We start from the raw sequence: 42,533 nt of genomic DNA, 5'->3' as shown, positions 1-42,533 counted from the left end.
GTAGCAGGGCGAGTTTTGTCTCGCTGAAAGCCAGATGCGGCTTGCATAGGGCCTTTCTCGCGCCCATCGCCCCGCCCATCGACGCCGCTGTTATGCGCTGCCGATACGCGTGGGCCCGGTGGCCATGCCCAACCGGCCAGCGGGAACCGCATCCCGGATCCGTCGGTTATGCGTTCGTCGCCCCACGCAAACCGCCCGCCCACGCGTCATGCGGGGGCGGGCGGCAACACACAGAATGCTCGGAAGGCAAGCAATACAAACGACACTAAGGTCGCAAGCAACGCAAGTGGTGTGTGCTTACTTCTTCTCGAGCGTCACTCGGTACACGTTGGTCTCGCGCAGCTGGAAGCCGGCGCGCTGGTAGAGGCGGTTCGCGGCCTCGCGCGAGGGGCGCGAGGTGAGGTCGACGGTGCGGGCGCCGATCTTCTGGGCGTGCTCAATCGCGGCGACGACGAGGGACTGGCCGGCTCCCTGGCCGCGGGCGCCCTCGTCGACGACGACGTCCTCGACCCACGCGCGCACGCCAGTGGGGATCTCGAAGGTGGCTAGCGACAGCATGCCGAGGATCGGGTGGTTGCCCTCCGCGTCAGCGGTGTCGGGGCGGAACACGAAGAGGTGTACGCCGGACTGGGCGAGGAAGCGCTCAACGTCGGCCTCGCTCATGGGAGCGGCGGAGCGGGAGAGCTGGGGGATCAGGCGCCCCATGGCCTCGTGGATTTCGGGCGTGGCGGCGGTGATGAGTTCGACGGTCATGTTTCTCCTAACGTTAGGTCCAATTGTAACGGTACGGGGCAGTGAGCCAGCGTGATTGGCTGATATACGGGATGTGTGACCGCCGGTGATGAGCGATAGATGAGGGCGACTGTGGTCGTGTGCGAGGGGGTGCCTTCGTCTGTGCTGGCACCGCATCTGGTTGAGTACGAGGCCCGGGCGGTGCCCGGCCTACGCGCGCTCGAGGAGGAGGGCGACCTCGGCGTGGGTCGTGTGCGGGAACATGTCGAAGAGGCGGCCTTCGATGGGGCGGAGCGTGGGCATGGCCGCCAGGTCCTTGGCCAGTGACGCGGGGTTGCAGGAGGAGTAGATGACGCGGGGCGCGTCGCACTGGTTCAGGTACGCGGCCAGGTCGGTGCCGATGCCTCGACGCGGCGGGTTCACGACGATGACGTCGGGTACGTCCTCGGGTGCTTGGGCGCGCGCCCACGAGGTCGCGTCGTCCGCGATGAAGGTCGCGCGCGAGCGCGACAGGCCCGCGTGGCGTGCGGCGCTGATCGCCGAGGAGATCGCCCCGGAGGACACCTCGACGCCGGTGACGCGCGGGAATCCGGCGCGCGCGGCAGCGAGGGCGAAGCCTCCGACGCCGCAGTACAGGTCCCACAGGCTCTCGGGCAGACGTCCGTCGGCGAAGGGACGCGACGCCCACAGCGCGGCCTGCTCGTACAGGGCGGAGGCGACGTGTGCGTTCGTCTGCGCGAAGGAGCGAGGCCCCAGCTCGAGCCCCTCCACGGACAGCGGCAGTGTGCGTGCGCGCGTCAGGATGATCTCGTCGGGGCCTTCCACGATGGCCTCGTGCGTGGGGTGGATGTTCGCGGTGACGACGTGGGCGGCCGGCACGAGGTCGCGCAGGAGCGGCAGCGCCGAGCGGATGTCGGAGACGCGGTCGCGCGTGCGCAGGACGAAGCGGATCATGAGCCGCTGGCCGTCGCCCACGGTGATGAGGATGTTCTTGAGTTCCCCGCGCTTGGTGGGAACGTCGTAGGGGGTGAGGTTCAGGGATCGGATGAAGCGCTTGAGGCCGGGGGTCGCGCGGTTGATCGCCGGGTGCTGGATGGGGCATCCGGGCAGGTCGACGCCGCGGCGGTCGGGTCCGAGGATGCCGAGGGTGGGGCGGCGTCGGCTTCCTCCGACGACGAGCTTTGCGCTCGTGCGGAAGCCCTTCTCGAGGGACGAGGCCGGGGCCAGCCAGGAGATTTCGCCGGCTCCCGGGACGGGGGAGAGGGTGGCTGCGACGGCCTCGGCCTTATCCGCGAGCTGACGCTCGTAGGGCTGGTCGAGGAGGGTGCAGGACCGGCAGGTTCCGGCATCGAAGTGGTTGCAGCGCATCCCTCAAGTGTAAGTGGGGGCGGGGCGCGTCGTCAGCTGCGCCCCGCCCCCACCTGTGGTGGTTATGCCCACGCGGTGATTAGGCCTTGGCAGCGCGTGAGCGGCGGATGAACGCCGTGCCTGCTCCCGCGGCGATCAGCGCGGCTGCTGCGAAGAGCAGCGCGTTGGTGCCGGTGCGGGCCAGGCCGCCCTTGCCGCCCTGTTCGGGGGCGGGGGCCGGGGCCGCGGAGGGCTGGGAGCTCGGAGCGGCGCTCGGATCACCGGACGGGGCCGGCGCGGTGGGCGCGGTGACCGTCAGCGGCGCGGTCGCGGAGACGGCCGGCGAGGCGGACTCGGCGACGACCGTGTGGTCGCCGGCCTCGGTGGCGGCGGGGACCGTCACCTCGGCGGTGAAGTTGCCGCTGGCGTCCGTGGTGGCCGTGCCGACCTCGACGGGCTCAGAGTGCAGCGTGAGCGTCACGGTGGACTCGGGCGCGAAGCCCGTGCCCTTCACGGTGACGGGCTTGCCAGCCTCGACGGTCGACGGCTCGACGGAGAGCGCGGGGGTCGAGAACTTCTCGGCCTTGACGGTGACCGACTTGACGGTCGTGTCCTTGCCGAAGCCCTTCAGCACGTATGCCGGGTTGTCGTACTCGAGGGTGGCGCGAGCGGTCTGGTTCGGGCCGATCGTGAAGGGCCCGACGCCCGCCTTCAGGTCGGCGACGGTCAGGCCCTTGATGGTCTGGCCCGCGACGGTGACCTTGTACTTCGCGTAGGAGTCCGTGAAGCCCTCGGTATCGAAGGAGACGGTCACGCCCGAGGCGACCTTGTCGCCCGAGGTGATGGATGCCGTGAAGCTGGTCTCGCCGGTCTTGGGGGTGGGTGCCTTGAACTTTTCGAGGCTGGAGGCGGGGATCGTGGTCGCCTGCTCGCCGATGGTGGTCAGGCCGGTGGGCACGTAGTTGGGGGTGCCGTTCGTGGTGACCGTGACGACGGGGAGGATCTCGTCGGGCTGTGCGGGCAGGGTGATGACGAGGTCGTTGCCCTCGACCTTGTAGGTCAGAGCCGCGTCGGAGCCGTCGAGCTTCACCGAGGCGATGTCGTTGGCACCGGCGCCGCGAAGCGTGATCGTGCCGTCGGCCGGCCACTTCTCGATGCCCAGGTAGATGTGGGAGTCATCGACCATGGTCTTGCCCCAGGTCTCGATGGGGTAGTGGGTCGGGCGCGAGTTGCCCAGGATACCGGGGTGTGCGCGGTTCCAGTCGCCGATGCCCTTGAGGACGGAGGCGTCCCACGGGTCGTAGGAGCCGTCGAACTTCGGGCCGACGTTGAAGAGGAACTGGCCGCCCAGGGCCACGGTCGAGAACATGTTGCCCACGATCTCGGTGGTCTTGATGTGGGCGCCGCCGGGGGCCTTACGCAGGGCCGTCGTGTTGTCGACCTGCTGGATGTGGTCCCATTCTTCCTCGGTGTAGTCCGGGTAGCCGGTGTCCTTGTAGGTGGGGGCGGCGTCGTCCCAGTTGGCGTAGCCCCAGGTCTTGTGGAAGATCGAGACGGCTGACTCCCAGGGGCCCTGGGTCTGCTCGGACTGCATCTCGTTGTCCCAGCCGACCTCGAAGTCCGCGCGGTCGTTACCCACGCGCGAGTTGATCATGATGTTCGGCTGGAGCTCGTGGGCCCATGTACGCAGCTGGTCGGACTGCTCTTTGTTGGGCTTGCCCATGTCGTACCAGAGCTCGGAGATTTCGCCGTACTTGCCGCCGAGGAGCTCCTTGAGCTGGGCATGGATGTAGTCCATGTAGCCCGCTTCATCCAGGGTGTTGGCGTTCGTCCAGGGGTCCTCGGGCTGCTTCTCCCAGTCGATGTTGGAGAAGTAGAGGCCGAACTTGATGCCGACCTTCTGGCAGGCCTGCGACAGTTCGAGGATCGGGTCGCGGTGGGAGGGTGACTGCTTCGTGAAGCTGTAGTCGGTCGTGGCCGTGTCCCACATGGCGAAGCCGTCGTGGTGCTTGGAGGTGATGAGCAGCATCTTCATGCCGCTGTCCTTGGCCTGCTGGCACCACGCGGTCGCGTCGAAGTTGGGGGCCTCGAAAGTCTGGGCGGTGGCCAGGTATTCCTCGCGGGGGATGCCCTGCAGCGGGATTCGCTGGTCCCAGGTCTGCTGGTGGCCCCACGCCTTGATCTGCTCGGGGTAGCCGACTTCCTGCTTCTGGCCCTTGTACCAGCCTGCGTAGGAGGAGTAGACGCCCCAGTGGATGAACATGGCGTACTTCATGTCCTGCCACTGCGCGACCTTCGCCTCGCTGGAGGCGGGCACGGCTGCGGGGATCGCGTAGCGCGCGTCGTAGGTGGTCTGGGGGGCGGTGGTGCCCGACTGGGTGCCGTCGGCTGCTGGCGTGTCGGCCAAAGCGGGACCTGCCATTCCTAGTGTCAGTAGGCCGGCGAGGAGGCTGCCAGCCAGTCGTTTCGTGATGCGCATCAAGTCTCCATTGATTGACGGGGCTCTCAGTCGTTGAGAGCGTTTCTAGTTTGCCAGAGGAGGGGTGTGGTGTGCCACTTTCAGGTTTCGCAAAAACTTACGATGGGCTTTTGCTTGGCTTACGAATGGTTGACGCTGTGCATGTTTTGGTGCCAGCGGGCTGTGTTGTGCCTTGTCATGTCGGGATGGAATAAAAGTCTGAAAAGATAGTTGAGTACATCAGACTCAAGTTTTGAGTGGCTCATACCGAGGAGGTTTTGGTGAGGGAATAAAATCCAAGCCTCCAAGGTTGAGTACATCAGACTCAGGTTTGAGAGCTACGGGTTGCGGAATAAAAACCCGGCTCCTAAAGTTGAGTACATCAGACTCAAGGATGTGTCGGGAGCTCCCGGCACCACATAGACCACACAGACCAACGCAAGCCGCTCCGGAAGCGGAGACGGCCTAGCGAATGAAAGGACAACAACCATGGCACGTGCAGTCGGTATCGACCTCGGCACCACCAACTCCGCTATCGCCGTCCTCGAAGGCGGCGAGCCCACCATCATCCCGAACGCTGAAGGCGCTCGTACGACCCCCTCGGTCGTCGCCTTCTCCAAGACCGGCGAGGTCCTGGTTGGCGAGATCGCCAAGCGTCAGGCGGTCACCAACGTTGACCGCACCATCTCCTCCGTCAAGCGCCACATGGGCACCGACTGGACCACGGAGATCGACGGCAAGAAGTACACCGCGCAGGAAATCTCCGCGCGTATCCTCCAGAAGCTGAAGAGGGACGCCGAGGCCTACCTGGGTGAGCCCGTCACCGAGGCCGTCATTACGGTTCCCGCCTACTTCAACGACGCGCAGCGTCAGGCCACCAAGGACGCCGGACAGATCGCCGGCCTCAAGGTCGAGCGCATCGTCAACGAGCCCACCGCCGCGGCTCTGGCCTACGGCCTCGAAAAGGGCAAGGAAGACGAGCTCATCCTGGTCTTCGACCTCGGTGGCGGCACGTTCGACGTGTCCCTCCTCGAGGTGGGCAAGGATGACGACGGCTTCTCCACCATTCAGGTGCGCGCCACCTCCGGTGACAACCACCTGGGCGGCGACGACTGGGATCAGCGCATCGTCAACTGGCTGATCGACCAGGTCAAGGCCAAGACTGGTGCCGACCTGTCCAAGGACGCGGTCGCTCTCCAGCGCCTGAAGGAAGCTGCCGAGCAGGCGAAGAAGGAGCTGTCCTCCGCGACCTCCACGAACATCTCGCTGCAGTACCTGTCCATGACTGCCGATGGCCCCATCCACCTGGATGAGACCCTCACGCGCGCCAAGTTCGAGGAACTGACCGCGGACCTGCTCGAGCGCACCAAGAAGCCCTTCCGTGACGTCATGGCCGAGGCCGGCGTGACCGTCTCCGAGATCGACCACGTCGTTCTCGTTGGTGGTTCCACCCGTATGCCCGCCGTTACCGAGGTCGTCAAGGAGCTCACCGGCGGTCGCGAGCCCAACAAGGGCGTCAACCCCGATGAGGTCGTCGCCGTGGGCGCTGCCCTGCAGGCCGGCGTCATCCAGGGTGACCGCAAGGACGTCCTGCTCATCGACGTGACCCCCCTGTCGCTCGGCATCGAGACCAAGGGTGGCGTCATGACGAAGCTCATCGATCGCAACACCGCGATCCCGACCAAGGCCTCGGAGATCTTCTCCACCGCCGAGGATGGCCAGCCCTCCGTGCTCATCCAGGTCTACCAGGGCGAGCGTGAGTTCGCCCGCGACAACAAGCTGCTCGGCACCTTCGAGCTGTCCGGCATCGCGCCGGCTCCCCGTGGTGTCCCGCAGATTGAGGTCACCTTCGACATCGACGCGAACGGTATCGTTCACGTCTCCGCGAAGGACCGCGGCACCGGCAAGGAGCAGTCGGTGACGATCACCGGTGGTTCCTCCCTGCCCAAGGAGGACATCGACCGCATGGTGCGCGAGGCCGAGGAGCACGCCGCCGAGGACAAGAAGCGCCGCGAAGAGGCCGATGTTCGCAACCAGGCTGAGCAGGCCGTCTACTCGACGGAGAAGCTGCTCAAGGACGAGGCCGACAAGATCTCCGAGGAGACCCGCGAGGCCGTCCAGAAGGATGTTGACGCCGTCAAGGAAGCCCTCAAGGGTGACGACATCGAGGCCGTGAAGACCGCGATGGCGACCCTGTCCGAGTCCGGCATGAAGATCGGTCAGGAGATCTATGCCAAGCAGCAGGCCGACGAGGCCGCGGCGCAGTCCGCTCCTGCCCAGGACGATGTCGTGGACGCCGAGATCGTTGACGAGGATGACAAGTGAGCACCGAAGAAACCAACGGTTTCTCGGCGCCCAACGAAGACGCCAACGTCGCCGGGGCCGACTCTGTCGAGTCGGCCCCGGCCGGCCAGGCGGCCGAGAACAACGACGCCGCACCCGGTGCGGATGACGTAGCCCAGGCCTCGTCCGAGGCTTCGGCCGACGACATGAGTGCCTTCGAGGAACAGATTGAGGACTCTGACCTCGCCAAGGCCCTCGAGCGCATCGCGGCCGTCGAGGATCAGCTGGCCCGCGCCAACGCGGAGCTGTACAACCAGGGCCAGGAGTACGCCAACTACGTGCGTCGCTCCAAGGAGGCCATCCCCGGTCACAAGACCGCCGGCCAGGACGAGGTCATCGAGTCGCTCATCAGCGTTCTCGACGACATCGCCGCCGCCCGTGCGCACGGCGACCTGGAGGACGGTCCCTTTGCGTCGATCGCCACGAAGCTCGAGGAGACGCTCAAGACGCGCTTCGAGCTGGAGCGCTACGGCGCCGAGGGCGACGACTTCGATCCGGCCCTGCATGACGCCCTGATGGCGACGACCAGCGCGGACGTCGATCATCCCGTCATCGGGCAGGTGCTCACCAGTGGCTATCGCCGCGGAGACCGCGTGGTGCGCGCCGCGAAGGTGCTGGTGAACAACCCTGAATAACAGCAACAACACGCTCGTGACTGAAAGTGAGGTGAAACGCGCGTGAGTGAACAAGAATGGTTCTCCAAGGATTTCTACAAGGTCCTGGGAGTCGATAAAAAGGCGGATAAGAAGGCCATTACGAAGGCCTACCGCAAGCTGGCGCGTCAGTGGCACCCGGATCAGAACCCGGGCGACAAGGCGGCCGAAGCCAAGTTCAAGGAAATTGGCGAGGCATACGCGGTCCTGTCCAACGATGAGGATCGCAAGCGCTACGACGCGATTCGCGCGATGGCCGGCGGTGGAGCTCGATTCTCTGCCGGATCCGGCGGCACCGGTGGCTTCGAGGACCTCTTCGGCGGCTTCAGCGGTGGCGGTTTTGGGGGCGGCGGCCACAACGTGCGCTTCCAGACCTCCGGCATGCCCGGCGGCGGCGCTGGTTTCGAGGACATCCTCTCCGGCCTCTTCGGCGGTGGCGGTGGCGCTCACGCAGGCGCCCGATTTGGGGGCGACCCCTACGGTTCGCCCTTCGGCACCGGCGGCCATGCCCAGCAGGCGGCACCGACCCCCGAAAAGGGTGGAACGCTGCGCGCGAAGCTGTCCATCTCCTTCCGTCAGGCCCTCAACGGCGCGACGCTGACCATCAAGGTTGGCGGCTCCCCGATCAAGGTCCGCATTCCCGCGGGCATCAAGGACGGGCAGAAGGTCCGCGTCAAGGGCCACGGCAAGCCCGGCGTCAACGGCGGTCCCACCGGCGACCTCGAGGTCGCCGTGACCGTCAAGCCGCACCCCGTGTACACGCGCGAAGGAAACGACCTGGTTGTGACACTGCCGGTGACCGTCTCCGAGGCAATCCTCGGCGCCGTCGTCGACGTGCCCATGATCGACGGCAACACGGCCACGGTGAAGGTGCCCGCAGGGTCCTCCTCGGGCACCGAGATTCGCGTGCGCGGCGGGGGAGTGAAGACCTCCAAGGCGACCGGCGATCTCATCGCCCGCGTGGCCATCCGCGTCCCCGAGAAGCCGAACCGCGAGCTCAAGAAGCTCGCGAAGGAGCTGGCGGCGGCCGAGGGCGACCTCGACGTGCGCGCTTCCCTCGCCGAGGCCTCGGAGGAGTAAGCGATGGCGAGCACTGGAACGGACGACGCGGTGACGTTCGTCATCTCGGTTGCGGCCGAGCTGGCGGGCATGCACCCGCAGACCCTGCGCCAGTACGACCGACTCGGCCTGGTGATCCCCGCCCGTACCAAGGGGCGGGGTCGCCGCTATACGAAGCGCGACGTGCAGCGCCTGCGCGACGTGCAGCGGATGAGCCAGGAGGAGGGCATCAACCTCGCAGGAATCCGACGCATCCTCGAGCTCGAGCGCCGCGTCGAGGCCCTGGAAGAAGAACGGGACGCCCTGCGCGACGCGGTCACGGCCGCTGAAGCCAGGCGCAATCGAGTGTTTGCTGCGTCCGCGGACGGTCAGGTCATGCCACTACAGCGAGGCCAGCGGCCGTGGGATCGCACGTCACGGCGAACGAATGGCTCCGGTGGCTCTCTCACCGTGTGGAGCCCTGTGCGCGCTCTTGCCGCGCTCGCGGCCGCCCAGACGTCGGCGCGCTCGGAGCTTCCGGCGCCGCCGCCTTCGAAGGCGCGCAACGTCATCGAGGGGACGCTCGTCCCCCAGCGGTAACGCGCATCGCTCTTGTCAGTAGGGCGCTGAGAAGGCTGCATCGGTTCTCAGTGGCACGGCGCTGAGAAGGCTGCATCGGTTCTCAGTGGCACGACACTGAGAGAGGCGCATTGGTCCTCAGTGGCACGACACTGAGAGAGGCGCATTGGTCCTCAGTGGCACGACACTGAGACATAAAGGACTGCGGGACCCATCCAGTGGATGGGTCCCGCAGCATATTCGATCGAGAATCCGGGGGCACACAGGATTCCCGACCGAAGCCTGGAACAGGCGGCAGGCTTGCGCCCGCTGAACATAGTTTTACCAGGTCACAGCCGGTTTCGGTAGTCGATTTTTGGGGTGTTCGTCGCTTGGAACAAACGTGCAGGGCTTGCGTGAAATGTGTGCGTCTTGTTCGCCACTATCTTTTGCGAAATGCGCTCTGACCTGCGCGTTTGTCGATAATGAGGTGTTTTCCTTGAAAATGCTGAGATCTTGGGCTGCTCGGGCGGTGTTGTCGGGCGGCTGAGCGGTCGAAATTAACCGCCGAGCAATATCGATGCCATCACACAGAAATGGCGTATGTAACGTCGGTATGCAATGCGTAACTATCTGTGCAGGTCGGCGACACATCCGCGTGTCGCGCGAGGACAGCCACCCTCTCGGTGGTCCCCGGCCTCGTCCTGGTGGGGGAGACCGATATGCGTCGGCGACGCGACCAGCGCCCCGCATGCGTTAACGTGGATACATGACGAATTCTTCGCATCACCTGTCGGTGCGCTCTCGCCTGGCTATGGCTGCAGGCGGGGCTGCCCGTTTCGCGTCCCGGGCCCTTGGGCGCGGTTCTGGCGGCATGATTGGCGGCGAGGTCGCGCTGCGTATCTCCCCGAAGCTCCTCAAGGAGTTGGCCGCCCCTTGTTCATCCGTGATCGTCACCGGCACGAACGGCAAGTCGACGACGACGCGCATGGTGCGTGCGGCGCTCGAAAGCGCTGGTCGTGTTGCCTCGAACATCAACGGCGACAACATGACGTCGGGCGTCCTCACGGCTCTCATGCAGGGCAAGGGTGCGACGCGTGCCGCCCTCGAAGTCGACGAGATGCACGTGCCCGCCGTTGCGGCCGACGTGGATCCGGCTGTCTTCGTCTACCTCAACCTCTCGCGCGACCAGCTTGATCGTGTGGGGGAGATCGGAACGGTGGAGCGTCGCCTGCGCGAGGGGGCCTCGGCTCATCCGGACGCCGTCGTCGTCGCGAACTGCGATGACCCCCTCATCGCCTCGGCCGCCGCCGACAATCCGAACGTCGTGTGGGTCGCGGCCGGAGGAGGATGGGGTGGTGACTCTGCCGCGTATCCGCGCGGTGGGCGTGTCGTCCGCTCCGGTGACGACTGGCATCTGATCCCCGCATTCGAGGGGGAGGAACTGCCGGAACTGACGAGCCGTCCGCAGCCTCAATGGTGGCTCGAGGACGTTGAGCTCTCCCCCGAAGGCCCGCGTGCGACGCTGCGCGGACCGGACGGCATCAGCGTCCCCCTCAACCTGTTGCTTCCCGGGCGCGCGAACCTCGGCAACGCAGCGCAGGCGGTCGCCGCAGCCGTCGCCATGGGTATCGACCCGGCTGTCGCGGCAGCCGCCGTCAGTGGCGTCACCGAGGTCGCCGGACGCTACTCCGTGCATGACGTCAACGGGCGCCGCGCCCGTCTGATGCTGGCGAAGAATCCGGCTGGATGGCAGGAAGCCATGACGATGATCGACCCGCGCGTCGACCAGGTCGTCATCGGCGTCAACGGCCAGGTTCCCGACGGCCAGGACCTCTCCTGGCTGTGGGACGTCGACTTCTCCGCCGTGAAGCGCGAGGGGCGTCGCGTTGTCGCCTGCGGTGAGCGCGGTGCCGACCTTGCTGTGCGCCTCGAATACGCGGGCGTGCACTGCGACCTCGTCCCGCTGCCCATGGATGCCTTGGCGCTCTGCGAGCCGGGCCGCGTCGAGATACTCCTCAACTACACGGCCATGCGCGACTTCAAGGTCCTGCTCGATCGAAAGGAAGGCACGCGATGAGCGCCTCCACGCTGCGAATCGGCGTCCTCATGCCCGAGGTGCTGGGTACCTACGGTGACAGCGGCAATGCGCTGATTCTCGCCGAACGCGCCCGCAGGCGCGGCATCGACGCCGAGGTCATTCACGTTGGGCTCACCGAGGAGATCCCTGACAGCCTCGACATCTACACGCTCGGCGGCGGCGAGGACACCGCTCAGGCGCTCGCTGCCGACAAGTTCCGCCGCACCTCGGGCCTCGCCCGCGCCCTCGATGCGGGCCGCCCGCTCCTAGCGATCTGCGCATCCCTGCAGGTCCTCGGCCACTGGTACGAGGATGCGCGCGGCGCTCGCGTGCCGGGCATGGGCGTCCTCGACATCACGACCGAGCCTCAGGGGCACCGTGCGATCGGTGAGCTCGTCTGTGAGCCCGTTCTCGACGGCCTCACGCAGACTCTGACGGGCTTTGAAAATCACGGGGGCGGTACCGTCCTCGGCCCCGATGCAGCCCCGCTGGGACGCGTCCTGTCCGGCGTCGGCAACGGCACGCCTCGCGGCACGACCCCACCCGAGGTGCGCTACGACGGCGCCGTCCAGGGGTCCATCATCGCGACCTATATGCACGGCCCCGCTCTCGCGCGTAATCCTGAGCTGGCGGACCTGCTGCTGCAGCGCGCCACGGGGTCTGCGCTAGAACCTCTCGAGGTCCCCGGTGTCGCCCAGCTGCGCGCCGAGCGCCTGCGCATCGTTCACGAGGCCCGATGACGCCGTCGGGGCCCGCGCTGAGCCCCTGCGTTGCTATGCTGGCACAAACGAATTCCTAGGAAGGATTTCCTCATGTCGAACCCCAGGCCTTACGGAGTCCCCGGCGAGCAGGGCACCCCCTGGCCGCAGTACGGACAAGATGGTGCGAACGGCGCGATGCCTCCTCAGGGTGCCTATCCGGGTGCCGGTTACGGCGGCCCCGCGGTCATGCCCATCATGAAGCTGCCCAGTCGGGCTCCCGGCACGATCATGATCGTCCTCGGCCTGCTCATGATGCTGATCATCGCCCCGGTCATCTTCGCTGTGGTCGCTTTCTCAGGCGTCAACACGGAAACGCCCGAGAATGTGAACGCCGTCAGCGTTACCAATGGCGGGACCGTCGAGGTTGGCGCCAACGGACAGTACACGATCCTCCTCGGTGACGCCGAGGCAACGTCGTGCACGATGACGGACACGGATGGCGACGTCTACGATATGCACACGTTCGCAGGGGTCAACAACTACTACACGGCCACGGATCTGCCCGCGGGTACCTACCGCATCGACTGTGAGGGTCTGCCTGCGGGGGCCGACATTGCGGGCATGGATTTCAGCGCCGGTGACGTCACCAAGTCGGGGACGAACGGCCTCATTTGGTCCACGGTCGTCGGCGTCGGCGGCACGGTCATCATGATCATCGGCATCGTGCTCGTGGTGAAAGCCAACGGCAGGCGCCGAGAGATTCAACAGCAGGCGATGATGTCGGCTATCGGATGACAGCAGTTCGCGCGTGAGGGGGCGAGGCCCCGGAGGATCTCCGGCCTCGCCCCTTTGCTGCACCGACACCACCACGAGGAAGGATGTCATGCACACCCTGTCTTTCACGGGCGAACGTCAGGTGCGTTTCCCCGCCCCCGACGTCGCGCGCGGCTTCATGCTCGCGCTCATTGCGCTGGCAAATGTGCCCTTCTGGCTGCGCTATTTTCCGGACGCGCCGCACGCGGGTGAGGCGGCGCTGGCGGCCATGAACGACGCCGATCAGTGGTGGTACCTGGTGCGAACCCTGTTCGTAGACCGTCGCGCGTATCCGCTGTTTTCGATTCTGTTCGGCTTCGGTATGGCGATCATGGCCTCGCGCACCATCGAGCGCGAGCGCCGCGTCGCGATGGATGCGATTCCCCCCGAGTTGAGCGCCGGGTGGAATCCTCTCCAGCGGGAGATTGTCCGTGACGCTGTTGAGCGTCGTGCGCGCCGCGCGGCCGCGCGCCTGATTCGTCGCCGTGGCTGGTGGATGCTGGCGTTCGGCCTGGTGCATGGGATCTTCTTCGCGGGTGACATTATCGGCGCGTACGGTCTCGTGGCGGTCATTTTCGCCGAGGTGATTGTCATGCGGCGGCCGTGGCTGCGCGTACTGATCGGCGCCTTCATCGCCTCCTTGAGCATGCTCGGGATTTGGTCGATGGCGGCGATGGCGGGGCGCGAGCCGATGGTGTTTGAGTTCCACGATCCCGTACAGCTGGATGCGGGGTATCCGCTGGTATCGCTTGCCTCCTGGCTTATCGCGACGCCGATGACTGTCCTGACTGCGCTCGTGGTCCCCTGCGTCATGATTGGCGTGGGAGTTGCGCGCTGGGGCCTCCTGCAGGATCCGCGTGGGCGTGGTGCGCTCTTGGCAGGGATCGCGTGTGGTGGCCTGTTGATCGGCGCGCTGGGGGCCGTTCCCTTCGCCCTCATGCAGCTGGACTGGGCTTTTGCCGGGTCGGCGTCCTGGTCGTATCCGCTCTTCCATGCCTCCGGCGTCGCGGGAGCCTGCGGCTGGCTGGCGCTGCTCGCGCTCGTAGGAGGCGGGCCACGCGAGAATCTCGGCTCGGTGTGCGCGTTCCTGAGCGCGATCGGCCGACGCTCGATGACCGCCTACCTGTCACAGACGCTGCTCTTTATTTTTATGTTCGGCGTGCTTGGCGCGTTCGGCGTACGTGTCCTGGGTGTGGCGGTGTCCGGCCTGATCGCTCTGGGGGTCTGGGCGCTGATTGGGTTCGGTTGTGTGATCGCCGAGGTCGGGGGAACCTCTCGTGGTCCCGCGGAGTGGGCGCTGCGTTGGCTGGTTGCCAAGACCGCGCGTCCGCTGCCGCTGCCCGCCCTGCCGCTCGCGTTCCCAGCTGCCTCGGTTGGTCCGGGGGTGGCAATCCCGGGACCGTCCTTATCGATGCCGCCGGTTTCTGGCGCTGGGCCTCGTAGGATTTCCGAGGATTCTCCGGGCTCAATCAATACAAATTGGTCTATTTAGTAGAATCCTTTGCATTCTGCAAGAGCTAATCGCAAATGTGATCAAGAATACAAATGAAAAATAGTTGCGCCATGCCCCCCGGGTGAGCTGCGACGATGGTGCGGCGATGTCGCAGTGGTGGCGTTCGGCGGCAACGCAAAAGCCTTGGGGGCATTGGTTTTTCGCGGTTTCTACGCTACTGTGAAAGCACCAAGACACGTGCTGGTAACACGATGAGGTGAGCGGAGGAGGCGCCAATGGAAATGCATGTGCAGACCATCGTGGGGGGCGGTCGGCGCACTCTCGCCCCGTCTGTAGCGACGCAGTGGCGCGTCAATGAACATCGGCACGAATAGGGGAACATCATGGGCTGGCTATGGCGGGCGGATGCCGACGGAGGAGCCGACGGTGAGGAGACGCCTCGCCGCCGCAATCTGCCGGACGATACCGCCTCTGATATGGAACAATGGGGAGGTAGCAAAGCAGCACCTCCGGAAGGAATTGTCACGGGTAATTCGGAGTTTGAAGCCAATCGTTTCGATATGGTTCGCCCCATCACGCAGGAGCGCTTGGGCCTCCTGTTCGACTCTGAGGGATGGACGTGGCGTATCGATAACGACGGGGATCTCTGCGGTTTGTGGGAGGGGCATCTGTTCTGCTTCCGCTTCCTCGGTGACTCTCGTGAGGTGCTGTCGATCGTTGCGTTCATGAAGAGCCTTGTGCCGATTGAATATGGCGAGGATCTGCGTGATTTCCTGCAGGCCTGGCACGGCGAGTTCCTCTGGCCGAAGGCGTACGTCGCTGACCAGGACGAGGGTGACCGTGTCGTCGCCGAGGTGAATGCTGACTACGAGTATGGTGCGACGGATGCGCAGCTCGTTCAGCAGGTGATGTGCGCGCTCGCGACGACCCTGCAGCTATTCCGTGCGCTTGAGGAGCGCTACGGTCTCGATGGGGACGAGGGGCCTGGTCCATCCGGTGGGCATCAGCGCGGCTTTGATGGCCCCGCCTGGCTTCCAGAGAACTGAGTCACATCCTCCTGAGATTCGAAGTTGAGTGGAATAGACTCAACTTTGGCTTCGTTGTGTCTGTCAGAAGGCGTCGAGTGGATCGGCACCACCAGACAAACCATTTGGAGGAGTAATTTCATGGCACGTGAAATGACAACAAAGGCGCAGGAGGCCGTCTCCTCTGCGCTCGCGGCTGCAGGTGCGGCCGGTAACCCGCAGGTGGAGCCCATCCACCTGCTCGAAGCTCTGATTGAGCAGCGTGAAGGCATCGCGCTCTCCCTTCTCGAGGCTGTTGGCGCCGACGTGCGCGCAATCGGTGCGCGCACCCGCAACGCCCTCGTGGCGCTGCCGAGCGCGCAGGGCGCGTCCACGGGAAACGCGCAGCCCTCGAACGCGCTGCTCGCGATCGTTCGCGACGCTGGAGAGCGCGCCGAGGCCGGCGGTGACCAGTACATCTCGACCGAGCACCTGCTCATCGCGCTGGCTGCCTCGCAGACCGAGGCCGGTCGAATCCTTACCCAGGGTGGGGCAAGCGCCGACGCGCTTGCGCAGGCCCTCGCGCAGCTGCGCCCCGACCCGATTACCTCGGCCGACCCCGAGGGATCCTTCGAGGCCCTGTCCAAGTACGGCCGCGACCTCACGGAGGTTGCCCGCGAAGGCAAGCTCGACCCGGTCATCGGGCGAGATAACGAGATTCGTCGCGTCATCCAGGTGCTGTCCCGGCGCACCAAGAACAACCCTGTTCTGATCGGTGAGCCTGGCGTCGGTAAGACGGCCGTCGTCGAAGGCCTCGCCCAGCGCATTGTCGCTGGCGATGTCCCCGAGTCCCTGCGCGACAAGCGCCTGGTCTCCCTCGACGTCTCGTCGATGGTCGCCGGTGCGAAGTACCGCGGTGAGTTCGAGGAGCGCCTCAAGGCCGTTCTCGCTGAAATTCAGCGTTCCGACGGTCAGATCATCACCTTCATCGACGAGCTGCACACGGTCGTCGGCGCGGGTGGTGGCTCCGAGGGCGCAATGGATGCCGGCAACATGCTCAAGCCCATGCTTGCCCGCGGTGAACTGCGCATGGTCGGCGCGACCACGCTCGACGAGTACCGCGAGAACATCGAGAAGGACCCCGCGCTGGAGCGTCGCTTCCAGCAGGTGTTCGTCGGTGAGCCCTCGGTCGAGGATACCGTCGCCATCCTGCGTGGCATCGCCCCGAAGTACGAGGCGCACCACAAGGTGACGATCTCCGACGGTGCTCTCGTCGCCGCTGCCACCCTGTCGAACCGCTACATCACGGGCCGACAGCTGCCCGACAAGGCCATTGACCTGATCGACGAGGCCGCCTCTCGCCTGCGCATGGAGCTGGACTCCTCGCCGGTCGAGATCGACGAGCTGCGCCGTAGCGTGGATCGCCTTCGTATGGAGGAGTCCTACCTGACCGAGTCCGATCCGGAGGGTCTCGACGAGGCCACCCAGGATCGTCTGAGCAAGCTGCGCGCTGACCTGGCCGACCGTGAAGAGACGCTGCGTGCGCTCACTGCGCGCTGGGAGGCCGAGAAGGCCGGTCACAACCGCGTCGGTGACCTGCGTGTTCAGCTCGATACGCTGCGCACTCAGCTCGATCTGGCCGTGCGCGAGGGGCGCTGGGAAGAGGCTGGCCGCCTCCAGAACGGCGAGATTCCCGCGGTTGAGCGCCAGATCGCCGAGGCCGAAGCGCAGGCTGAGGCCCAGGATGCTCGTGGCGATGAGGAGCCGATGATCGCCGAGAAGGTCGGCCCCGCAGAAATCGCCGAGGTGATCGAAGCGTGGACCGGAATTCCGACGGGTAAGCTCCTGCAAACTGAGACCGACAAGCTTCTGCACATGGAGGACGAGCTCGGAAAACGCCTCATTGGTCAGAAAGACGCCGTGCGAGCGGTGTCGGACGCGGTCCGTCGTTCGCGCGCGGGGCTGTCCGATCCCAACCGTCCGACCGGTTCGTTCCTGTTCCTCGGCCCGACGGGTGTGGGCAAGACTGAACTGGCGAAGGCGCTCGCGGAGTTCCTCTTCGATGACGAGCGCGCCATGGTGCGCATTGACATGTCGGAGTACTCCGAGAAGCATTCGGTTGCGCGCCTCGTCGGTGCCCCTCCGGGGTACGTGGGCTACGAGCAGGGCGGTCAGCTGACCGAGGCTGTGCGTCGGCGTCCGTATTCTGTCGTCCTTCTGGACGAAGTTGAGAAGGCTGATCCTGAGATTTTCGACATTCTTCTGCAGGTGTTGGATGATGGACGTCTCACGGACGGGCAGGGGCGGACGGTGGACTTCCGAAACACCATCCTGATCCTCACATCGAACCTCGGTTCGCAGTTCCTGTCGGACCCCGACTTGACATCCGAAGGAAAGCGGGAGTCTGTCATGTCTGTTGTTCGCTCGGCGTTCCGGCCGGAGTTCCTCAATAGGCTGGATGAGACGGTCATGTTTGACGCGCTTACCCGCGAAAATCTGGGTGAGATCGTCGATCTGCTCGTTGCGTCGCTGGAGTCTCGTCTCCGTGAGCGTCGCATCGGTTTGACAGTAACCGAACCGGCCCGCGGATGGCTCGCTCGCGTGGGCTATGATCCGGCATTCGGCGCCCGTCCGCTGCGTCGCCTGATTCAGCGGGAGATCGGTGATCGACTGGCTGTTCTGCTGCTCGGGGGAGACGTTCAAGATGGTCAGAATGTGACAGTTGACATTAACGACTCCATCGACGGGCTTGTCATGAATGTTGATAAACCCTGAGATTGCGCGGTACACTGACTACCAGTGTGTATTTTGGACGCGCGGTATGTGGCGTCTGCAACAGCAGGAGATGATATGACAACCCAGAGGAAGGCCCGTGGCGCCTACTCCGTAGGACAGGCGACGCGTGAATCCATCCTCTCGGCAGCGATGGTTTTGATCGCAGAGCGAGGCTACAACGGCTTTTCTCTGCGCGACCTCGGCCGTCGAGTCGGTATTTCGCACCCCGCCGTCGTCTATCACTTCCCGTCCAAGGAAGCGATCCTGCGCAGTGCGATCCAGCGTCACGAGGAGATGAACGCTCTCTTCGACGTCACCATTAACGAGGAATCGGAAGGTGGCTTCGACGAGGGCGGCATCACCGCCGGCTCGTTTGTTGACTGGGCGGTCGGCGAGATGCGCTTCGCCATGAAGCCCGGCGCTGACGCGGCCATCGCTCTGGACTGTGTCCTGTGGGCCGAGTCCTCTTCGGAGACGCACCCGGCGCACGCCCACTACAAGTACCGCACGCAGCAGATGGAGGAAGCCCTCACTGCGATGATCCAGAACTTCGTCGAGGAGGAGGGTGCCGACATCGGCACCACGCCTCGTACCCTGGCGAAGATCCTCATCCGCTACTGGTACGGCTCGGTCGTTTCGGCTCGTTACAACGATGAGCCGATCGACGCTCGCGAGTTCGTCGCGGACTTCCTGGCCGTGTGCGTGCAGCTCCTGCACCTGCCCGCGCACTACGTCCTCAAGCTCGGCGCTTCGGTGCCCGAGGAGGTTGCTGAGGTCTACGCGCGCACGCTGCGTAAGATCAGCGAAAAGACCACCGCGGCCGCCGAGGTTGCGGCCCCGGAGGCCACCGCGTGATCGGCACACTGCCGTCTTTCGATGTCGCCCTCGTCCTTCGTGTCGGGGGCGACGTCGTCTATTCGCACGGCGACGTTGATCGTGTGTTCCCGCTCGCGTCGGTGACTAAGCCGATCGTCGCGTGGTCGGTGCTGGTCGCGGTTGATCGTGGTCTGATCTCCCTCGACGATCCCGCGGGTCCCGAGGGGGCGACGGTTCGCCACCTCCTGGCCCATGCCTCGGGCCTGCCCTTTGAGGGGCGCCGCCCTGTTGCGGCTCCCGAGAAGCGCCGCATCTACTCGAACGAGGGTTTCGACATTCTCGGCGAGGTGGTCGAGGCGGCCACCGGCGTGGGCGTCTGTGAGTGGGTGCGCCAGACGGTCTTTGAGCCGCTTCGCATGACGACGGCGGATATTCCCGGCAGTCCCGCCCATGCCGGCGTTGCGAGTGCGGCAGATGTCAGCCTCTTTGGCGCCGAGCTTGCCCGCCCGACCCTGGTGAGCGGCCCCTTGGCGGCCCTCGCGGGGTTGTCGCAGTTCCCCGCGCTCGCCGGTGTCGTGCCCGGCTACGGGCGCTTCACTCCCTGCCCGTGGGGTCTCGGCCTCGAAATTCGCGGCGAGAAGTCGCCGCACTGGACTGCTCCCGACGCCTCTCCGCGCACGATCGGGCACTTCGGGCAGTCCGGCTCCTTCGTGTGGGCGGACCGTGACCTCGGCGCCAGCGCGGCCTTCGTTGGCGCGGAGCCTTTCGGGCCCTGGCACCACGACAACTGGTCGGTGCTTAACTCGCAGCTGCTGTGCCTCGCGCGCGAGCACGCTTAAGCCAATACGCGACGAGGCCTGGGCACCGACCCAGGCCTCGACTCGCGCCGGGACTGTCCCCCGGCCTCGTTGTCTCTCTTAGTCGACGTCGACGATGACGGGCACGTGGTCCGAGGCGCCCTTCCCCTTGCGTTCGTCGCGGTCGATCTGCGCGCCGCTGACGCGCGCGGCCAGCGCCGGCGAGCAGTACGCGAAGTCGATGCGCATGCCCTCGTTCTTGGGGAAGCGCAGCTTCTTGTAGTCCCAGTAGGTGTAGTTCGTGACGCGGTCTCGCGTGACCTCGACCCAGCCGTCCGCGGCGAAGGCGGCGAAGGCCTCGCGCTCGGGGGCTGACACGTGCGTGGCGCCCTCGAAGGCGCTCATGTCCCACACGTCCTCGTCCAGGGGCGCCACGTTCCAGTCGCCGACGAGGGCGATGCGGGCCGTGGGGTCCTCCAGCCAGCCGCGGCCCTGCTCGGCGAGGTTCGCGAGCCACGTCAGCTTGTAGGCGTAGTGCGGGTGGGTGAGCTCGCGGCCGTTGGGCACGTACAGGCTCCAGATCGTCATCGACGAGGCCTGCCCGTCCTCGGCGGGGAGAACGCCGGTCGTGTCGATGGTGACGCCGAGTGCGCGGGCTTCGACGACTGGTGGCTCACCGAAGGCGGGCTGGGTGGGGAAGTGGTCGCGAACCTCGAGAATCGGCAGGCGCGAGGCCACGGCGACGCCGTTCCACTGGTTGAGTCCGTGGATTGCGACGTGGTAGCCCGCTTCCTCGAAAGGCTCGATGGGGAATTGGTCGGGGCGGCACTTGATTTCCTGCATGGCGAGCACATCTGTGTCCGAGCGCTGGAGGAAAGCGATGACGCGGTCGACGCGCGTGCGGATGGAGTTGACGTTCCAGGTCGCGAATCTCATGGGGTTGAGCCTATCGGTGGGGCGGGGGAGTGGCTGTGTGAAACACGCGTGAAACATGCGCGATGGGTGTGAGTTGTGTGAGGCCTTATTTAGAGTGATAATGATTCTCACCTACAACATAGCTAGAAAAGGCACCCGAATGTCACACCTGCGACGCATCAGCACCGCTGCGCTCGCCCTCTTCCTGGCGCTCACACCGGCCGCCGCGTGGGCCGGTCCCGACCAGGACAAGGAATGGATCGTCACCGGACAACACGTCGATGCACCCATCCCCGTCTGGCACGACGACACCAACAGCTTCTCGCTCAACACCATCAACATGCCGATGGAAAAGACCGCGCTATGGATCCCCAAGGCGTGGACCGGCACCGGCGACAAAGACGAGGCCAAGTCGCAGCTCGTCGTTCCCGCGAAGCGTCCTGACCTGTCCTTCCTCGGCACCGAGGGCACCGTCCTGAACGCCGCTCCCCAGAATCCCGGCCCCGGCAACACGCCCATCTGGGCGGGCCTCGGCGCGGGCGAGATCGGCGACACCGACAAATTCGAGGGCGAGACCTACACGCTCGACCTCATCAGCGTCGACGGTCCGGGTCGCATGGAGATGTTCATCGACAACGGCGACAGCGTGAACCGCTTCCTCTCCAGCCACGACATCGCCTACCGCAGCGTCTACAACCCGCGCCACACGCACCTGTACACGACCTTCACGCAGCCGGGTCGCTACGTCGCGAACTACAAGATGACCGCGCGCAGCGCAGACGGTACCGCTATCTACTCCTCGCCGATCACGCCGCTGGTCTGGCAGGTTGGCGGCGCAAACCCCGCCGACGGCACCATCAAGGACATCGAGTCGGCGTACAACGCCGCACGCGCGGAGCGCACCGACGGCAACGCTGCCACCCCGACGCTGACCGTCTCCCATCACGCCGAGCGCGAGCACCCCGGTGATAACCACCTCACCGACATCACGCTCGACACGGGCGTTGCCACCGATACGGGTCGCGCGTGGATCACCGTCAACGGCTACTTCCTGACCGAGGTTCCTGTTGAAGGTGGCCGAGCCACCGTCTCCGAGCTGCTGGGTGCCGATACTGCGGCCGTTCAGGCCATCTACGTCCCCGGTGACTCCGCCTCGGCGCGTTGGATCTCGCAGACCGTTCAGTACTCTCAGAAGGACACCGAGCCCGTCACCGTGGGCGGAACCGATACGATCCTCGGGCCCTCCAACCCGGATCCGGCCCCCGTGTGGAACCCCGACCGCCTGCCGATCTCCTCGCGTCGCGTCGAGGTCTCCTACGACCTCGTCCCCGGCTCGACCGATCAGTACACCGCCACCGTGCGCGCGGCAGACCCGAACCTGCGCGCCACCTACAAGATCGAGTTCCTCGAGTCCAAGTGGGATTTCAGCCCCTGGTGCTCCATGGAAGGCACCCTGGGTGCGGGCGGCATGGACATGAAGACGCAGGACCTCGGTGTGTGCCAGTCCGACCCCATGTTCATGCGCGTCACCCTGCGCCCCCACCCGCTCTCGGACGCGGTCATGACCGTCGCTGAAGCCTCCGATGTCACGGTCGTCTCTCACGTCGGCCTCACCGCCATGCTGAAGATGCGTGACGGCGTCGCCGCCCCCGAGGAACCGGAGCCCGCTCCGAACCCGACCCCCGACCCCGCCCCCGATAACGGCGGAAACGACGCGACCCCGGACCCGGCCTCGTCCCTGCTGAGCGACCCCGTGGAGATCGCGCGCGGACACCTGGACGTGCGCCTGACCCAGGCGAGCGGTGAGAACGGTCTGACCTACGGCCTGGCCGTCAAGGATGACTCCCTGACGAATGCGCGTACCTCCGTGCTGCGCACGGTCGGCTCCACGACCCTCGCGGTGGCCCCCAACGCGCGCTTCGTGCGCCCCGCGTCCCTGTCGGATCCAAGCTACGACGTGCTCGGCCCGGTGGGAACAGCCACCTACGTGCTGCCGGAGACGCAGAACAGCGACATCGTGTGGCCCGGCCTGTCCACCGAAGGCATCGACTACGCGGCGCTGCCCGACGGCGCCGACCTGACCCTGCACCTCGCGCAGGCTCCCGAGGGCGCGCGCGTCGCCTTCTTCCAGGGAGGCACCTTCGGTGCGGGCGCCAAGGTCCACTTCGACTCGTCCAAGGGCGATGGCGTCGTCCACACGACCGAAGCGACGCACATGCACGGGAACTGGGTTTTCAGTGCGCCGGGCACCTACCGCATCGAGGTCGGCGCGCGCAGCGGCGAGCGCAGCCTCGTCGAACCCCAGTCCTTCACCGTGATCGTGCGCTCCGGCCATCGCGACGAGCGGCCCGCGCCGGTGGACGAGGAGCCCGTCCCGACGCCGTCACCCGGACCTGCGCCCACACCCGAGCCAGCACCTGCTCCGACCGTAGATCCCGCACCTGCGCCGACTGTGGATCCCGCTCCGGCGCCGAGCGTCGACCCTGCGCCTGCACCGGCTCCCGAGCCGACGGCGGACCCCGCGCCCGCGCCGACCACGGACCCGGCTCCCGAACCGACCGCAGACCCGGCACCTGCACCCGCACCGAGTGCTGATCCGGCTCCCGCACCGGCACCCATGCCGACGCCCTTCCCGGCACCAGCCCCCTCCGGTGGTCCGGTACGAGTGCCCGCACCGTCCGCGCCTTCTGGCAACGCTGGAACCCCGGCCTCGTCCGGCGCGACTCGCACGTCGGGCCCCGCAGCCACGGGTGGCACCGTGAGCGCAGCTCCGGCGGCCCGCAGTAACGGAGCGGCAAGTGGGACAACCGGCGCGACCAGCTCGGTGCCCGTGAGCGCACCGAAGGCGGTGCCCGCGCCGTCCGCAAGCCCGTCCGCAAGCCCGTCCGCAAGCCCGTCCGCAAGCCCGTCAGCCGCACCCCAGAGCGGCGCGCAGAGTGGAGATACCGCGCAGAGCGGTGGCGCACACGCGACCGACAATGGGACGGCCAACGCGGCCGCATCCCTGCCGGTCGCCGCGGCTGCGGACTCCGGTCGCTCGGGCGGATGGAGCCCCTACTGGCTCGTCCTCCTCGTCATCCCGGCAGCGCTCGCCGGCGGCGGAGCCGGATACCTGATCCGCACCCGATGACGCACCCAGCCGGGGCGGGACGCGAGAGCGTTCCCGCCCCGGCTTCGTGCTGCCGAAACGATGCGGCGCTAGACTTCCCCCATGGGAACAGCGCTAGTCACCGGAGCAACCTCCGGCATTGGTGAAGAATTCTGTTGGCAGCTGGCCGCCGCAGGCCACGACCTGGTGCTGATCGCGCGCCGAGAGGATGCGCTGCGTGCGCTCGCGGACTCGCTCGCCAACGTCGCGGGCGTGCGCGCCGAGGTAATCGCGGCTGACCTGGCGACTGACGAGGGCTGCGCGCGCGTCGCCGCCCGCCTGGACGTGGGTGGACCCGCCGACCGAGACAAGCCGGACCTGGCACCCGTCGACCTCCTCGTCAACAACGCCGGATTCGGCCTGGGAACCGACTTCCTGGACAACAGCCTCGAGAACGAGATCAACGGCCTGAACGTCATGGTTCGCGCCGTCATGACGCTCACCCACCACGCCGGCATCTCCATGCGTTCGCGCGGACGCGGCGCGATCCTCAACGTCGGCTCCGTCGCCTCGCGCACGGGCGCGGGCACCTACTCCGCCCACAAGGCCTGGGTCGTCGCCTTCACTGAGGGCCTCGCCGCCGAGCTTAAGGGTTCCGGCATCACGGCGACCGTCGTGTGCCCCGGCCCCGTCGACACCCCCTTCTTCGAGCGGGCAGGCGTCGACATGCGCGCGACCCCCTCCTGGCTGATGGCCAGCCCCGAACAGGTCGTCACGGAGGCCCTCGACGCCGTGCGCGCGGGACGCGTCCACGTCACCCCGACCATCCCCTACAAGGTCGCCATGGGTGCCATGAAGCTCGCCCCGCGCTGGGTGACCGCGCGCGCCATGCGTTCCGTCCCCCACATGTGAGGGCGCGCAGACGACAACGAGGCCGGGGCCAGGTTCGCACAGAACCCAGCCCCGGCCTCGTCGTCTGAGAGCAAAGAATCAGGCCAGGCCGATATCCTCCAGGCCCAGCGCGTAGAAGTACGGGAAGCCCTCGGCCTCGATGCGTTCCTTCGCGCCCGTCGCACGGTCGACGATCACGGCGACGGCAACGACGTTCGCGCCGGCCTCGCGCAGAGCGAGAGCAGCCTCCAGCGGGGAACCACCGGTCGTCGACGTGTCCTCAAGGACGACGACATTCTTGCCCACGACGTCCGGGCCCTCGATGCGGCGCTTCATGCCGTGATCCTTCGCGGCCTTACGCACGACGAACGCATCCAGGTCCAGGCCGCGCGACGCGGCGGCGTGCAGCATCGCGGTCGCGACAGGGTCCGCGCCCATCGTCAGGCCGCCGACGGCCACGTACTCCTCGCCCACCGAGAAACCGGACTCCTCCAGGAGATCCAGCATGACGTGGCCGATGAGGGGAGCCGCCTCGTGGTGCAGGGTCGAACGGCGCATGTCGACGTAGAAGTCGGACTCGCGGCCCGAGGCCAGGATGACCTTCTCGTGGATGACGGACAGCTCCTGGACGAGGGCAGCCAGGCGCGCCTTGTGGGAATCGTTGGTCATGGGTGTTCCTTCCGAATCGGTGTGGGTCAGTGCGCCGCCTCGACGAGCTCGATGAGATCGCCGATGCCCTCGTGGATGCCGAAGGGGCGGAACGGGTATGTGCTGACGTCCTCGCGGGTGGTAGAGCCCGACAGGACGAGGTGGGTGCGCAGGCCGGCCTCGACGCCCGCGCGCACGTCCGTGTCCATGCGGTCGCCGACCATCGCGGCGCTTTCGGAGTGCGCGCCGATCTTGTTCAGACCTGCGCGGATCATGACGGGGTTCGGCTTGCCGACGAAGTAGGGCTTCTTCCCGGTCGCCGCCGTGATCATCGCCGCGATGGCGCCGCACGCGGGCAGTGTGCCCTCGTCGGAGGGGCCCGACACGTCGGGGTTGGTGGCGATGAACTTCGCGCCGCCCTCGATGAGGCGAATCGCGTGGGTCAGTGCGTGGAAGTCGTAGGAGCGCACCTCGCCGAGCACCACGAACTCAGGATCGATCTCCGTCATGACGTAGCCCGCGGAGTGGATCGCGGTGGTCAGGCCGGCCTCGCCGATGACGTACGCGGTCGAGCCGGGGGATTGCTGGTGCAGGAACGCGGCCGTGGCGTTCGCGGACGTCCAGATGTTCTCTTCCGGGATGTCGAGGCCCGAGTTCGCCAGGCGCGCGGACAGGTCACGGTTCGTGAACACGGAGTTGTTGGTGAGGACCAGGAAGGGGATGTTCTTCTCGCGAAGAGCGGCGAGGAACTCGTTCGCGCCCGGAAGCGCTCGATTCTCCTTGACCAGGACCCCATCCATGTCGGAGAGCCACGCGGTCACGGGCGGCAGATCGGTCAGGGGAGTGGGTTTGTGCGTCAGGGCAGTCATGCCTCCATTCTACGGTGCCGCTAGGGTGGGATCCGTGAACGAGTTCGAAAACGGGTGTGACATCGCGCGTGATGGCGCGTGCGGGAACGACGAGGCTGGGGCGCAGGCGTGTGCGCAGGTCGGCGTCGGTCCGTGGCCGGGCGGGGAGGGGGCCTGGCCGGTCGGGGAGCACTACGACCCGGAACTCCTGCGGATGGGGGATCGGCGCAACGTCGAGGACCGCTACCGCTACTGGACGATGGACGCGATCCGAGCGGACATCGCCGCCCGCTCGCTGCCTTTCGAGGTGGCCGTGGAGAACCTCGATCACGACTTCAACATCGGGTCGATCGTGCGCACGGCGAATGCGATGGGTGCGCGCCGCGTGCACGTGGTGGGGCGCAAGCGATGGAACCGGCGTGGCGCGATGGTCACCGACCGCTACCTGCCGGTGGATCATCGCGCCCAGGTCAGCGAGCTCGTTGAGCACTGTGCGCGCGAGGGGCTCTTCCTCGTCGGCGTTGACAATGTCGAGGGGTCCGTCGCGCTCGAAAGTGCGGTGCTGCCCGAGCGCGCATGCCTCGTCTTTGGGTCTGAAGCCTCCGGTTTGAGCGAGGAGATGCGCGCCGCGTGCGACATTGTTGTCGCCATTACTCAGCGTGGTTCGACCCGGTCCATGAACGTTGGACACGCCGCTGCGATCGTTATGTGGGCGCACGCGTCGCGCCTCGCCGACAACGCCGACTCCTGAACCCGCCACCCGCCGATCGTTCCGACCCCGGCGACCCAACCCCCGCCTCGTCAAACGAGCTCGTCACCATCCACGCACGCGCGCAACCCCGGCCTCACGACACGCCTACCACACAGCCCGGCGCGATGAACAGTCCCTGTCCGAACGGGACTTCCATCCCCTCCCCGCTCGTGCAAAATGTGAGAGAATCGAACACGACAAAACTGTCACTCGATTAGGAGGCTCCAAGTGCCTATCGCAACCCCTGAGGTCTATGCAGAGATGCTGAATCGCGCACGGGATGGCAAGTTCGCCTACCCCGCGATTAACGTGACCTCGTCCCAGACCATCACCGCCGCCCTCCAGGGCTTCGCCGAGGCCGAGTCCGACGGCATCATCCAGATCTCCGTCGGCGGCGCCGAGTACGGCTCCGGCTCCACCATCAAGAACCGCGTCACCGGCTCGCTGGCCCTCGCCGCCTACGCCTACGAGGTTGCCAAGAACTACGGCATCACCGTGGCCCTGCACACCGACCACTGCGCCAAGCAGAACATCGACTCCTGGGTCCGCCCCCTCCTCGAGATCGAGGCCGGCCAGGTTGCCGACGGCAAGCTGCCCACCTTCCAGTCCCACATGTGGGACGGTTCCGCGATTCCGCTCGACGAGAACCTCGAGATCGCCAAGGAACTGCTCGCCATGTCCGTCAAGGCCAACACCATCCTCGAGATCGAGGTCGGCGCTGTTGGTGGCGAGGAAGACGGCGTCGTTGGCGAGATCAACGAGAAGCTCTACACCTCCACCGCAGACGGCATCAAGACCGTTGAGGCCCTGGGTCTCGGCGAGAAGGGCCGCTACATCACCGCTCTGACCTTCGGCAACGTGCACGGCGCCTACAAGCCCGGCCACGTGAAGCTGCGTCCCGAGCTGCTCGGCACCATCCAGAAGGAGGTCGCTGAGCACTTCGGCCTCGACCACCGTCCCTTCGACCTGGTCATGCACGGCGGCTCCGGCTCCACCGCCGAGGAAATCGCCACCGCTGTCGCCAACGGCGTCATCAAGATGAACGTCGACACCGACACGCAGTACGCGTTCACCCGCCCCGTCGTGGACCACATGATGCGCAACTACGACGGCGTCCTCAAGATCGACGGCGAGGTCGGCGTGAAGAAGCAGTACGACCCGCGCACGTGGGGCAAGTCGGCCGAGGCCGGCATGGCCGCCCGCGTCGTCGAGGCCTGCCAGCGCCTGGGCTCCGACGGCACCCAGATGCGCTGAAACAATCGCTGAGAGCCGCCTAGCGGCCTGATGCGTGAGCCGCCCGGCCCCTGTGGGGCCGGGCGGCTTCGTGTTGTCGCGGCCCCGCTGCTATTCCGGGCGCCGGAGGGCTGCCTTGCTGGGCAGGGCTGCTTGATGCACCCGTGGGCGGCGGCCCGCCCGCTCGCCGTCCGCGCCGCGAGCTTCGCTCGGCGCGTCGACTCGTTGTCCGGCCAGGCCCCGCCGCCGCCCACGGGTGCCGCAGCCTGGCCCCGCCACCGCCCACCGGCACCGCGGCCAGGCCCCGCCGCCGCGGCCTGGCCCCGCCGCCGCGGCCTGGCCCCGCAGGCACCGCGTCTCGAAGCCCGCCCTGTCGCTGCTCATCAATTTCGCATGCAATTCCCCTCCGTTATCGTGTCGATTTGTGTCAGTTTGCAGTGTTATGTCACTTGTGTTTTTGAATTGCATGCGACTTATGTTTCGTACTGGCCCCGCTGCCATCCGTCGGTACCGTGAGCGGGCCAACCTGTCCCTCTCGGATCTGCCTATCGACCAAACCGGCTGCGTACGCGGATAGGTTATTGCGATATGGATAGGTTATGAGCATGCGGATAGCTTATTAACCTATCCGCATGTCAATAACCTATCCGCATCGTCGCAACCTATCCGCGTGTGGAGAGTAGCTTCGCGCAGGTGGTCGCTGGTGGGGCCCCTGGACTCGCTTGAGCTGGATTCAGGTGTTGTGGGCGTTGCAATGATCTTTGATCAGTTGGCCGTGGGGGTTTTGCACTACACGAAGCCTGCTGGCGGCGTGTCACCGGCGTGTCGGACGCTCGTGTAGTGCAAATCCCCCGATTGGTGGCGATGAGGTCGCGGTCTGGAGCGTTGTTGCGGCCAAAGTGCAGACCCATTGGGTGAAAGGCACCCAAAAACGACGGTTTTGGCTGAATGGGTCTGCACTTTGGCGGATTCATTGTCTGGCGTTGCTTGTTGCCCCGACAGATTTCCGGCCGCCGCGTGGCCTGTTTTGTTGGGCCGGGCCGCTGTATGTGCCGGTGGGCGGCGGCCCGCCCGCGAGATCGCCACACGCGAGCCTGGCGGCTCGGAGTGGTCGATCTCGAAGCCCGGCCAGGCCCCGCCGCCGCCCACCGGCACCGCGGCCAGGCCCCGCAGGCCCCGCGGCGGCCTCCTATCGGTCGGGGCTTGTCGTTTGTGTGTAGCCCGGCCTGGTCCTATGCGGGATTCGCGGCGCGTGCGCCGAGCATGAGGAGGCGCGCGATTGTTGCCGACAGGATGAGCGTGCCGACGCACACGTACATAAAGGGGCCGGGTGCCTCTCCTATGAGGAGTCCCTCAAGCAACCAGGTCAGCAGGAAGAGACCGAAGAAGCTCCACATGCATCTCGCTGCGCTCGTCATCAGCTGCTGTAGCGACAGAGTGCGGATGCGAAGTGCGACAAACCCGAAGAAGAAAGCGAGCGGGAGTGGGATAAGCACGCCGAGGACAGTAAAGACAGCGCGATAGGCGAGTTGCGGGTACGTGTCATAAACGTCGGCGACCAAAAGGTAGGCCAGTCCTGACACGCCGAGAAGAACGAGGCTGCTCAGAGTGGCCCCAACCCTCACGAGGAGGGAGCATTTCTCTATGCGTTCCATATTTAAGTATAACTAGGTGGCTACGTCGTGTGTAGGGTTTCGGTGGCTTTTTTGCTCTGGGTTCTAGCAAGGTTCTGCTAGATTCTAGTGGTGCTTGTAACGCCGGGAAGCCAGGTCGCGACACATGATGGTTTCCCACCAATGTCGCACGTAATTCCCCCGCGACTACTTAAACATGTGAAATAGCGTCGTTGGAATTGCAACGTTTTCTAGCTATCTTAAAAAGTAACCGGATTAAATTACGTGCGACTTTTGTGGGGGAGGCGGGCGTAACGGTGGAGAGCGGTATTGATGGTGGAGCAGGATGCCGATGGTGGATCAGCGCACTGACGGCGGAATGGGGCGCCGAGAGTCATGAAAGCGCCTAGCGGCGGTGTGGGCGCCGACGGTTGGACATCGACAACCATGAAGGCACAGCAGCGGGGCGGGACCCCTTAGGATCCCGCCCCGCCTTCCACGCGCTATGTATCGCGAGCGGCCGCTATCAATAGTTGCCCGCCTCGCGTGTGGCCGCACCTCACGCTCGGGCGCGCTTCGCGCGCACGCATCACAGGTGGCTGGACTCGCCTGACTCCTGCGCAGGCTTCGGGGAGGTGGCGTCGCGCCCGCATCACGCGTCGTGACGCGCCGTGAGAATGAGCCTCACTCCTGCGCAGGCTTCGGGGAGGCGGCGTCGCGCACGCCCTCCTCGACCGCTTCGGAGATCGTGGGGGATACGAGCTTGGCGCCCACGAGAGCCGAGAACAGCTGCTGCAGGTCCAGGCCCAGTGAATCGCCCAGGCCGGCGTTGATCTGGCTGATCGACTTCGTAATGTCGCCGACCATCTGCGCGTTGTTGCCCTCGCCGTACATCGTGATGGTGTCGACCTTGGACAGCGGCTCGGCCACGGCGCGCGCCACCTCGGGCAGGGCACGGAAGTACATTTCCAGCACGGCCGCCTGGTTCATCTTGGTCATGGCCTCGGCCTTCTTCTCGAGACCCTCGGCCTCGGCCGTCAGCTTCGCGCCGATCGCGGAGGCCTCGGCGCGGCCTCGAGCCTCGATACCCTGCGCCTCGGCGAGCATGGCCTGCTTGTCGGCGTCGGCCTTCTTGGTGCGCTCGAAGGCCTCGGCCTCGGCCTGGCGCTGACGCGCGTACAGGGCCGCGTCGGCCTTCTTCTCGGCGGCGTAGCGGTCGGCGTCGGCCTTCGCGTTCACCTCGGCCTGCAGGGCCTGCTTGGTGACGACGACTTCCTTCTCCTTGATGACCGCCTGCTGCTCCTGCTTGACGATGTCGGCCTGCGCGGTCTCACGCTCGATGTCGCGGCGCTGAATCTGCGACTGGATCTCGTAGGCGGCGTCTGCCTTCGCCTTCTCGGTGTCGGCCTCGACCTTCAGGGCGGCCTGGCGCTTGGCGAGGTCCGTCTGCTTCTGGGCGATCTCAAGCTGGGAGGCGACCTGCGCGTCGTTGGCTTCCTTCTGGGCGACGGCGGTCGCCTGCGCGACCTCCTTCTGGGCGTTCGCCTTCGCGATGGCCGCGGTCTTGCGGATCTGCTCGGTGTTGTCGATACCGAGGTTGTCGATGACGCCGTTCTGGTCGGTGACGTTCTGGATGTTGAAGGCGACGATCTCGAGGCCCATCTCCTCGAGGTCCTGCTTGGCGTTCTCCTGGACGCGCTCGGAGAAGGCGGCGCGGTCAGTGATGATGTCGGTCAGTCGCATCTGGCCGATGATGGCGCGCAGGTGGCCCTCCAGGGTGTCGCGCACCTCCTCGGAGATTTCGGAGGTCGTCTTGTAGAGGAAGTTACGAGTCGCCGCGCGGAACAGCGTCTGGTCTTCGGTCGCGATACGGACCTTGACGGCCGCGTCGACGCGCACGTTGATGTAGTCGTTCGTGGGGACGAAATCCGTGGTCTGGGCGTCGACGGAGATCATCGAGGCGGTCATGGTGTCCACGCGCTCGAGCAGGGGAACCTTCCAGCCCGTCTTGCCGTGGAGGACGCGCTGGCCTCGGGGGCCGGAGATCACCTTAATTTCGCCCGGCGATGCGGAGACGAAGCTCGCCCACAGGAACAGGAGGATAAAGACAGTGGCAGCGACGGCGATGGCTGCGATGCTGAGGAGAGGCATGATAGCTGCTTTCACGTGAGGGATGCGGCCCCTTTTACCCGTGGAGCCGCGTAACGGGTCAGGATAGCAGCGTATGGCGAAGGACTCAAACCAGTCGATGTGAGACGCCGCGTGCCCCTCCCGTCACGGCCGATCAGAGCGCAACGCCTCTTGAAACCGGCTGTTTGCGCGCCGTATGATGAGGCAACTGCGCAGTGAAACGCAGCGTAGACCACCCAATGACGGGCGTTGGATGCTGAAAGAATGATGTGCGATGGACCCAGGCCTCGTGGACCGTGATGATCGCGGCAGGCACAGCGTTGACGGACGAGGCCGGGGCGAGCGTCACGCCGGACACGTTCATCAGGGTTTTCATGACGATTCGCGAGGCGGATGCTGACACCGTTGTTCAACCGCAGACCGTCGCGCCGCCTCGGGCGCGTACCGGCTTGACGGCGGTCGAGTGGGGCGGGGGCGAGCAACACAAAATCTCGTAACTGACCGCGCGGGCGAGCGAAATAGCGACCCGCGCGACACAATGGAACCATAGAGTGGTGAGACGACGTCACCACGGACAGGAAGGTAGTGACATGGCCCAGGACTGGACTCGTGTTGAAGGCATGATTATCGGCCACGATCTGGACCCCAGCGTGGTTGCCGGAGAGCTGAAGGAGCGTTCGATCCTCGCGCAGCTCGAGTGGTTCCCCTCATCGCCGCAGCTGCTGGGTCTCAACGTCGCCGTTGATGAGGAGCGCGTTGCTACCGTGCCCGCCGGGTCGACCGAGGTAGTCCCCGGCCCGACGCCCGCCGAACTGGCAGATGAGCTCGCCATCCTCTTCGATGCTGAGGTGCGCATCGGGAATGCGACCGCCGACCACCTGCCCGAGGGTGACTCGCCGCTGGGCAAGGTGTGGCCCTCTGACGAGGAGAACGCCTCGGCCGTGGAGCCGACTCCCACCCGTATCGTTGAGATTGGCCGCACCCCCGCGTCGTCCGTGCCGCTCCTGGCTGCGCTGGAGGGCGTGGACCTGGGCGACCTCGAGCTTGCTGAGGGACACCGCGCGCTCCTCGCCGAGCTGCCCGCCGAGAAGGAGGGCTGGAACTTCGGCGACCTGCCGCTCGTGACTCTGTCCGTGACGGATGGCGAGTTCCAGGTCTTCCTGGTCACCGACGATCACCTGGAGCACATCGTGTCCCACAACTGGGGCATGGACGCCGCGATCGTTCCCGGTGGACACGACCGCACTGCCGAGCTGCCCGGCGAGGTCATCGACCTGGTGGGTGACCGTCTCGATCTGGCGGAGATCGCCGAGGCCGTCCCCGGCTCCGACGCCGAAGCACTGTGGGCTTCCGTGGCCACGACCGGCGAGGAATCCGTGTGGAAGGTCGTGCGCGCCCTCGGCCTGCCCGGCTCCGTCGCGGGCTTCCTGCTGGGCACCACCGACATTGAGGACGTCGAGGGCGTGTCCGTGCACCTGGCGCGCGGCATCTCCAACGCGATCGGCCGCAGTGTCGACATCATGATGGGTCAGCCGCAGTCGGTCGTGAAGCCCCTGTGGAACTCCTACGAGTCCGTGGCCGTCGAGCGCCCGTGGATCATCCACGCCGCCGTCGCCGCCGAGGCCATCGTCGGCACCAGCATGCTGGTTGCCGCCGTGCGTGCCTCCGCCCCGCGTTCCGGGTGGATGCGCTTCGCCGGTATCGTCGGCGGCCTCATGGTGGTCGATTCGATCGCGGAGCTTTCCCTGGCTAAGCACGTCTCCAAGCGCTTCGCGCGCCGCGCGGGCGAGGCGTAAAGAGCCGCCAGAAGCAGACGTGAAAGGGGGCCGGGGCGCGTGGGCGTTCCCGGCCCCCTCCGTCTCGTGAGAGTGGCAGCGCGGCCATGAACCGCGCCGACTCCCCTCAGGCCTTCAGGGCCTCGGCGGGGAAATCCTGCGGGCGATCGGTGAAGATGCCGGTGACGCCCCAGCAGGCCAGCTCGCGGGCCTGCTCCACGTCGTTGACGGTCCACACGTTGACCTCGAAGCCGGCGTCGCGCATCGCCCGCACGTCGGACTCGGTGAGGCCCTCAACACCCGGATGAATCGCTGTCGCACCCAGGGCGGCCGCGCCCTCGCGCCACTCCTCGGAGGCGCGCTCAATGAGCCAGCCGAGCGCCACGGACGGGCAGGCCTCGTGGAAGGCGGCGAGCAGGTCGTGGTCGAACGACGAGACGATGAGGCGCGACGGAACCTTCGGGTCGGCGAGCGTGACAGCCAGGGCCTCGATGAGGCGCTCGCGCAGGCGATCCCCGCCCGCGCAGGGTTTGATCTCCAGGTTCGCGCCCATCTGCTGCGCGTGGGCGAAGGCCAGGACGTCCGCAGCCTCGGGGATGCGCTCGAACCGGTAGGTGTCCGAGAACCAGCGGCCGGCGTCCAAGCGGCGGATGTCGGAGAACCCGAGCTGGTAGTACGAGCCGGAACCCGTCGTCGTGCGGTCGAGGGTATCGTCGTGGATGACGATGAGGGAGCCATCGCCCGTGATGTCCACGTCGAACTCGAACCAGCGGGCACCGACCTCCATGGCCTTGGAGAACGCGGCGATCGTGTTTTCCGGCGCGAGCGAGGACGCGCCCCTGTGGGCGATGATGCGGGGGAATTCGGACATGGATCCTCCTAGTATGAGCGAGGCGAAAAACGGTACCCCATCACCATAGGTCGGGGTTCGACTCCGCGCTGAATATGGACGAGCGTCCCGGACCGGGCTCGATGAGAACGGCTTCGTCGCGCTTGGACGGCAGGATCGTCTCGATGTACGAGGCCAGGGCCTCGTCACGCGTGACATCGTGGCCCGCCTGCTGAGCCATATACCAGCGGTGCTCCAAGTACTCGTGGTACAGCTGAGCGGGCTCGAGTTTGCCTGCCAGTTCGCGCGGAATGGCGCGCACGATGGGCGTGAACACGTTGGTGATCCACTCGTGGGCGGCCTCCTCCAGGGGGATGCCTTCGAGGCCGTTGGTGGCACGCCACGTGTCCAGGTCGGCCAGGAGTCGCGCAGCCTGGTGCTCGCCGACGTCCATGCCGGTCAGGCGCATGAACTTACGGTTATGGTGACCGGCGTCGACCACCTTGGGTTGAATGACGAGGCGCTCGCCGGAGGCATCAGTGGACATGTGCAGCTCGGCGACGTCGAAACCGAGGTCGTTGAGACGGCGAATACGATCGTTGACGAGGTACTGGCGCTGGTCGTTGGGGATCGACTCCTCGGCGGTGACCTCGTTCCACAGCAGGTCGTACTGGGTGCGGATGCGGTCGCCGACGTCGATGGGGTCGGAGTCCTCGGGGAAGAATCCGCCCGCCTGGAGGTCCATGAGCTCGCCGATGATGTTCGTGCGGGCCAGGTCGACGTCGTACTCGCGCTGGCCGGGGGTCAGCTCCGGGTGTAGCTCGCCGGTTTCCGCGTCGACCAGGTAGGCGGCGAACTCGCCCGCGTCACGGCGAAACAGCGTGTTCGACAAGGAGACGTCGCCCCAGTAGAAGCCCAGAAGATGGAGGCGTACGAGCAGCAGGGCGAGTGCGTCGATGAGGCGCGTCGCCGTGTCCTCGCGCATCGACAGGGAGAAGAGCGCGCGATAGGGGAGGGAGAACTGCAGGTGTTCGGTGATGAGGACCGCGTTGAGTTCCTCGCCCTCGGGGGTTTTGCGCCCGGTGATGACGGCGACCGGCTGAACGGACGGGGCGTCCAGGCGCGAGAGATCTCGCAGTTGATCGTACTCGTGGTGCGCCACCGTCGGCCCGATCTCCTTGACCGCGAGCACGCGGCCGGACAGGTTTACGAAGCGCACAATGTGGCGGGAAATGCCGCGGGGCAGTGCCGCGAGTAGGCTGGACGGCCACTCCTCCAGGGGAACATCCCAGGGGAGGTCCAGAAGGGCGGGGTCGACTGCGGCCGCCGTAATGTCCAAAGCCATAGGGCCTATTGTCGCATCTTGAACGCCTCACGTATAGCCCTGACTCGGTATTGCACCTAGTCGCGGCCAAGAACACACGCGGGCACAGCGAAACCCCGGCCTCGTCCAGGAGGTACGAGAGGACGAGGCCGGGGCCGATTATCGCTGCGTGTGAGCCTTCAGCGTCACTCGGGCAGGCGAGCGCCCGTTGCAGCGGAGAAGTTGTGCTGCTGGCCCTCGCGGATGCGCACGTGCAGGACGCCGCCGCGCGCGGGCGCGGTGCGCGGGGGGACACGCACGATCAGCTGCTTGCCGGTGCCTTCGGCACCCGAACCCAGGGCCTCGCCCTCGGCCGCGCCGGCCAGGTGGCCGTACACGTAGGCGTCCGAGCCGAGCTCCTCAACGAAGTCGACCTCGACCGGGATGGTGCCCTCGGTGTCGCCGGAAACGACTTCCAGGCCCTCGGGACGGAAGCCGATTTTGATCTTTCCGCCGTCCTCAGCGGTCATCGCGGCGCGTGCGGCCTCGGAAACAGGCACGCGTGCGGGACCGAGCTTGGCCCACTCGCCCTCGACCGTGAAGGTGCCCAGGTTCATGGCGGGGGAGCCGATGAAGCCAGCGACGAACTCGTTGGCGGGACGCTCGTACATCTCCTGCGGGGTGCCGCACTGCTGGAGGAGGCCGCCGGCGAGAACCGCGATGCGGTCGCCCATGGTCAGGGCCTCGGTCTGGTCGTGGGTGACGTACACGGTGGTGACGCCGAGCTCACGCTGCAGGGAGGCGATCTGCGTACGGGTCTGGACACGCAGCTTCGCGTCCAGGTTCGACAGGGGCTCGTCCATGAGGAACACCTGGGGCTTGCGGACGATCGCACGGCCCATGGCAACGCGCTGACGCTGGCCACCGGACAGGGCCTTGGGCTTGCGGTCCAGGTAGGGCTCCAGGTCGAGGATCTTAGCGGCCTCTTCGACGCGCTTGTTGATCTCTTCCTTGGGGGTGCCGGCGATCTTCAGGGCGAAGCCCATGTTCTCGCGCACCGACATGTGGGGGTAGAGGGCGTAGTTCTGGAAGACCATTGCGATGTCGCGGTTCTTCGGCGGAACGTCCGTGACGTCCTTGTCGCCGATGAGGATGCGACCGGAGTTGACGTCCTCCAGGCCCGCGAGCATACGCAGCGAGGTGGACTTACCGCAGCCGGAAGGGCCGACGAGGACGAGGAACTCGCCGTCCTTGATTTCGAGGTCGAGCTGGTCGACGGCGGGCTTGTCGGAACCCGGGTAGATGCGGGTCGCCTTGTCGAAAGTGACGGTTGCCATGGAGTTTTCCTTCCCACCGGCAGGTACGTGCCGGACGATCCGTTGTGGGGCGACCGTGGGGCGTCTTCGCCCACGGAGTGCGAACGCGGATCATTCCGCGCGCGCGACTAATAGCGAAGTTAGCACGCTCGCGCGCGGGTGTACAGTTCGGCTCAGATCGTGGATTCTCGGTGATCTTGTCCCCGCTGATGACGGGGACGAGGCCGGGGCCGCCCCGCGCGGATGGCCGCAGATGGGGGAGGGGCCAGGTAGTCTGAGGGCGTGGAAGAAGGCGAGGAACTGGGCGGCTACAGGCTGATCCGCAGGCTCGGAACGGGCGGCGCGGGTACGGTGTGGCTGGCCGAAGATGGGGGCGGCATGCGTGTCGCCCTCAAAGCCATGCATCCCGCGATGGCGGCTTCGGAGGCGTCGCGCCAGCGTCTTGAGCGCGAGACGCGCACCGTGAACTCCGTGCGCTCCCCCTTCGTCGCGCACATCGTCGATGCGGAGACCGAGGCGACGCAGCCCTTTGTGGTCTCCGAATACGTCGAGGGGCCCACGCTCGCGGAAATCCTCGTCTCGGGACCGGTCCCGCTGCGCGGCGTCGCGGCCCTGTCCTACCACCTGGCCTCCACGATTGCGGCGGTCCATCACGCCAACATCATTCACCGCGACATCAAGCCTTCCAACATCATCTGTTCGCCGCGCGGCCCCGTTCTCATCGATTTCGGCATCGCGATGGCGACGTCCGATCAGCACCTGACGAGCACCGGCCTCGTGTCGGGGACGGCCGGGTATACCGCGCCCGAACTGCTCCAGGGCCGCGGTGCCACGAAGGAGTCTGACTGGTGGGCGTGGTGCGCCACACTCCTGTCCTGCGCGACCGGTCGCCCGCCCTTTGGTAAGGGCGACGTGTCGGCCACGATGCTGCGCGTCCTCGAAGGGGACCCCGACCTCGCCGGACTGCACCCCATGGTTGCCGACGCGCTCGCGGGTGGACTTGCTCCCGATCCCGATGAGCGCCCCTCGCCCTCCCTGATCGTCGCTGACCTCATGAGTGCCGTCGGCTGGGCGCCCGGCGAACTCGACTACGTGACGGTGAACTGGGCTCAGCTCCTCGACACGGGCATGCGCACGCAGATGGTCAGCTCCGACCCGCAGGAGATCGCCGCGCCTCCCGAGTGGGAGGACGCGGGACAGCGGCCGGGTGCCTCGGGCGCGCGGGCCGTCTCTTATCCGCAGCACCCGCGCCGCGACGCCTCCGAATTCACCGCGGCGAACGACCACACCGACGTCGTGGACACCGCGTCCGTCGCCGAGGGCTACGGTGACTGGGAAGATGATGCCGAGGAGGTCGCGTGGCACGACGATGCGACCGACACATGGCAGGTCGTCGACGACGCGGATCCCACCGAGGTGATGGCCCCCTATCCTCAGCCTGACTACCAGGGGTTCCAGGGCGGCTATGTGGATCCGCGGGGTGGTGGCGCCGGTCCCGGCGCAGTGCCCGGATACGGCCAGCAACCCTCGCCTCAGCCGGGCGTCGCGGCCTCGCCGATGGGTGTGGGACAGCAGTGGGACCCCGGCCAGACCGCGGTCGGCGCGCAGGGGGAGTCGGCCTCGTCCCCGGCGAAGAAGACCGCCTGGATCTCCAGCGCCGCACTCCTCGCGCTCCTGGCTGCGCTGCCCTTCCTGCTCGGCATGAGCGGCACCCTCATCGTCGGCATCGCCCTGACCGCCTTCGGCCTGGTCGGCGCAATGGGTCGGTGGCTCGAGAGGCGCCGCATCCTGCGCGGCCCCAAGGCATCGGACGGTGCGGCCGTCATCGCCATGTCCCCGATCCTGCTCGTGCGCTCGGTCCTCACCACCGCCCTCGGCCTCGTCGTGGGAGGGCTCGTTCCCTACGCGATCTGGGCCTTCGTGTCCTACGCGCATGAGGAACGCGTCCTGTGGTCGTGGCCGGTCGACATCGCCACCGCCACCAGCCTTGACCGCGACGATTACTGGCTTGGCGACCCGCGTGGCACGATTATCGTATGGGCGCTCGCGAGCGTCACTCTCCTGGCGGCGTGGCTCATGCCGTTTGCCGCGGATCTGCGCGTCGGAATGGCGACATCGCTGCGCGTCATCGTGCGTCCTGCATGGGGGCGCGCGCTCCTCGCGGTAGGCTGTGGAGGGTTCCTTGCAGGTGCGTGGCTGATCATCACGGGTGGGCTGGCGCACTAAGCGCGGGAAGACCGCGCCCGATACTATTGCAACATTCAACTACTTTGGAGGGTGAGTTCATGGCTCAGAAGAAGAAGCCGACCGTCGACCCCGTGCGCGCCAAAGCCGCGCAGATGCGCCAAGCGCAAGAGCGCGCCGACCGCCGCACCCGCATCATCGTCATCTCCGCCGTCGCGGTCATCGTCCTCGCGGTTGTCGCAGCCGTCGGCGGCGTCATCTGGAAGCAGCAGGCGCAGGTTAACGCCGCACACAACGTCGATGCATCCCAGGTCCTCGGCGCCTACGCCGACGGCCGCCCGATCATCGTCAACGCGAACGGCGTCGTCGCCGAGGCGGACCCGAACCTGCCCACCCTCACCGAATACTTCGACTACTCCTGCCACGCGTGCGCCGACCTCGACGCGTACATGGGTGCCGACCTCACCACCTGGGCGGCCGAGGGACACTACAACATCGAGCTCCAGCCGGTCATCACCGTCGACATGGACTACCTGAAGCCCGCCGCCAGCGCCTCCCTGGTCGTCGCGCAGAAGGCACCCGACAAGTGGGTGGACTTCCACCACGCCCTGCTCGCATACTTCCGCAGCCAGTTCCAGGCCTCCAACGGCACCGTCGTCCAGAACCTCGACGCCTCCTGGAAGCAGGTCAAGGCCATCGCCACCGAGGTCGGCGTCCCCTCCAACGTCATCGACACCTTCCCCGTGAACGCGGTGGACGACTACCTCAAGGCCTCCACCACCGCCTGGCAGAACGCCGGATACAGCGGCCGCAACGGAAGCCTCGGCACCCCCGAACTCGTCAAGGACCACTCCACGGTCATCCCGCTCGGCAGCCAGCTGCCCGCGCTGCGCCAAACCATCGCGCAGGAGTTCGGCATCACCGACTCCGCAACCCAGGGCACCGATTCAACCACTGCCCCCGAGGCCACCGAACCCTCCCAGAGCGGGACTGGCGACACCCAGAGCTCCGAGACAACCAACAGCTCCAATTGAGCCTGTCGGCACTGTGGGGGCGGGACCGCCGAGCGGTCCCGCCCCCACAGTCATCGCTGCGTCGCATCCGTACGACCGGCCACGCACCGTCGCCCGCGCGCGCCGAAGCCCCCACCTGTGGCACACTAGTGTCCGCCGCCGGCTTAGCTCAGTTGGTAGAGCAGCTGTCTTGTAAACAGCAGGTCATCGGTTCGAGTCCGATAGCCGGCTCCACGGAGTCCCTCATCGCGGCACCGCAGCCGCACCCCACCGTCGCCCGAACGGGTGAGGTGCCCCGGCCTCGTCAATGAGAGGTACCCAGCGACCAATCCACGCCGGACGTCCCCTGTGCTTCCAGCAGCTCATTCGCCCGCGAAAACGGCCGCGAGCCGAAAAACCCGCGATACGCCGAGAGCGGCGACGGGTGCGCCGACGCGATAATCGGCGTCTCCCCGAGGCGTGGCGTGAGCGACTGCGCGTCCTTACCCCACAGGATCGCCACGAGGGGAGTGCGCGAACCATCCGCGTTCCTGCGGTCCACCAGCGCGTCGATCGCGCACTGCGTGACCTCCTCCCAGCCCCGGCCTCGGTGCGACGCCGGCGCGCCCGGACGCACCGTCAACACGCGGTTGAGCAGACACACGCCCTGCTCGCACCACGGCGTCAAATCCCCCGACGTCGGAGCGGGAACGCCCATGTCCTCGCTCAGCTCACGGAAAATGTTGATCAGCGACTTGGGCAGCGCCACCCCCGGGCGCACTGAAAACGACAAACCCATCGCGTGGCCAGGCGTCGGGTACGGATCCTGCCCGACGATCAGGACCTTCACCTTGTCGAACGGGTACGTAAACGCCCGCAGCACATCCGTGCCAGCAGGCAGGTAGCCACGCCCCTCCTCGACTTCGGCCGCCAGCATCGCGCCCAACTCATGGACGCGCCCCTCCACCGGGGCGAGCGCCCGAGCCCAGCCGGGATCGATCAATTCAGCCAGCGGACGGGGATTGTGTTCACTCATAGCTCCAGCCTAATGCCGCACAAGCCACGCCACATTCCCCGCGCGCCACTTGCGCCGCACTCCCCCTTATCCGATAGTCTGAACGCGTGAGTTCTCAGTACCCCAGGGATGAATTTGACCGCGCCGGCGAAGATATGCCCGTCGGCATGCACCGCCCCAAGCCGTCCAAGTGGAAGAACGTGTGGCCTTTCCTGGCCATCCTCGTGATCGTTCCGGCCCTCGGATGGGCAGCGGCGACCGCCCTGTCGCGCCAACAGACCACGACGCCGGCCACGACCACGCCGACCGTTGCCGCGACGACGCCCAGCGCGTCCGCGAGCCCCAGCGCAGCGCCCACAGTCGAGGCCACCCCTTCTGCCGAGCCCACGCCCTCCCCGAGCTCGTCCTCCCCGGCGGCTACCTCAGAGCCTGACCACGGCGCCGTCATTGAGGTCCTCAACGGCACCGGCACCCAGGGGTACGCCGGCCAGCAGGCCCAGATCCTGAACCAGGCCGGATATGCGGGGACTAGCGCCGCGAACGCCGACGGCTGGACCACTCAGGCCTCTACCGTCTTCTACGAGGATCCCCGGATGGAAGGCACCGCCAAGGACATCGCCTCGAAGCTCGGTATCTCGAACGTACGCCAGGAAAGCGGTCTCGGTAATCCCGATATTGTCGTGATTCTTCGATGATCCTCTGATACTGGTTGAGTCGCCCGGCCCCTGCGGGGCTGGGCGGCTTTGCTATGCCTCGGTGGTGTGTTGCGCCGCTGGTGTTCTGGGCGGTGGAGGATCTGGTTGTGGTGCCGGGCTGCTTGGTGTGCTCGTGGGCGGCTGCCCGCCCGCGGCGTTGCTCGTGGTGCCGGGCTGCTTGGTGTGCTCGTGGGCGGCGGCCCGCCCGCGAGTCGTCCGCGCCGCGAGCTTCGCTCGGCGCGTCGACTCGTTGTCCGGCCAGGCCCTGCCGCCGCCCACCGGCACCGCGGCCACGCCTGCGGTCCTCTGACGCCCTCCACGCTGGCGGCGCGTGGTTTGCTGGTAAGTGTCCGTCGTTCCGTAATTTCGCATGCAATTCCCCTCCAGTATCGTGCTGGTTTGTGTCAGTTTGCAATGTTGCGTCACTTGTGTTTTTGAATTGCATGCGACTTTTGCTCGGCCAGCTACTCCGCCGCTCGCCGCTCAACAATTTCGCATGCAATTCCCTTTTGGATATTTCAAACTTTGAATTCATATCGTTGGAATTGCAACGTTTCTAGAGGTTATTGAAAGTTCAGGCAATCGAATTGCATGCGAAATTTGGGGAGGGGTGCGTTACTGGGGTGAGCTGGGGTGTTGGTGCGTGACTTTTTTCTCCCTGCTCGTCGTGTTGGTGGCGGAAGCGGTAAAAAGTTCTCCCTGCATGCGAAAAATGGCCCGAAATCGGCATTTTGGGGCT

33 protein-coding genes and 1 tRNA gene are annotated in these 42,533 nt (G+C 66.3%); 21 read left to right on the top strand and 13 right to left on the bottom strand.

The window, feature by feature from the left end; translation table 11 throughout:
- Positions 1 to 297 precede the first annotated feature (297 nt).
- The 3 genes from O3684_RS08555 to O3684_RS08545 all read right to left on the bottom strand — a co-directional run bounded on the left by O3684_RS08555 (position 298) and on the right by O3684_RS08545 (position 4,558).
- Positions 298 to 753, bottom strand: coding sequence for a GNAT family N-acetyltransferase (locus tag O3684_RS08555; protein WP_500063623.1), 456 nt, complete (start codon positions 751 to 753; stop codon positions 298 to 300).
- Between the two features lie 189 nt (positions 754 to 942).
- Entirely contained in the window at positions 943 to 2,100 is a 1,158-nt protein-coding gene (locus O3684_RS08550; protein WP_500066325.1) for a class I SAM-dependent methyltransferase, read from the bottom strand.
- Positions 2,101 to 2,179: 79 nt separating this feature from the next.
- A complete protein-coding gene (locus O3684_RS08545) occupies positions 2,180 to 4,558 on the bottom strand; it encodes an alpha-L-fucosidase (RefSeq protein ID WP_500063620.1) in 2,379 nt (792 codons plus the stop codon).
- A 468-nt stretch (positions 4,559 to 5,026) separates the two neighbouring features.
- Here O3684_RS08545 and dnaK point away from each other — a divergent pair, with 468 nt between their 5' ends.
- The 12 genes from dnaK (at position 5,027) to O3684_RS08485 (ending at position 19,610) form a co-directional block, all read left to right on the top strand.
- Entirely contained in the window at positions 5,027 to 6,862 is a 1,836-nt protein-coding gene (gene dnaK, locus O3684_RS08540; RefSeq protein WP_016460437.1) for a molecular chaperone DnaK, read from the top strand.
- Positions 6,859 to 7,515: a nucleotide exchange factor GrpE gene (locus tag O3684_RS08535; protein ID WP_500066323.1), complete on the top strand. Its 657-nt coding sequence runs from the start codon at positions 6,859 to 6,861 to the stop codon at positions 7,513 to 7,515. The genes dnaK and O3684_RS08535 overlap by 4 nt, the downstream gene beginning before the upstream one ends.
- 42 nt (positions 7,516 to 7,557) lie before the next feature.
- On the top strand, positions 7,558 to 8,613 hold the full coding sequence (locus O3684_RS08530) for a DnaJ C-terminal domain-containing protein (protein WP_500066322.1): 1,056 nt from the start codon (positions 7,558 to 7,560) through the stop codon (positions 8,611 to 8,613).
- A 3-nt stretch (positions 8,614 to 8,616) separates the two neighbouring features.
- Positions 8,617 to 9,171, top strand: a complete 555-nt coding sequence (locus O3684_RS08525) for a heat shock protein transcriptional repressor HspR (protein ID WP_500063617.1) — start codon at positions 8,617 to 8,619, stop codon at positions 9,169 to 9,171.
- Positions 9,172 to 9,898: 727 nt separating this feature from the next.
- On the top strand, positions 9,899 to 11,209 hold the full coding sequence (locus tag O3684_RS08520; protein ID WP_500066321.1) for a Mur ligase family protein: 1,311 nt from the start codon (positions 9,899 to 9,901) through the stop codon (positions 11,207 to 11,209).
- On the top strand, positions 11,206 to 11,949 hold the full coding sequence (locus tag O3684_RS08515) for a type 1 glutamine amidotransferase (protein ID WP_500066319.1): 744 nt from the start codon (positions 11,206 to 11,208) through the stop codon (positions 11,947 to 11,949). The genes O3684_RS08520 and O3684_RS08515 overlap by 4 nt, the downstream gene beginning before the upstream one ends.
- 72 nt (positions 11,950 to 12,021) lie before the next feature.
- Positions 12,022 to 12,705: a hypothetical protein gene (locus O3684_RS08510; RefSeq protein WP_500066318.1), complete on the top strand. Its 684-nt coding sequence runs from the start codon at positions 12,022 to 12,024 to the stop codon at positions 12,703 to 12,705.
- An 88-nt stretch (positions 12,706 to 12,793) separates the two neighbouring features.
- Positions 12,794 to 14,215, top strand: a complete 1,422-nt coding sequence (locus O3684_RS08505; RefSeq protein ID WP_500066317.1) for a DUF418 domain-containing protein — start codon at positions 12,794 to 12,796, stop codon at positions 14,213 to 14,215.
- 344 nt (positions 14,216 to 14,559) lie between these two features.
- Complete coding sequence (locus O3684_RS08500; RefSeq protein ID WP_500066315.1) at positions 14,560 to 15,222, top strand: type III secretion system chaperone family protein; 663 nt, start codon at positions 14,560 to 14,562, stop codon at positions 15,220 to 15,222.
- 120 nt (positions 15,223 to 15,342) lie between these two features.
- Positions 15,343 to 17,955, top strand: coding sequence for an ATP-dependent chaperone ClpB (gene clpB, locus O3684_RS08495; RefSeq protein ID WP_500066313.1), 2,613 nt, complete (start codon positions 15,343 to 15,345; stop codon positions 17,953 to 17,955).
- A gap of 75 nt (positions 17,956 to 18,030) precedes the next feature.
- Positions 18,031 to 18,810 (top strand): TetR family transcriptional regulator, encoded by a 780-nt coding sequence (locus O3684_RS08490; RefSeq protein ID WP_500063609.1) that lies wholly within the window; start codon positions 18,031 to 18,033, stop codon positions 18,808 to 18,810.
- Positions 18,807 to 19,610: a serine hydrolase domain-containing protein gene (locus tag O3684_RS08485; protein ID WP_500066311.1), complete on the top strand. Its 804-nt coding sequence runs from the start codon at positions 18,807 to 18,809 to the stop codon at positions 19,608 to 19,610. The genes O3684_RS08490 and O3684_RS08485 overlap by 4 nt, the downstream gene beginning before the upstream one ends.
- Before the next feature lie 78 nt (positions 19,611 to 19,688).
- On the opposite strand, the gene O3684_RS08480 is transcribed toward O3684_RS08485, so the two are convergent.
- A complete protein-coding gene (locus tag O3684_RS08480) occupies positions 19,689 to 20,504 on the bottom strand; it encodes an exodeoxyribonuclease III (protein ID WP_500066309.1) in 816 nt (271 codons plus the stop codon).
- Between the two features lie 139 nt (positions 20,505 to 20,643).
- Between O3684_RS08480 and O3684_RS08475 the strand changes: the two genes are divergently transcribed.
- On the top strand, positions 20,644 to 23,613 hold the full coding sequence (locus O3684_RS08475) for a choice-of-anchor M domain-containing protein (RefSeq protein ID WP_500066308.1): 2,970 nt from the start codon (positions 20,644 to 20,646) through the stop codon (positions 23,611 to 23,613).
- Between the two features lie 81 nt (positions 23,614 to 23,694).
- A complete protein-coding gene (locus O3684_RS08470) occupies positions 23,695 to 24,483 on the top strand; it encodes an SDR family NAD(P)-dependent oxidoreductase (protein ID WP_500066306.1) in 789 nt (262 codons plus the stop codon).
- Between the two features lie 78 nt (positions 24,484 to 24,561).
- On the opposite strand, the gene pyrE is transcribed toward O3684_RS08470, so the two are convergent.
- Complete coding sequence (gene pyrE, locus O3684_RS08465) at positions 24,562 to 25,131, bottom strand: orotate phosphoribosyltransferase (protein ID WP_016460422.1); 570 nt, start codon at positions 25,129 to 25,131, stop codon at positions 24,562 to 24,564.
- A gap of 26 nt (positions 25,132 to 25,157) precedes the next feature.
- Positions 25,158 to 25,979 (bottom strand): HAD-IIA family hydrolase, encoded by an 822-nt coding sequence (locus tag O3684_RS08460; RefSeq protein WP_500066304.1) that lies wholly within the window; start codon positions 25,977 to 25,979, stop codon positions 25,158 to 25,160.
- Here O3684_RS08460 and O3684_RS08455 point away from each other — a divergent pair.
- On the top strand, positions 25,978 to 26,709 hold the full coding sequence (locus O3684_RS08455; RefSeq protein ID WP_500066302.1) for a TrmH family RNA methyltransferase: 732 nt from the start codon (positions 25,978 to 25,980) through the stop codon (positions 26,707 to 26,709). The genes O3684_RS08460 and O3684_RS08455 overlap by 2 nt on opposite strands.
- A 228-nt stretch (positions 26,710 to 26,937) precedes the next feature.
- A complete protein-coding gene (fbaA, locus tag O3684_RS08450; RefSeq protein WP_048675036.1) occupies positions 26,938 to 27,963 on the top strand; it encodes a class II fructose-bisphosphate aldolase in 1,026 nt (341 codons plus the stop codon).
- Between the two features lie 1,211 nt (positions 27,964 to 29,174).
- Here fbaA and O3684_RS08445 read toward each other — a convergent pair.
- From O3684_RS08445 to O3684_RS08435, 3 genes are all read right to left on the bottom strand, one after another.
- The gene (locus O3684_RS08445) at positions 29,175 to 29,438 is read right to left on the bottom strand and encodes a hypothetical protein (protein ID WP_500066301.1); all 264 of its coding nucleotides are present in this window, start codon (positions 29,436 to 29,438) and stop codon (positions 29,175 to 29,177) included.
- 801 nt (positions 29,439 to 30,239) lie between these two features.
- On the bottom strand, positions 30,240 to 31,706 hold the full coding sequence (locus tag O3684_RS08440) for a flotillin family protein (RefSeq protein WP_500066299.1): 1,467 nt from the start codon (positions 31,704 to 31,706) through the stop codon (positions 30,240 to 30,242).
- A gap of 133 nt (positions 31,707 to 31,839) precedes the next feature.
- Complete coding sequence (locus O3684_RS08435) at positions 31,840 to 32,061, bottom strand: hypothetical protein (RefSeq protein ID WP_500066297.1); 222 nt, start codon at positions 32,059 to 32,061, stop codon at positions 31,840 to 31,842.
- Positions 32,062 to 32,275: 214 nt separating this feature from the next.
- Between O3684_RS08435 and O3684_RS08430 the strand changes: the two genes are divergently transcribed.
- Positions 32,276 to 33,481: a hypothetical protein gene (locus O3684_RS08430; RefSeq protein WP_500063625.1), complete on the top strand. Its 1,206-nt coding sequence runs from the start codon at positions 32,276 to 32,278 to the stop codon at positions 33,479 to 33,481.
- Between the two features lie 106 nt (positions 33,482 to 33,587).
- On the opposite strand, the gene O3684_RS08425 is transcribed toward O3684_RS08430, so the two are convergent.
- The 3 genes from O3684_RS08425 to O3684_RS08415 all read right to left on the bottom strand — a co-directional run bounded on the left by O3684_RS08425 (position 33,588) and on the right by O3684_RS08415 (position 36,929).
- Complete coding sequence (locus O3684_RS08425) at positions 33,588 to 34,331, bottom strand: glycerophosphoryl diester phosphodiesterase (RefSeq protein WP_500066295.1); 744 nt, start codon at positions 34,329 to 34,331, stop codon at positions 33,588 to 33,590.
- 40 nt (positions 34,332 to 34,371) lie between these two features.
- Positions 34,372 to 35,634, bottom strand: coding sequence for a DUF4032 domain-containing protein (locus O3684_RS08420; RefSeq protein WP_500063594.1), 1,263 nt, complete (start codon positions 35,632 to 35,634; stop codon positions 34,372 to 34,374).
- A gap of 164 nt (positions 35,635 to 35,798) precedes the next feature.
- The gene (locus O3684_RS08415) at positions 35,799 to 36,929 is read right to left on the bottom strand and encodes an ABC transporter ATP-binding protein (RefSeq protein ID WP_500063593.1); all 1,131 of its coding nucleotides are present in this window, start codon (positions 36,927 to 36,929) and stop codon (positions 35,799 to 35,801) included.
- 261 nt (positions 36,930 to 37,190) lie between these two features.
- On the opposite strand from O3684_RS08415, the gene O3684_RS08410 reads away from it, so the two are divergent.
- The 3 genes from O3684_RS08410 to O3684_RS08400 all read left to right on the top strand — a co-directional run bounded on the left by O3684_RS08410 (position 37,191) and on the right by O3684_RS08400 (position 40,339).
- A complete protein-coding gene (locus O3684_RS08410; protein ID WP_500066294.1) occupies positions 37,191 to 39,134 on the top strand; it encodes a serine/threonine-protein kinase in 1,944 nt (647 codons plus the stop codon).
- 59 nt (positions 39,135 to 39,193) lie between these two features.
- The gene (locus tag O3684_RS08405) at positions 39,194 to 40,126 is read left to right on the top strand and encodes a DsbA family protein (protein ID WP_500066292.1); all 933 of its coding nucleotides are present in this window, start codon (positions 39,194 to 39,196) and stop codon (positions 40,124 to 40,126) included.
- 137 nt (positions 40,127 to 40,263) lie between these two features.
- A tRNA-Thr gene (locus tag O3684_RS08400) sits at positions 40,264 to 40,339 on the top strand.
- Between the two features lie 70 nt (positions 40,340 to 40,409).
- On the opposite strand, the gene O3684_RS08395 is transcribed toward O3684_RS08400, so the two are convergent.
- Complete coding sequence (locus O3684_RS08395) at positions 40,410 to 41,120, bottom strand: uracil-DNA glycosylase (protein ID WP_500066290.1); 711 nt, start codon at positions 41,118 to 41,120, stop codon at positions 40,410 to 40,412.
- Positions 41,121 to 41,254: 134 nt separating this feature from the next.
- On the opposite strand from O3684_RS08395, the gene O3684_RS08390 reads away from it, so the two are divergent.
- Complete coding sequence (locus O3684_RS08390) at positions 41,255 to 41,794, top strand: LytR C-terminal domain-containing protein (RefSeq protein ID WP_500066327.1); 540 nt, start codon at positions 41,255 to 41,257, stop codon at positions 41,792 to 41,794.
- The last annotated feature ends 739 nt before the right edge of the window (positions 41,795 to 42,533 follow it).

The sequence above is a fragment of the Pauljensenia sp. 20925_1_27 genome (assembly GCF_041432835.1).
In the GTDB taxonomy this organism is placed as follows: Bacteria; Actinomycetota; Actinomycetes; order Actinomycetales; family Actinomycetaceae; genus Pauljensenia.
This window is presented reverse-complemented; position numbering and strand designations above follow the sequence as displayed.

Coding starts and splice junctions, on each gene's coding strand:
- O3684_RS08475 (WP_500066308.1), top strand. CDS start 20,644: ATGTCACACCTGCGACGCATCAGCACCGCTGCGCTCGCCCTCTTCCTG.
- O3684_RS08480 (WP_500066309.1), bottom strand. CDS start 20,504: ATGAGATTCGCGACCTGGAACGTCAACTCCATCCGCACGCGCGTCGAC.
- O3684_RS08515 (WP_500066319.1), top strand. CDS start 11,206: ATGAGCGCCTCCACGCTGCGAATCGGCGTCCTCATGCCCGAGGTGCTG.
- pyrE (WP_016460422.1), bottom strand. CDS start 25,131: ATGACCAACGATTCCCACAAGGCGCGCCTGGCTGCCCTCGTCCAGGAG.
- O3684_RS08420 (WP_500063594.1), bottom strand. CDS start 35,634: ATGGCTTTGGACATTACGGCGGCCGCAGTCGACCCCGCCCTTCTGGAC.
- O3684_RS08470 (WP_500066306.1), top strand. CDS start 23,695: ATGGGAACAGCGCTAGTCACCGGAGCAACCTCCGGCATTGGTGAAGAA.
- O3684_RS08430 (WP_500063625.1), top strand. CDS start 32,276: ATGGCCCAGGACTGGACTCGTGTTGAAGGCATGATTATCGGCCACGAT.
- O3684_RS08500 (WP_500066315.1), top strand. CDS start 14,560: ATGGGCTGGCTATGGCGGGCGGATGCCGACGGAGGAGCCGACGGTGAG.
- O3684_RS08455 (WP_500066302.1), top strand. CDS start 25,978: ATGCCTCCATTCTACGGTGCCGCTAGGGTGGGATCCGTGAACGAGTTC.
- O3684_RS08460 (WP_500066304.1), bottom strand. CDS start 25,979: ATGACTGCCCTGACGCACAAACCCACTCCCCTGACCGATCTGCCGCCC.
- O3684_RS08390 (WP_500066327.1), top strand. CDS start 41,255: ATGCCCGTCGGCATGCACCGCCCCAAGCCGTCCAAGTGGAAGAACGTG.
- O3684_RS08505 (WP_500066317.1), top strand. CDS start 12,794: ATGCACACCCTGTCTTTCACGGGCGAACGTCAGGTGCGTTTCCCCGCC.
- O3684_RS08510 (WP_500066318.1), top strand. CDS start 12,022: ATGTCGAACCCCAGGCCTTACGGAGTCCCCGGCGAGCAGGGCACCCCC.
- O3684_RS08435 (WP_500066297.1), bottom strand. CDS start 32,061: ATGAAAACCCTGATGAACGTGTCCGGCGTGACGCTCGCCCCGGCCTCG.
- O3684_RS08405 (WP_500066292.1), top strand. CDS start 39,194: ATGGCTCAGAAGAAGAAGCCGACCGTCGACCCCGTGCGCGCCAAAGCC.
- O3684_RS08545 (WP_500063620.1), bottom strand. CDS start 4,558: ATGCGCATCACGAAACGACTGGCTGGCAGCCTCCTCGCCGGCCTACTG.
- O3684_RS08520 (WP_500066321.1), top strand. CDS start 9,899: ATGACGAATTCTTCGCATCACCTGTCGGTGCGCTCTCGCCTGGCTATG.
- O3684_RS08425 (WP_500066295.1), bottom strand. CDS start 34,331: ATGTCCGAATTCCCCCGCATCATCGCCCACAGGGGCGCGTCCTCGCTC.
- dnaK (WP_016460437.1), top strand. CDS start 5,027: ATGGCACGTGCAGTCGGTATCGACCTCGGCACCACCAACTCCGCTATC.
- O3684_RS08440 (WP_500066299.1), bottom strand. CDS start 31,706: ATGCCTCTCCTCAGCATCGCAGCCATCGCCGTCGCTGCCACTGTCTTT.
- clpB (WP_500066313.1), top strand. CDS start 15,343: ATGGCACGTGAAATGACAACAAAGGCGCAGGAGGCCGTCTCCTCTGCG.
- O3684_RS08555 (WP_500063623.1), bottom strand. CDS start 753: ATGACCGTCGAACTCATCACCGCCGCCACGCCCGAAATCCACGAGGCC.
- O3684_RS08490 (WP_500063609.1), top strand. CDS start 18,031: ATGACAACCCAGAGGAAGGCCCGTGGCGCCTACTCCGTAGGACAGGCG.
- O3684_RS08550 (WP_500066325.1), bottom strand. CDS start 2,100: ATGCGCTGCAACCACTTCGATGCCGGAACCTGCCGGTCCTGCACCCTC.
- O3684_RS08395 (WP_500066290.1), bottom strand. CDS start 41,120: ATGAGTGAACACAATCCCCGTCCGCTGGCTGAATTGATCGATCCCGGC.
- O3684_RS08415 (WP_500063593.1), bottom strand. CDS start 36,929: ATGGCAACCGTCACTTTCGACAAGGCGACCCGCATCTACCCGGGTTCC.
- O3684_RS08525 (WP_500063617.1), top strand. CDS start 8,617: ATGGCGAGCACTGGAACGGACGACGCGGTGACGTTCGTCATCTCGGTT.